Consider the following 47,151-nt stretch of genomic DNA (forward strand, 5'->3'; position numbering starts at 1 on the left):
CGGGCGCGATCTTCGACCTCGTCGGCAGGACCGGCGACGTCGAGCGCCTGGAGCTGGAGAAGACCCTCAACATGGGCGTCGGCATGATCGCCGTCGTCCCGCAGGAGTCGGTGGACGTGGCCCTGACGACGCTGGCCGACCGCGGGGTCGACGCATGGGTCGCGGGCGAGATCACGGACCGCGGTGAGCACACCACCGGTGCCACCATGATCGGTGACTACGCGAACTGAGGCGACCGCCCGGGTCGGGCCGGCTCCGGCCGGCTTCGACCTGCTGGCAGCACAGAACCCGGTCGGTGACCGAAGTCAACCGACCGGGTAGGTGCTCAGTGCGAGGTCAAGCGCCGCGACGGTGTTGTGAGGAGTCCTCGTCCTCGTCGTCCTCGTCGTCGTCCTCATAGAGGTCGGCGTACCGGGAGTAGAGATCGTCGTCGTCGTGCTCATCGTCCTCGAGCGGCTCGCCGTTCGGCGGCTGGCTCGAAGGATTCGATGCGCCCAGTTCACTGGCCAGACGTGACAGGTCAGTCCCACCGCTGTTGTACTTCAGCTGGCGGGCGACCTTTGTCTGCTTGGCCTTGGCCCGGCCGCGCCCCATGGCTCGACCCCCTCGGTGACGGGGCTTGACAACCCCAGAGTCTGACACGCGTTCATGATCCGGAACGGACTCTCCGCGGAGAGGCCCGTCCGTAGGGCTTCCACGGTACCTGAGCTCGCGCCCATACGGTACGTCGCCCGCAGCACGCGCGTGTGCACAGGACCTTCGAGGCGCCCTGTCCTCGCTGGTCAGTGCCGATTTTAACCACTTACTGACGGACGACCCGCCGGTTGAAGTGAGAGTTCTCTCTAACCGACCCCCGGCGGGTACCGCGTGAACCTTTGGCCCACGCTCCGCGGAACGTCAGAATCCGCGGGCGGCGGCCGCTTCGTGCATGCGCTGCTCGGCGATCCGGTCGGCCGCGGCGGCCGGCGGGATCCCATCAGCCTTCGCGCGTGCGAATATGGCCAGCGTGGTGTCGAAGATCTTCGACGCCTTCGCCTTGCACCGGTCGAAGTCGAACCCGTGCAGCTCGTCGGCGACCTGGATGACACCGCCCGCGTTCACCACGTAGTCGGGCGCGTACAGGATCCCGCGGTCGGCGAGGTCCTTCTCCACACCCGGGTGGGCGAGCTGGTTGTTGGCCGCGCCGCAGACCACCTTCGCGGTCAGCACCGGCACCGAGTCGTCGTTCAGGGCGCCGCCCAGCGCGCAGGGGGCGTAGACGTCCAGCCCCTCGATGCGGATCAGCGCCTCGGTGTCGGCGACGGCCGTGACGCCCTCGTGCCGCTCGGTGATCCGGCGCACCGCGTCCTCGCGCACGTCCGTCACGAACACCTCGGCGCCCTCCGCGACCAGGTGCTCGACCAGGTGGTGGCCGACCTTGCCGACGCCGGCGATGCCGATCCGCCTGCCCCGCAGGGACGGGTCGCCCCACAGGTGCTGGGCGGAGGCGCGCATGCCCTGGTAGACGCCGAACGCGGTCAGCACCGAGGAGTCGCCGGCGCCGCCGTTCTCGGGGGAGCGGCCGGTCGTCCAGGCGCACTCGCGGGCCACGACGTCCATGTCCGCGACATAGGTGCCGACGTCGCAGGCGGTGACGTACCGGCCGCCGAGCGAGGCCACGAACCGGCCGTAGGCCAGCAGCAGCTCCTCGGTCTTGATCCGCTCAGGATCGCCGATGATCACGGCCTTGCCGCCGCCGTGGTCCAGCCCGGCCATGGCGTTCTTGTACGACATCCCCCGCGCGAGGTTCAGCGCGTCGGCGACGGCCTCCTCCTCGCTGGCGTAGGGGTAGAAGCGCGTGCCGCCCAGCGCGGGGCCGAGGGCGGTGGAGTGGATGGCGATGACGGCCTTGAGGCCGCTGGCACGGTCCTGGCAGAGCACGACTTGCTCATGACCCCCCTGGTCCGACTGGAACAGGGTGTGCAGGACGCCGTCGGTTACGTCGGTCACTGTGGTGACTCCTGGGTAAGTAGCGGCGGTTGGGAACAGGGTCCCGTGCGGGTGGCGGGGCCCCGTTGGGCTGAAGAGTAGAGCGTGTCCACGCCCCGCACCTCGCCGAGCTCAGGATCACCTACACACGGAGTACGCCCGTGCGACGATTCGGATAGTTTTCCCGTCCCTTTGTCGGCGGGTTCCGCAGTTTTCCCCGGCTGGCGGCGGGGGAGGGAGCAGGCGTGCCCAAGGTGTCCTCGGTGATCGTCCCGTACGCGGCCTACTTGCGTGTGTACGAGCCGCTGGCCGCCTTCCCCGAACCCGAACGCGCCCACTGGACGCGCTACGCCCGTCGCCCCGACCGCCCGACGTACCAGGACGAACTGCGTCGCTCGCTGGCCGACTTGCTGCCCACACCGCCCGTCGCGGTCCCGGTGCACGAGAGCGGCGACGCGTTCGTGCTGGAGGCCGACGGCGTCGTCCACGTCTGCCCGTGGCGCACCCGGCTGCGCGGCTGGCAGGCTCTGGGGGACCTGGGCGAGGAACTGCCGGCCGCGGTCCTGGACGCCGTGCTGCCGCCCCTCGTGCGTGACCAGGCCGCGCAGGACTACGAGCGCTGGCTGGCCCGCAACCCCGACGCCCGCCCCTGGATCCGCACGGCCACCTGGCAGGTGCCGCTGAACTGGTTCGTGCTCGTGGCCGACGAGGAGCGCGAGTACACCAAGGGCTCCGGCGACGAGGTGCCCCTGCTGCGCTACCGCACCCCGATGGTGCAGGCCCGCCGGCGGGTCGCGCGGGGCCTGCGCGCCCTGCGGGAGGCCGTCGACGAGGGCCCGCTGATCGACGGGCTGGTGGACGTCGGCCGCTGGCTGGAGGAGTTCCACCCGCGCTCGCTCGTCGAGCTGGACTACGGCGGGCTGGTGCACGCCCTGCCGGCCGGCGACCTGGAGGGCGACCGTTCGGCGGCGGACGTGGCCGAGGGGATCGACGCGCTGCGCCGGGGCGACGGGGTCGCGGCGGGGGAGGCGTACGGGCGGCTGGTGGAGCGCTGGCGCGCGGTGCGGGACCTGCGGTCCGCGAACTGACGCCGCGACAGAAGCGGGACCCGGGGAGTGACCTGCGTCACGGACTTGAAGGCGGTGGACCGCGTACGGTCTACCGCACTTCCAGAAGTTGACGGGACGTAGGTCCCGATCCGGGCGTTTAGCCCAAGCGTGACAGACAGCACGTACATGACCCTTGCGCCCCTTGCCCTTCCTCGTGCCAAAATAGGACAAGGAGCCCGGGGAGGGCTCTGTCTCAGCATTACACGCTTTGGGGGGTCTGGTGCCTCCTGATCGCCCTGTGACTGATCGTCACAGTGGCGTGACTGTCCGCTATGGCATGGTCCATCGGCTTCCGTCGCTGATGAACACCTGGGAGGGCAATTCCATCGGTTTGGCCGACGCGGCTGGACAGATGGTGTAGTTGTAGTGCCGAGGACAAGCCGTTCGTCCTATAACCGACTCGACCCGCGTCCGCCATTTCGGGCAACGCGGGTCAAGGTGCAGAATTTAGAGGAAAGAACCGAGAAGGTTCGGTTCTCCCGAGGAGGCCGCTCATGACCGCTCGCACCCCTGATGCCGAGCCGCTGCTGACCCCGGCTGAGGTCGCCACGATGTTCCGCGTCGACCCCAAGACGGTCACGCGGTGGGCGAAGGCCGGCAAGCTCACGTCGATCCGCACGCTCGGCGGGCACCGCCGCTATCGCGAGGCTGAGGTCCGCGCTCTGCTTGCGGGTATTCCGCAGCAGCGCAGCGAGGCCTGAACAACTTCATAACCGGGCAAACCGGTCGGACCCCCAATCCGGTCGAGATGCCCGGCACCACTAGCTCCACACGACGCGGGACCTGCCCCAACAGGACCCACGCCCAAGCCACTCAGAGCTTCGCAGGCACGAAACAGGGTGTGTCGTAGATCGCGCTGGACTCCGCCGGGTCCAGCGCGATTTTTTTGTGCCCGGACCCAGGGTCCGGCGGCGGGGCGGGAGGGGGCTGTGAACGGTCTCGGTGCGACCTCTGAACACCGGTGCAATTGCACATATTAAATTGACCACTTGTAGGGGTGGGGTAAGAGCCACTGTTCCGGAAACTCGTCCGGTGACTCCCGTCACATGACAGGGTACTTGTTGCCTCCGGCACATCTGCGCTAGTGGAAGCGCGCGTTCCAGCGGCCCCTCCGGGCAAGGCGGTTGAGGCCGGCGGACGTCACGGGACCGGGGGGTGCGCTTCCCCGCCCTCCCCGCACTCCACGTCCTCCGTCTCCTCCCGCTCCTTCGGAGCGTCCTCGGGTGTCCCGGTACCCCGCGGCGCCCCGTCCATGGCCAGCCGCAGCAGCTGATGGCACACCGGGCAATGACGTGTCAGATGCCGGTACGACGACGCGGCCGCCAGATGCGCCCGCAGCAAAGCCCGCGTCTCGTGCCTGACGGATGCCGCCATACGACCCCTCCAGCGCCCACCGCACCCACGACCCTGCCCTTTCCGGGGTACCGAGCGGATGTGACGCCGTCAAGGCCGCGGAGGAGGCTCTGGAGGGTCGCCGGCGGGGCGAACGGCCCCCCGGGCGGGGTCGGAGCCCCCGGACGGGGTGAGGCGCGTCACGGGCCGCCGAAGACCCCGGGGCCCGCCGGGCCCGCGCACCGGCGACGCACCCGGACACGGAGAAGGCCCGCCCCCTCGCGGGGCGGGCCCTCCCGGACACGACCGAGGCCCCGTGTCCGGGTGACGGATACGGGGCCTCGGCCTTCATGCGGTCCTGACGGGATTTGAACCCGCGGCCTCCACCTTGACAGGGTGGCGAGCACTCCAAACTGCTCCACAGGACCAGGTTTCGCCTCGCTCTGCGTTTCCGCGTTGCGCTGCGAGAAGGACACTACAGGAGGGTGAGCCTCCTGGTCGAACTCACCCTCAGTGCCCGCCCGGCTACGGCGCGGCCGCGTCGATCGCCTTCACGATCCGCTTGTCCGACACCGCGTACGCCGTGCCCAGCGCGTGCGCGAAATAGCTCACCCGGAGCTCCTCGATCATCCAGCGGATCTCCCGCACGGACGCCGGCACCGGACGGCCCTTCGGCAGCTGCTCCAGCAGCCACGCGTACTCGTCCTGCATGTCGTGGACCTTCTCCATGCGGGTCGTGTCCCGCTGGACCCCCGTCGGCATCTGCTGCAACCGCCGGTCCGCCGCCACCAGGTACCGCATCAGATGCGGCAGCCGCGCGATCCCCGCCTCCGTCACGAAGCCCGGCCGCACCAGCTTGTCCAGCTGCGCCCGTACGTCCGCCAGATTCGCCAGCAGCGCGGGACTCCGTACGCCCTTCAGCCGCCGCTCGCACGCCTGCCAGGCCGCCAGCACCTGCTGCACCTGCCCGACCGCGCGCACGGTCGTGTCGACGATCTCCGCCCGCACCTTGTCGAACAGCTTCCGGTACGACTCCTCGTCCCACACCGGCCCGCCGAAGTCGGCGATCAGCTTGTCCGCCGCCGCCATCGCACAGTCGTCGAACAGCGCCTGCACCGAACCGTGCGGATTCGCCGACAGCGCCAGCTTCTGGGCGTTCGACAGACGGTCGCTCGCGAACTTCGCCGGGTTCACCGGGATGTTCCGCAGGATCAGCCGGCGGGTGCCCCGCCACATCGCCTCCGCCTGCTCCGCCTCCGTGTCGAACAACCGCACCGACACCGTGTCCCCGTCGTCCACCAGCGCCGGATACGCCTTCACCGGCTGCCCCGCCCGGCGTGTCTCGAACACCCGCGTCAGCGTGCCGATCGACCAGTCCGTCAGCCCCCGGCGCTCCAGCGACTCCCCGCCCTCGCGCGACGCCGACGCCGCCGCGGCCTGTGACAGCGCCTGGCGTGCCTTCGGCTTCAGCCGCAGCCTCAGGACCTCCAGATCCTTGTCCTCGGCCAGCTTGCGCCGCCGCTCGTCCACGATCCGGAACGTGATCCGCAGATGGTCCGGCAGCTTCGCCCAGTCGAAGTCCTCCGCCTCGAACGGCACCCCGACCATCCGCTTCAGCTCACGCGCCATCGTCACCGTCAGCGGCTCCTGGAGGGGCACCGCCGTGGCGAGGAAGCGCTTGGCGAAGTTCGGCGCGGGCACGTAGTGGCGGCGGATCGGCTTCGGCAGCGAACGGATCAGCTCCGTGACGACCTCCTCCCGCAGACCCGGGATCTGCCAGTCGAAGCCCTCGTCCGTCACCTGGTTCAGCACCTGGAGCGGGATGTGCACGGTCACACCGTCCGCGTCCGCGCCCGGCTCGAACTGGTAGGTCACCCGGAACGTCAGCTGTCCCTGCCGCCACGAGTCCGGATAGTCGGCCTTGGTGACCGCCTCCGCCGACTCACGGATCAGCATCTCCCGCTCGAAGTCCAGGAAGTCCGGCTGCTCGTGCCGCTTCCTCTTCCACCACGAGTCGAAGTGCGCCCCCGACACGACGTGTTCGGGCACCCGCTGCTCGTAGAAGTCGAACAGCGTCTCGTCGTCCACGACGATGTCCCGGCGCCGCGCCCGGTGCTCCAGCTCCGCGACCTCGCTCAGGAGCCGGCGGTTGTCGGCGAAGAACTTGTGGTGCGTGCGCCAGTCGCCCTCGACCAGCGCGTTGCGGATGAACAGCTCCCGCGAGACCTCGGGGTCGATCCGGCCGTAGTTCACCTTGCGCTGCACGACGATCGGGACGCCGTACAGCGTCACCTTCTCGTACGCCATCACCGCCGCCTGGTCCTTCTCCCAGTGCGGCTCGCTGTACGTCCGCTTCAGGAGATGCCCGGCGAGCGGCTCGACCCACTCCGGCTCGATCTTCGCGTTGACCCGCGCCCACAGCCGCGAGGTCTCCACGAGCTCGGCGGACATCACGAAACGCGGCTGCTTCCGGAACAGCGCCGAACCCGGGAAGACCGCGAACTTGGCGTTGCGGGCACCCAGATACTCGTTCTTGTTGCCGTCCTTCACGTCCTTCATCCCGATGTGGGAGAGAAGGCCGGCCAGCAGCGAGACATGGATGCGGTCGGCGGGAGCGTCCTCCTCGGCCAGATGGATCCCCATCTGCTTCGCGACCGTGCGCAGCTGGCTGTAGATGTCCTGCCACTCGCGGATGCGCAGGAAGTTCAGGTACTCCTGCTTGCACATGCGCCGGAACGAACTCGAACCCCGCTCCTTCTGCTGCTCGCGGACGTACCGCCACAGGTTCAGATAGGCGAGGAAGTCGCTCGTCTCGTCCTTGAACCGCGCGTGCTGCTGGTCGGCCTGGGCCTGCTTCTCGGCCGGCCGCTCCCGCGGATCCTGGATCGACAGCGCCGCGGCTATGACCATGACCTCCCGGACGCAGCCGTTGCGGTCGGCCTCCAGCACCATCCGCGCCAGCCGCGGGTCCACCGGCAGCTGCGCCAGCTTGCGGCCCGTCTCCGTCAGCCGCTTGCGCACGTCCTTCTGCGCCGGGTCCAGCGCGCCCAGCTCCTGGAGCAGCTGCACACCGTCACGGATGTTGCGGTGGTCCGGCGGGTCGATGAAGGGGAACTTCTCGATGTCGCCGAGGCCCGCCGCCGTCATCTGCAGGATGACCGACGCCAGGTTCGTCCGGAGGATCTCCGCGTCCGTGAACTCCGGCCGGGCGAGGAAGTCCTCCTCCGAGTACAGCCGGATGCACACACCGTCGCTCGTACGGCCGCAGCGGCCCTTGCGCTGATTGGCGCTGGCCTGCGAGACCGCCTCGATGGGCAGCCGCTGCACCTTGGTGCGATGGCTGTACCGGGAGATCCGCGCGAAGCCGGGGTCGATCACGTACTTGATGCCCGGCACGGTCAGCGACGTCTCCGCCACGTTCGTCGCCAGAACGATCCTGCGGCCCGTGTGCGGCTGGAACACCCGGTGCTGCTCGGCGTGCGACAGCCGGGCGTACAGCGGAAGCACCTCGGTGAACCGGTACTGCTTCCTGTTGAGCGCGTCCGCCGTGTCCCGGATCTCGCGCTCGCCGGAGAGGAAGACCAGGATGTCGCCCCGGCCCTCGCCCATCAGCTCCTCGACCGCGTCCGTGATCGCCGTGATCTGGTCGCGGTCGGCGTCCTCGGAGTCCTCCTCCAGCAACGGCCGGTAGCGCACCTCCACCGGGTACGTACGCCCGCTCACCTCGATGATCGGCGCGTCCCCGAAATGCCGTGAGAACCGCTCGGGGTCGATCGTCGCCGAGGTGATGACGACCTTCAGGTCCGGCCGCCTCGGCAGCAGCTGGGCCAGATAGCCCAGCAGGAAGTCGATGTTGAGGGACCGCTCGTGGGCCTCGTCGATGATGATCGTGTCGTAGGCGCGCAGCTCACGGTCCGTCTGGATCTCCGCGAGCAGGATGCCGTCCGTCATCAGCTTCACGAACGTCGCGTCCGGGTTCACCTGGTCGGTGAACCGCACCTTCCAGCCCACGGCCTCCCCGAGCGGGGTCCGCAGCTCCTCGGCCACCCGCTCGGCGACCGTGCGCGCCGCGATCCGCCGGGGCTGCGTGTGCCCGATCATGCCCCGCACACCACGGCCGAGCTCCATGCAGATCTTCGGGATCTGCGTCGTCTTGCCGGAGCCTGTCTCACCGGCCACGATCACGACCTGGTGGTCCCGGATCGCGGCCGCGATCGCGTCCTTCTTCTGGCTGACGGGAAGCTGCTCGGGATAGGTGACCGCGGGCACCCGAAGGCGCCGCGCACCCATCCGTTCCTCGCCCTTGGAGACCTCCGCCTCGATCTCCTCGAGGACGGCGGCCCGGGCCTCCGGCTTACGGATCTTGCGGGCACCCTCCAGCCGCCGCCCGAGCCGGTGCGCATCACGCAGGGACAGCTCGGTCAGACGGGCGGCGAGGGCGCCGAGGGCGGGGGCAGGCTGCGTAGACATACGCGGTCCAGGATCTCATCCCCGCCAAATCCGTGGCGAACGCTTTTGCCCCCGCCGCGCCCGCCTCAGCCGGCCGGCGTCTCCGGGCCCCGCTGAGCAGGCGGAACGGCCTGTCCGGCGTCGGCCGCGCCCGGCGTGCGGGGCGCCCCGCCGAGGGCGATGTTCTGCGCGGTGTTCGACACGGCCTTGATCCCCAGATAGGCCGTGGTCACTCCGCTGATCGCGGTGAAGGCGGTCGTCAGCACCCCCACGATCACCGCCTTGTCCCCGTCGAGCTGCCACACCCCGACCACGGCGACCACGGCGATGGCGAGATTGCTCCCGAGCACGGCCTGCAACCCGTACCGGGCCCGCTGCCGCTCCACTTCGCCGGCACCACTGCGCCCCATGACGCCCCCGTTCCCCCACACCGGTCCTCGGCTGCCACAACGTAGCGCCCTCGCGCCCGCCGGACACGCAGAAGGCCCCGATCCGGAGATCGGGGCCTTGACTGTGGCTGGGGCCGGGGTCGAACCGGCGACCTATCGCTTTTCAGGCGATCGCTCGTACCAACTGAGCTACCCAGCCACGAGATCTTCGAGAAGATCTCAGCGGTCCTGACGGGATTTGAACCCGCGGCCTCCACCTTGACAGGGTGGCGAGCACTCCAAACTGCTCCACAGGACCTTGCTTTGTGTGCGAGCGACGTGCTCAAGTGTCGCACACGGTACTACGTGCCCCCAACGGGATTCGAACCCGTGCTACCGCCTTGAAAGGGCGGCGTCCTAGGCCGCTAGACGATGAGGGCTATCGGCCCGCCTGGGCGCTTCGCAGCGCCTCGGGGACGTGAGAAGCATATGGGATGGCGGGAGGTATCGCCAAAACGGTTTACGGGGAGGCCGGGGACGGGGGGCCCGAGGACGTTCCGGCGCCCGGGGTGTTCTCCTCCGGGAGGTGGCGGCTGACCTCGGCCGTCGTGAGACCGAGACCGCCCAGCCTGATCTCGTCCCATGCCTGGAGCCGGCGGGTGTCGCGGTCGAGGTAGAGGATCGAGGTCTCGATGGGGTCGGGGTGCTCGCCCTCGATCGCGCGCAGACCGCTGCCGCCGGTGGAGCCCTCGATGCGCAGGCGGGTGCCGTACTTCAGGATCTCCATCTCCTGGTGGTGGAGGTGCCCGGACAGCACGAGGGGGACCTCGCCGTCGGTCTCGCGGGCCGCGGACGGTTCATGGACGACGGCCACGTCGACGGGCGTGCCCGCGGTGCGCTGGTCGCGCAGGGCGGTGGCCAGCCGGGCGCCGGCGAGTTCCTGCGACGCCTCCGCGCCGGGCTTCCCGGAGCGGTCGGGGGTGAACTGGGGGTCGCCGATGCCCGCGAAGCGCAGCCCCGCGATGGTCTCCGCCCGGCCGTCGTCGAGGACGTGCACCTGGCGCAGGCCCTCCAGATGGCGCTGGGTGACTTCGGAGTCGTGGTTGCCGCGGACCCAGACGTAGGGGGCGCCGAGGTCCTCGATCGGGTCGAGGAAGCCGTTCTCGGCGGCGGTGCCGTGGTCCATGGTGTCGCCGGAGTCGACGATGACGTCGACGTCGTACTGGTCCACCAGCGAGGCGATGATCTTCCAGCTCGCGGGGTTGAGATGGATGTCGGAGACGTGCAGGACACGGATGGTCGAGGGGTCCGGGGCGTAGACGGGCAGCGTGGACGTGGCGTCGTAGAGCTTGGTGACGTTGGTGACGAGACGGGCGAGCTCCTTCTGGTAGACGTCGAACTCGGTGACGATGCTGCGGGCGTTGCCGACGAGGGACGGCGCCGAGGTCAGCAGGCCGGAGAAGCGGGGTTCGAGGACGGACTTGGGGTTCCAGGTGGCGTACGCGGTGACCCCGGAGGCCGCGAGCAGGGCGAGCGCGAGGCCGCCGGCGGCGAGGGCGCGGCGGGGGCGGCGGTAGACGGCGAGGCCGAGGGCGGTGGCGCCGGTGACGACGGCGACGCAGGAGCGCACGGCGAGGTCGAGGGTGCCGTGGGTGACGTCGTGCGCCACCTCGTCCTGGAGCCCGGAGAGCCGTTCGGGGTGGTCGACGAGGGCCTGGGCGCGATCGGGGTCGAGCTGGTCGACGTTGACGTCGAGGCGTACGGGGGCGACATGGCTGTCGAGCCGGAGGGCGCCGAGGGGAGAGACGTTGATCTTGGTGCCGCCGGTGAGGGAGGGCCGCAGCGTCATGGTGGTGTCCATGGGGCCCACGGGGATACGGACGTCGCCGACGACGAGCAGGCCCAGCCAGGCGCCGGCGAGGACGACCGTGAGGAGGCCGAGAGCGCGCGTCCAGGGGCCGGGTCGGTCGTGCAGCGGGGGCGGGCCGTCGGTGGGCCGTGGGGTGGTGACGCGGGCCATTGGTGCCGTATGCCCATGTCTGCGGGGCGGTATGCCGTGCGATCGGTGGGCTCGGATGCGTCCCGTACGGGGGTGATGTACCGGACAATGGCGGTGTGCTGGAGATGACGCGCGAGGAGTTCGAGGAACTGGTCGCTCAGGCGCTGGACCGGATCCCGCCGGAGCTGACGCGGTTGATGGACAACGTGGCGGTGTTCGTCGAGGACGAGCCGCCGGCGGACGATCCGGAGCTGCTCGGGCTGTACGAGGGGACTCCGCTGACGGAGCGCGGCGAGTGGTACGCGGGGGTGCTTCCGGACCGGATCACGATCTACCGGGGGCCGACGCTGCGGTTCTGCGAGTCGCGCGAGGACGTGGTGGCGGAGACGGAGATCACGGTGGTGCACGAGATCGCGCACCATTTCGGGATCGACGACGCCCGGCTGCACGCGCTGGGTTACGGCTGAGCCCGGCGTGTCCTCCTGTGGGCGGCGGGAGTTGGGCAGCATGACTTCCCGCCGCGCCTTCGGAGGTGGCCGCCCGTGCGCCCCTTGTCCGTACCTGTACGCCTGGCCGCCACGGCGGTGGCCGTCGCCGCCGCCGCGGGATGCATGAGTGTCGGGGACGACGACGGCAGGCGGGCGCGGCCCGCGCATTCGGCGGGGGAGCGGGGCGCCGGGGCGCCGGAGGGCGCTGCGGCGGTGCCGGGCGCGGGGGCCGGGTACGGCGGTGGCGGTGGCGGCGGCGGCGCGGCCGGCGGTGCGGAGGATCCGCGGCCGAGGGGCACGGACGGGAGACGTCCCGCGGGGGCGTCGGCCTCGCCCTCGGTGTCACCGTCGGGGAGTGCGAGCGCGCCTGCGCCGGCGCCGACCCGGCCGGGGAGGCCGCCGGTGCCGGGGGCGCCGGAGCCGACTGTGGCGGAACCGACACCGACGCGGACGGAGCCGTCGCCGGAGCCGCCGCCGGCGTCGCCCGAACCGCCGCCTTCTCCTGTGCCGACCGAGGCGGAGCCGTCGTCGTCGGCGCATCCGGAGCCCGGCCCGCAGCTGGAGCAGCGGGAGCCGGCGCCCGCTGCGGGGACACCGGCGTAGGGGTGCCGCCGGCGGTGTGGCCACGGGTGCGCCCGTCGGCGTGCGCGGAGGGTGGGGCCGGAGGTGCGGCTGACCTGCGATGTCGTGACGGGTTTGCGTTCAGGGGTGGTGAGTGCGTATGGTGGTAGATCGTTTGATCCCATTTGCCCGGCGCCACAGCAGAGCGCGCCGTGTGGCGCGTACTCTCCCTTGCCGTGGCGGACCGCATTGAGGCGGTCGTATGCGAATCACGGAGTTGACGGGCGCGTGCCGATGAGACTCCGGAAGGTTTCGCATACGCATGTCCATTTTCAGTGCCGACCACTCTGTCCTGCCCGAGGACACCGAGAACGACGTCGAGAACACCGAGAACACCGAGAACGTCGTCGAGAACAGCGAGAACGTCGTCGAGACGGTCGAAGCGGTCGACAACCCCGAGGCCGACGAGGCGGCTCCTGAGCCGACCTTCGCGGACCTCGGTCTGCCCGAGAGCGTCGTGCGCAAGCTCGCGCAGAACGGCGTGACGACCCCGTTCCCGATCCAGGCCGCGACCATCCCGGACGCGCTGGCGGGCAAGGACATCCTCGGCCGTGGCCGCACGGGCTCCGGCAAGACGCTGTCCTTCGGTCTGCCGACCCTGGCCCGGCTGGCGGGCGGCCGCACCGAGCGCAAGCGTCCCCGCGCGGTCATCCTCACCCCGACGCGTGAGCTGGCGATGCAGGTGGCCGACGCCCTGCAGCCGTACGGCGACGTCGTGGGCCTGCGGATGAAGGTCGTCTGCGGCGGTACGTCGATGGGGAACCAGATCTACGCCCTGGAGAAGGGCGTCGACATCCTGGTCGCCACGCCGGGCCGGCTGCGCGACATCATCAACCGCGGCGCCTGCTCCCTGGAGGACGTGCAGATCACCGTTCTCGACGAGGCCGACCAGATGTCCGACCTGGGCTTCCTGCCCGAGGTCACCGAGCTGCTGGACCAGGTCCCGTCGGGCGGTCAGCGGATGCTGTTCTCCGCGACGATGGAGAACGAGATCCAGACCCTCGTCGACCGGTACCTGAACGCGCCCGTCTCGCACGAGGTGGACGCCGCCCAGGGCGCGGTCACGACGATGTCGCACCACATCCTCGTCGTGAAGCCCAAGGACAAGGCGCCGGTCACGGCCGCGATCGCCTCCCGCAAGGGCCGCACGATCATCTTCGTCCGCACCCAGCTGGGCGCGGACCGGGTCGCCGAGCAGCTGCGCGAGGCGGGTGCGAAGGCCGACGCGCTGCACGGCGGCATGACGCAGGGCGCGCGGACCCGCACGCTGGCGGACTTCAAGGACGGTTACGTCAACGTCCTGGTCGCCACGGACGTCGCCGCGCGCGGTATCCACGTCGACGGCATCGACCTGGTGCTGAACGTGGACCCGGCCGGTGACCACAAGGACTACCTGCACCGCGCGGGCCGTACCGCCCGGGCCGGCCGTACCGGCACGGTCGTGTCCCTGGCGCTTCCGCACCAGCGCCGCCAGATCTTCCGTCTGATGGAGGACGCGGGCGTCGACGCCTCGCGCCACATCATCCAGGGCGCCGGCGCCTTCGACCCGGAGGTCGCCGAGATCACCGGTGCGCGGTCGATGACCGAGGTGCAGGCCGAGTCGGCGGGCAACGCCGCCACGCAGGCCGAGCGTGATGTCGCCCACCTCACCAAGCAGCTGGAGCGGGCGCAGCGCCGTGCCACCGAGCTGCGCGAGGAGTCGGACCGGCTGCTGGCGCGGGTCGCCCGTGAGCGCGGCGAGGACCCGGAGGCCGTCGTGGCCGCGGCGGCCGCGGAGGCCGAGGCCGCTGTGGTGGCCGAGGTGTCGGTGCCGGAGCAGCCCGCGGCGCAGGACGTGGACCGGGCCGAGCGCGCGGAGCGGACGGAGCGCGAGGAGCGCCCGTTCGAGCGCCGTGAGCGTCGTGACGACCGCGGTGGCCGTTCCTTCGAGCGTCGTGACGACCGTGGCGGTTTCAACCGTGACCGTGACGACCGTGGGGGCCGTTCCTTCGAGCGTCGTGACGACCGTGGCGGCTTCCGCCGTGACGAGCGCCGGGACGACCGCGGTGGCCGTACCTTCGAGCGCCGTGACGACCGTGGCGGCCGTACCTTCGAGCGCCGTGACGACCGGGGCGGTTTCAACCGTGACCGTGGCGAGCGCGGTTTCGAGCGTCGTGACGACCGCGGTGGCCGTTCCTTCGAGCGTCGTGACGACCGGGGCGGTTTCAACCGTGACCGTGACGACCGCGGTGGCCGTTCCTTCGAGCGTCGTGACGACCGTGGCGGCTTCCGCCGTGACGAGCGCCGGGACGACCGCGGTGGCCGTTCCTTCGAGCGTCGTGACGACCGTGGCGGTCGTACCTTCGAGCGCCGTGAGGAGCGCGGCGGTCACCGTGGCAGCGACCGTCCGTTCAACCGCGACCGTCAGGGCGAGCGTCCGGGCTTCCGCTCCGGCGGCCACGAGCGCCCGCACGGCCGTCGTGACGACCACCGCGGTGGCAGCGCCGGCTCCTTCGGCCGCCGTGACGACAAGCCGCGCTGGAAGCGCAACGGCTGACGTTCCCGAGCCGTACTGAACGCCGTGGCCCCCACCGAACCGGTGGGGGCCACGGCGTTTTCCGCGAGGGGCCTCTTTTGGCCAACCTGTGACGCATGTCACGCGCCCGGCGGGGGAATTGCTGGGGGCATGACAGATGACGCCAGATCGAGCGGTCCGTCGGACGAAGAGCGGCTCGCGCAGCTCGGCTACACACAGGTGCTCGCGCGCCGGATGTCGGCGTTCTCCAACTACGCGGTGTCCTTCACCATCATCTCGGTGCTGTCGGGCTGTCTGACGCTGTATCTGTTCGGCATGAACACCGGCGGCCCGGCCGTGATCACCTGGGGATGGGTCGCGGTCGGCCTGATGACCCTGTTCGTCGGCCTGTCGATGGCCGAGATCTGCTCCGCGTATCCGACGTCGGCGGGCCTGTACTTCTGGGCGCACCGGCTGGCGCCGGCCCGGACGGCGGCGGCCTGGGCCTGGTTCACCGGCTGGTTCAACGTGCTGGGGCAGGTGGCCGTGACCGCGGGCATCGACTTCGGGGCGGCGTCCTTCCTGGGCGCCTACCTCAATCTCCAGTTCGGGTTCGAGGTCACGCCCGGCCGGACGATCCTGCTGTTCGCCGGGATCCTGGTGCTGCACGGCCTGCTGAACACCTTCGGGGTGCGGATCGTCGCGCTGCTGAACAACGTCAGCGTGTGGTGGCACGTCCTCGGGGTCGCGGTCATCGTCGGCGCGCTGACGTTCGTGCCCGACGAGCACCGGTCGGCGTCCTTCGTCTTCGGCGAGTTCGTGAACAACACCGGCTGGGGCAGCGGGGTGTACGTGGTGCTGCTGGGCCTGCTGATGGCGCAGTACACCTTCACCGGCTACGACGCCTCCGCCCATATGACGGAGGAGACGCACGACGCGTCCACGGCCGGGCCGAAGGGCATCGTCCGCTCCATCTGGACGTCGTGGATCGCGGGTTTCGTCCTTCTGCTGGGCTTCACCTTCGCCATCCGGTCGTACGAGGGGGCGCTCACCTCGCCGACCGGCGCGCCGCCCGCGCAGATCCTGCTCGACGCGCTGGGCGCGACCGCCGGCAAGCTGCTGCTGCTCGTGGTGATCGGCGCGCAGCTGTTCTGCGGGATGGCGTCGGTGACGGCCAACAGCCGCATGATCTACGCGTTCTCGCGCGACGGCGCCCTGCCGTTCTCGCACGTCTGGCACACGGTGAGCCCGCGGACGCGGACGCCGGTGGCGGCGGTGTGGCTGGCCGCGCTGGGCGCGCTCGTGCTGGGGCTGCCGTATCTGATCAATGTCACCGCCTACGCGGCCGTCACGTCGATCGCGGTCATCGGCCTCTACATCGCCTACGTCATCCCGACGCTGCTGCGGGTGCGCAAGGGCGACGCGTTCGAGCGGGGGCCGTGGCACCTCGGGCGCTGGTCGGGGCTCGTGGGGGTGGTGGCGGTGGCCTGGGTCGGCGTGATCACCGTGCTGTTCATGCTGCCGCAGGTCTCTCCGGTCACCTGGGAGACCTTCAACTACGCCCCCGTCGCCGTCCTGGTCGTCCTGGGCTTCGCGGCCACCTGGTGGTTCGCGTCGGCCCGGCACTGGTTCCTCAACCCGCGCCACGAACGCACCATCGCCCGCGAGGCGGCCCGCGCGGGCACCCCCGAACCGGTCGATCCCTAGCCAATCACCACCCCGACGCGGCCGGGTCTGCCGATACCCGATCGGAGACACGGCCGCGTCCGGCTATGCTCGGGGAGGCAACATCGCCAGGGCCCTTAGCTCAATTGGCAGAGCAGTGGACTTTTAATCCATTGGTTGTGGGTTCGAGTCCCACAGGGCCTACCGCGCCGCCCCCAGCTCAGAGGTACTTCGGGCTGGGGGCGTGTCCGGTCCGGGCGGGCCTCGACGGAGGGTTTCTGCCCGAGGTCGGGAACGTACTCCCGCCGAGCGAGTGAGGAACGGTCCCGTTCGGCTGCCGAGGTCGCACTCCCGGGCCGTGTCGGGGTGCGCCTCAGGCTCGGGCGCCCACGATGAGCGTGCCGATATGTCCCGCTTCCGGGGCCGCCACCATCCGGGCTTCTGCGCTGGCGAATCCGGCCCGTATCAGGTGCCGCTCCCACACCGCGGGCTTGTAGCTGTAGCGGTAGGTGAACATGGCCTTGCCTGCGAATCCGCCTTTGTACATGCCCTGCGGCCCGTAGGCGCCGGGGATCGCGGGCGGCTGCGAGAACACGAACACCCCGCCCGGGGACAGGTGCTGGCGCACGAGCGGGAAGAGGCGGGACGGGTCGGTGAACCAGGCCGCGCCGAAAATGGAGTACACCGCGTCGTACCGGTCCTGGTCGGCGGCGAGCCAGCCGAGGACTTCCGCCTGCTCGATCCGGACGCCGAGCGGCGCCCACCGCTTGCAGGCCAGCTGCACCATGCGAGGGGACAGGTCGACTCCGGTGGCCTTCACGCCCTGCTGTGCGAGACGGGCGAGGGCACGACCGGTGCCACAGCCGATTTCCAGCACGGACTCAGGTGTGCCCAGGAGTTCCGTCCCCGGTCCGTGGCCGGCGTACTGCGTCCAGCAGAACGAGGGCTCCGCCTCGGCGTCGAACGCGCTTTTCGCGTAGGCGTCCCAGAGTTCGGTCTCGGCGGCGATGTCGTGCGGTACGGGCACAGCGCGTTCCTTCGCTCGTCGGGATGCGGGAGCCCCCGGCCCCCGGGAGCTGCGGGGGCGGGGGGCGAGCGTAGCCGGGGTCAGTGGCTGTCGGGGACCTTGTCGTCGCAGGGCGAGCACTCCCCGCCGTCGATGGCCCAGAGCTCTTCGTCGATCTGCCAGCCCTGGGACCTGAGGAACTCGCCCGTGCGCAGGCACAGGCCGTCGCTGCGGCGTTCGATGAACGGTGCGTGATGCTTGAAGCGACCGCCGTTGTACAGGCGGCAGATGCCCCACCACACGGGCGTGTCGAGGATGAGCTGATGCACGCCCATGTCCACCAGCTTGCCGACACCGAGATGGACGTCGGGGTTCTCGATGGAGCCCATGACGTACATGACGGCGTTGCCGAGGATCCGCTCCGCCATGTCACGGACCATCGTGTGGTCGCGCAGCAGCAGGGTGACCTCGCGGTCCCACAGGCTCATCCCCGAGTCGAAGATGTTGACCGTGAGTTCCGTGATGTGCGGGGCCACCGCGTTGAGCAGCTCCTGCGGGTCCCTGGTGCGGGAGAAGGCGGGTCGTTCTAACGCTACGGTCACATGTTCCTCCTGGTGGTCTCGGCCTCCGGGGGAGGCGCGGGCCCCGTCCGCTCCCGGCTCAGGATCCGGAGCGGGCGGGAGTCTGTGGGGGCGACTCCGGCAGGCAGGCCGTGCAGGCGTACACCTCGACATCGAGGACGTGGGCGCCCATGCGGCCACGCGAGATGCCGGCACTCGCGCCGCCGTTCGTCAGAGGGGCTCGGCAGTAGACGCAGTCCCAGCCCGCGTACTGCCGACCGGTCAGAGTCGTCGCGGGTGGCAGGCGGAGGGCGGTCACCGCTCCACCAGGTGAGCCCAGATCTGCGGGGTGTCCGTACCGTCCGAGCTGCCCCATGCGTCGGCCTGGCCGAGCACCTCGATCACGCAGCCCCACGCCGGATCCGTGGGATCTGGCGCGGGTGCGGACAGGCGTACGCCGGTCGTGGTGGACTGCATGACGACGGGCTCGCCCAGGGCTGTCTCCAGGGCGATGCGCAACGTTGCTCCTCGCAGACTGATAGACATGCCGGGACCCCACTCTCGTGCGAGAGATTAACTCTCGCACGAGAGTAGCCCGCACGGCACTACTCTGTCACGCAAGTCGCATCGAAGGGAGGCGTTGAGTGACCGCCGAGACGCCCCTGTATCTGCGCGTCGCCGACGAGCTGCGCGCCCGTATCGAGTCAGGGGAGATGCAGCCCGGGGCCCGTCTCCCGTCCGTAGCCGAACTCATCCAGCAGTACGGCGGCAGCAACTCCGTGGCGACCAAGGCTTATCGGCTTCTGGCTGACGAGGGCTTGGTCGTCTCCCGGCACGGCGCCGGTCACTACGTCCGCGGGACTGAAACGCCTGAGCTGCTCGTGCGGCGCCATCATGGCCGGTCCGAGGACAGTCCCTTCGCGCAGGGTGCCGCCGAGCAGGGGGCTGTCGGTACTTGGCGGCACGAGTCGACCACGGAGCAGGCGAGCGCCACCGTGGCCGCGCGTCTCGTGATCGACCCGGGCGTGCCGGTCATGCACACCTCGTACACGTACCTTGTCGACGAGGTGCCGGTGCAGCTGGCCGAGTCGTGGGAGCCGCTTGAGCTGACCGGCTCCAGCCTGATCGCCCTTCCCGAAGTCGGCCCTTACGCCGGTGTCGGCGTCGCCGCGCGAATGCGGGTCATCTCGATCGAGGTCGGCCACCCAGTGGAGCGGGTGCGCTCCCGCATGGCCACCCGTGCGGAAGCACAAGCGCTCGGCATGACCCCGGCGGGACCCGTCCTGGCGATCGAGCGGACCTACTACGACCTGGCCACCGGCCGAGCCGTCGAGACCGCAGACATCGTGATGCGCGGAGACCGGTGGATGGCGGTGTACGGGCAGGCCCCGACCGTCTGACCCCTGGCAGGGCGAAAGCGGCCTTCGCTCTCCCGGAGGAGGGAGGGGGCCCTGGCGGGTCCGCTGAGTGACATGCTCGGTCTGCCGATCGCCCTCACGGACGCGCTGCCGGGTCCGGCCTGGGCCGTCGCGGTGCTCGTGCTGCCTGTGGTCGGCCTGGCCGCCGGGACCCTCGTGGGCAGCCGCGAGGCCCTGCGCCGGGACCCCTATCTCACGGCACGGGCCCACAGCTGACGGCCGTACGGCGCAGCAGCAGGTACGTCCGCAGGCTCGGGTGCTCCGTGTCCGGGTCGGGGGTGCGGTCGAGGCGGGCTGCGAGGGTGAGCCCTGCTGCGGTGAGGGCCCGGGTCTCCGCGGACGGGTCGAGGAAGTGGAAGGTCAGGTCCACGGGGTGGTCCCACCAGTCGGTGAGGCGGCGGGAGGAGCCCGGGGCGGTGTCGGCGTCGGAGGTGTGGAAGGCCAGCAGGGCGTGGCCGCCGGGGCGCAGGACGCGGGCGAACTCGGCGTAGGCGGCGCCGCGCTGCGGGGCGTCGAGGTGGATGAGGGCGTACCAGCACAGCAGGGCGGAGAGGGAGCCGGAGCGGACCGGCAGGGCGGTCATGTCGGCGGACGCGAAGGGCAGGCCCGTCGCGCGCCGGGCGACGGCGCACATGGCCGGGGACAGGTCGAGGCCGGCGGCGCGGGCGCCCTTGCGGGCCAGGTGGGCGGTGGCGTGGCCGGGGCCGCAGCCGATGTCCAGGACCGGACCGCCGTCGGCCAGCTCGGTCAGGGTGTCCAGGAGCGCGCGGTCGAGGGGTTTGCCGTCGAGCTCCCCGGCGATCTCGGTGGCGTACCGCTCGGCGACGGTGTCGTAGCTGAGGCTGGTCGGCGAAGGGGACAAGGGGCCTCGCTGTCGGGGAGGGAGTGCCTGTCTCGGACGCGTCCAGTATGGGTGTCAGCCCGCCGTCAGGCCGGTGAGTTCGGCCAGCGGGAGCGTGTGCTGGGTCTGGAGGACCTTCGCGCGCAGGTAGCGGACGTTGTGGGCGGTCGTGAAGACGCCGGTGGGGACGCGGTTGTGCACCTCGACGCCGAGGTCGCGCAACTGGGCCGCCTTGTCGGGGTTGTTGGAGAGCAGGTCCAGCCCGGTGATGCCCAGGGCGCGCAGCATCTGGGCGGCGGCGGTGTAGTCGCGGTCGTCCTCGGGCAGGCCCAGCGCGGCGTTGGCCTCGTAGGTGTCGAGACCCTGGTCCTGGAGGGCGTAGGCGTCGAGCTTGTTGTAGAGACCGATGCCGCGGCCCTCCTGGCGGAGGTAGAGCAGGACGCCTCCGTGCGCGGCGATGCGTTCCACGGCCTCGCGCAGCTGGGGGCCGCAGTCGCAGCGGGCGGAGCCGAAGACGTCGCCGGTCAGGCACTCGGAGTGCAGGCGGACCAGCGGGGCCGTGCCGGGGGAGGGGTCGCCGAGGACCACGGCGAGGTGCTCGGCGCCGTCGGCCAGGCCGTGGAAGGTGACGAGCTCGGCGTCGACCCGGTAGCCGTCGGGGAAGCTCAGCGGGACCCTGACGCGTGCGCGCTGGGTGGCGGCGGGGGTGTCGGACATGCGGGTCTCCGTCCAGTGGCCTCCTGTGTTTCAGATTTGAAGCACAGGGTCTGGAGGGGACCCTACTTCATGCTTGAAAGTTGAAGCAACTGGGCTGTGGTGCGCCTCACATCCGGCGTCCCGCGCCTCTCCGTGCCCGGTGCCCCGCGTCCCTCCGCGCCTGGCGTCCCGCGTCCCTCCGCGCCCGGCGTCCCGCGCCTCTCATGAGCGGCGCAGCCAGGGCACGTCCTCCTCCTCGGTGCCCTTGATGGCCGTGCAGATCTCCTCCAGCCGGGCCACCTGCTCGGTGGTGAGCCGGTCGAACAGGCGTCTGCGTACGGTCTCCACATGACCCGGTGCCGTCCGCTCCAGTACGTCCGTCCCCCGCCCGGTCAGTGCGGCGATGCTGCCGCGCCGGTCCGACGGGCAGCCCTCGCGGCCGACCAGGCCGTCCTTCTCCAGGCGTGTCACGGCGTACGTCAGCCGGCTGCGGGTGATCTTCAGCGCCTCGGCCAGCTCCGTCATGCGCAGCCTGCGCTCCGGCGCCTCGGACAGGGTGGCCAGGATGGAGTAGTAGAGATGAGGCATGCCGGCGTCCTGCTGGAGCTGCCGGTCCAGCGCGTCCTCCAGGAGGTGCGTCGCGGCGACGTAGGCGCGCCAGGCGCGCTGCTCGTCCGGAGTGAGCCAGCGGGTCGTCATGCCGCCAGTGTAGTTTTGCTTCAAACTTGAACCAAGTGTGACGCTCCCGACCCGAGAGAGACTCCGCGCCGATGCCGCACCCTTACGTCCTCCTCTCCGCCGCCGTCTCCCTCGACGGCTACCTCGACGACACCGGCCCGGACCGCCTGCTGCTCTCCTCGCCGGCCGACTTCGACCGGGTCGACGAGGTCCGGGCGGCCTCGGACGCGATCCTCGTCGGCGCGGGCACGCTGCGCGCCGACAACCCGCGGCTGCTGGTCAACTCCGCCGAGCGGCGCGCGGCCCGGGTCGCCGCCGGGAAGCCGGAGTTCCCCCTGAAGGTCTGCGTCAGCGCGACCGGCGACCTCGACCCCGAGGCCCGCTTCTGGCACACCGGCGGCGACAAGGTCCTGTACACCACCGACCGGGGCGCCGAGCGGGCCCGCCGGGCCGGTGTCCGCGCCGATGTCGTCGCCCTCGGCCCCGTCCTCGGCTGGCACGCGGTCCTGGAGCATCTGCACGACGTACGGGGTGTCCGGCGGCTGATGGTCGAGGGCGGCGGGACCGTGCACACCCAGCTGCTCCAGGAGCAGCTCGCCGACGAACTCCAGCTCGTCCTCGCGCCCCTGTTCGTCGGCACCCCCGACGCCCCGCGGCTGTTCGGGCCGGGCGGCTACCAGGGCGGGAGGCTGCGGCTGACGGAGACCCGGCGCGTCGAGGACGTCGTGCTCATGCGCTACGAGCCCACCGCGCCCGGCACGGGAGGCACGGCCACGCCCGCCGACCGGCACTGGCTCGGGCTCGCCTGCGAGCTGGCGGCGCTGTGCCCGCCGTCGGAGAGCGCGTTCAGCGTCGGCGCGGTGGTGGTGGCCGCCGACGGCACCGAGCTGGCCCGCGGTCACTCCCGCGAGGGCGGCGACCCCGTCGTGCACGCCGAGGAGGCCGCGCTCGCCGGGATCGACCCGGCCGACCCGCGGCTGCCCGGTGCCACCGTGTACTCCAGCCTGGAGCCGTGCGCCCGCCGCGCCTCCCGGCCCGCGCCCTGCGCCCGGCTGATCCTCGACGCGGGCGTGCGCCGGGTCGTCACCGCCTGGCGCGAGCCCGACACCTTCGTCGCCGGCGCGGACGGCAGCGGGCTCCTCGCCTCGCACGGCGCCGATGTCGTCGTCCTGCCGGAGTACGAGGAGCGGGCCAAGGCCCCCAACCGGCATCTGCCCGGCTGAGGCGGGGGAAGCGAGGGCGGGGGAGGCGGGGGAAGCGGGGACGGGGGAGGCGGGGACGAACCGTTGTGCATTCACTCCCGCGGATGGCGTACACTGGTTTCACCGACGCGGGGTGGAGCAGCTCGGTAGCTCGCTGGGCTCATAACCCAGAGGTCGCAGGTTCAAATCCTGTCCCCGCTACTGAAGGCTCAGGGCCGGGATCCATGCAGATGGATCCCGGCCCTGAGTGTTTTCCGGGATTCCCCGAGTTTCTTCCCGGAGCCCGCGCGGTTCCCTCGGTCGGACTCCCCCCGCTCGCCCCCCGCCCCCGCCCCGGCAACCCTGGACGGACGGGGCCCGACGCGCGGCCCGCGACGACATGCGCTGCGGGAGTGCGAGTGGTGCGGCCTGGTGAGCCGGGGAGCGGCAAGGCGTACGCCAGGGCCGGCGGAACGGCGTCCGCCGCGGGGCTGCCCCCGGAGCGGCGCCGGATCTCCTGCATCCGTGCGTTCGTCCGCACCCTGCCCGCTTTGCTGATCGCGGCAGGTGCCCTGTACGAGTACCTCACCCCCGCCGAGTACACGGCCGGTCCCTTCTTCACCGCGGCGCCGCTCGTCGCCGCGCCCCTCTGCTCCCGGCGCGGCACCCTGCTCACCGGCGCGGCCGCGGTCGTCGCCGTCCTGGGGGTGCAGCTGCTGCTCGGCGACGCCCTCGGCGTGGAGGCGGTCACCGGGCTGATCACCGTGGTGACGGTGTCCTTCCTGGCCGTCGTCATCAACCTCCTGGTGCGCCGCAGCAACGAGCGGCTCGCCACCGCACACGCCATCGCCGAGGCCGCCCAGCGCGCCGTGCTGCCCGAGCCCGCCGAGCGGATCGGCGGCTTCGAGATCGCCGCCCGCTACGAGGCCGCGCAGGAGGACGCCTACATCGGCGGCGACCTCTACGCGGTGCAGGACAGTCCGTACGGCGTGCGGATCGTCGTCGGGGACGTCCGGGGCAAGGGCATGGGCGCGGTGGCCGCGGTCGCGGTCGTGATCGGGGCGTTCCGGGAGGCGGCCGAGCAGGAGGCCACGCTGGAGGAGGTCGCGCAGCGTCTGGAGCGGGCACTGGACCGCGAGGGACCGCGGCGCGAGGAGCCGGAGGCGCAGGAGGGTTTCACGACCGCCGTGCTCGTCGAACTCCCGCACGGAAAGGGAGTCGTACGCGTCCTCAACCGCGGCCATCCGCCACCGCTCGTGCTGTACACCGACGGCACCCTGCGCGCCCTGTCCGCCCGCCGCACCGCGCTGCCGCTCGGCATGAGCGAGCTGGGCCACTGGCCCGACCGGGCCGAGGAACTGCCCTTCCCTGCCGGGGCCGTGCTGCTGCTGTACACCGACGGCCTGTCCGAGGCGCGGGACGCCCGCGGGGTGTTCTTCGATCCGGAGGCGTGGCTGGCCGGGCGTGTCTTCCGCGGTCCGGGGGACCTGTTACGCACCCTCGCGGAGGAGGCCCGCCGGCACGCCGGGGGCGCCCTGACGGACGACATGGCGCTGCTGGCCGTACGGCGTCCCGCGCCGATGTGACGTGCAGTGACCGGACGAGCGCCCTGCGCATAACATCTGAGTCACCATCAAAAAACCGGACGGTACTGAGTTCTGGTCAACTCGCCCGAATTTCTCCTCCCGTGGGCCGTACGTCCCCGGCGAGCGCGTTAATGATCAAGTCGAACAGCTTGGAATTGGACCCCTGGTTCTATTAACGTCCGATAACGCAGCGCGGTCGTCCCAGCCGTCACAAGAGACGGCTCCGTGCGCACTGCCGAATCCCGCAAGGGAACCGGGGAACCACCAACTTGGGGTGAATCGGGCGTATCCGGTCGTGGAGACACGGCTTGTATACGCGCGTAGGAGACCTTCCTGCTCCGAACCCGTCAGCTAACCCGGTAGGCGAGAAGGAAGGAAAGGAGTACGCCCACGTGGCGTCCAACCGGCCTGCCCCGCACGTCCCGTTCGTCCCGGGCCAGCGCACCTCCGACACCGCCGAAACCTTTGTCTACGGCGGTCGGCCGGGCGACGAGGGACCGTGGGAGGAGTGGAACCCCACCGCGGAGTCCGTTCTTCCCGTACGCGGCAAGCACCGGGTCGCCAAGCAGCGCGGCGGGCTCGCCCGCAGCTCCACCGTCCTCGGCGTCGGTGTCATAGCCGCCGTCGCCGGCGGTGGCATGGCCAGCGCCCAGACCGGCAAGCCGCCGGTCTCCATCTCGCTGCCCGACCTGCCCTCCGTCGGCTCCCTCCTGTCGGACGAGGAGCCCGCCGAGGAGCCCGTCGAGGCCACCGCCCCGCTCAGCTCCCTCGGCTCTCTCGGCACCGCCTCCGCCGACACCGCGCAGAGCACCTCCGACGCCGGCGAGGCCCTGCGCACCCGCATCATGGCCCAGGCCGAGCAGCAGCAGGACCAGGCCGACACCAAGGCCGCCCAGGCCGCGCAGGCCGCCGCCCAGGCAGCCGCCGAGAAGAAGGCCGCCGAGGCCGCCGCCCAGGCCGAGAAGGAGGCGGAGGCCAAGGCCGCCGCCGCGAAGGCCGCCGCGGAGGAGGAGGCCCGCAAGAAGGCCGAGGCCGAGCGCCTCGCCGAGCTGGCCACCCAGTTCACCCTGCCGACGTCCTCGTACACGATCACCTCCACCTACGGCCAGGCCGGCTCCATGTGGTCCTCCGGGTACCACACGGGCCTCGACTTCGCCGCGCCCACCGGTACCCCGATCAAGGCCGTCCACACCGGCACGATCACCGAGGCCGGCTGGAGCGGGTCGTACGGCTACAGCACCGTGCTCACCCTCGACGACGGCACCGAGATCCGCTACGCCCACCAGTCCTCGATCAACGTCAGCGTCGGCCAGAAGGTCAACACCGGCGACGTGATCGGGCGCGTGGGCGCGACGGGCAATGTCACCGGACCGCACCTGCACCTGGAGGTCAAGGTCGGCGGCGGCGACGTGGACCCGATGGCGTGGCTGCGCGACAGGGGACTCAACCCCTGACAGGGGCTTCCTCACAGAGCTCTTCGAGATCACCGGCGGTCCTGACGACAACCCCCCCCGACGTCAGGGCTGCCGGTTTCGCCGTTCCCGGCGCCGTGCCGTCAGGTGCGGTACGGGTTGTACGGCGGGTTCCCGTACAGGGCGTGGTCGTAGCCGTGGTCGTAGCCGTAGCCGTAGCCGTAGCCGTAGCCGTAGCCCTGGTGCATCGGCATCGGTGCCGTCGTCCGTGCCGCGTACTGCAGGGCCGGGCGGGCCACCTCGCGGCGGATCCACAGCTCGTGCAGCAGCTCGCGTTCCCGGACGACGAACCCGCAGTCCGCGCGGCCCCGCCTGCCGCGGTGGCGCAGGAACGCCAGCGACGTCGCGTACGCCTCGTACTGCGCCACCGCGCGCCTCGCCGACCTGCCCAGATGGTGGCCGGCGTACTCGCGGGCCACCCGGCGTGCCCGCATCGAGCCGAGGACGTACGGCTCGGCCGGGGTCAGCCAGCCCGCCGCCACGTAGGGGGGAAGCTCCTCGCGGACCGTGCGCAGCTCGCGCTGGCGGGTCCAGACGACCAGCCAGGTCAGCAGGCCGAAGGCGGGCACCATGAAGGTCCCGTACACCGCGAAGAACCCGAACTCGCCGAACGTCGACGAGCCGTTCCACAGCGCGTGCATGCCCATCGCCAGGAGCAGGCCGGACAGCGGGAGGCCGATACGGCGCAGGGTCTGGCGTTCGCCGGACAGGGCGGCGATGCCGAAGCCGATGCCGGTGAGGACCGTGAACAGCGGATGCGCGAACGGTGACATGATCACCCGCACGAAGAACGTCGCCGCGGTGACCGAGGCGATGCCCGTGTCGCCGGTGAGCTGGTCGGTGCCGAAGGCGTTGCCGAGATAGAGGATGTTCTCGGTGAACGCGAAGCCGGTCGCGGTGACGCCGGCGACGACCACGCCGTCGACGATGCCCGTGAAGTCGCTTCTGCGGAAGAGGAACAGCAGCAGGACCGCGGCCGCCTTCGCGGACTCCTCGACCACGGGCGCTATGACGGTCGCCCCGAGGGTGTCCGCGCCGGACGGGTCCGCCGTCGCCGTCGCTATCCATCTGGTCGCGAAACTGTTGGCCACGATCGCGATCAGGGCCGCCGCGCAGGCGCCCCAGGCGAAGGAGAACACCAGGTTCCGCCAGGGTCCCGGCGCCACCCGGTCCAGCCAGCGGAACGCGGCGACGAGCAGGGGCACGGGCAGCACGGCGAGGCCCAGGCCCACCAGGAAGCCGTCCGTCCCCGTCTGCTCCCGCACCAGCGCGAGGATGACCAGCCCCGACAGCGCGAGCAGGACGATCAGCGCGGCGTAGCGCACCCAGGTGCGCTGCCACCAGTGCGGGTGCCGCGGCGCACCCCCGGCGGGAGCCGGGGGCTGTGCCGGGTACGCCGGGTACGGGGGACAGGTGGCCACGGCATCGACCCTAACGAGGGAGGGGCGCCGACCGCAGGGGGAGCAGAGGGCTCAGGCGCCGGTGGAGGGTTCGGCTGTGTGCTGTACGCGACGGAAGAGCAGGTCGTTCACCACGTGTCCCTTGTCCAGTCCCTGGCCCTCGAAACGGGTCAGGGGGCGGAAGGCGGGCCGCGGGGCGAAGCCGCCGTCGGGCTGGGTGTTCCGGAAGCCGGGGTGCGCGGTGAGCACCTCCAGCATCTGCTCGGCGTACGGCTCCCAGTCCGTGGCGCAGTGCACGAGCGCGTCCGGTGCGAGCCTGGCCGCCGCCAGGGTGAGGAACTCCGGCTGGATCAGCCGGCGCTTGTGGTGGCGCTTCTTGGGCCAGGGGTCGGGGAAGTAGACGCGCAGGCCGTCGAGGGAGTCCGGGGAGAGCATCTCGCGCAGCAGGATGATGGCGTCGCCGTTGCCGACCCGGATGTTGGGCAGGCTGTTGCGGTCGGCGAGGCTCAGCAGATTGCCCTGGCCGGGGGTGTGGACGTCCACGGCGAGGATGTTGGTGCCGGGGTCGGCGGCCGCCATCTGGGCCGTGGCCTCGCCCATGCCGAAGCCGATCTCCAGCACGACGGGGTTGTCGTTGCCGAACAGCTCCGCGAGGTCGGGGATCTTGTGTCCGTCGATGTCCAGTCCCCACTTGGGCCACAGGCGTTGCAGTGCGTCCGCCTGGCCTGTGGTGACGCGGCTGCGGCGGGGCTGGAAGCTGCGGATCCGCCGCTCGAAGTGGGAGCCGGCGGGGTCGGGCTGCGGGCCGTCGGGGAAGCGGGGGGCTCCCTTGGGGCGGACGGGGCCGGGGGCCGGGGGCTGGGGGGTGATCGGGGCTTCAGACACAGTGGGGCCGATTTTACGCGGGACCGCGTCGGGCTGTGTCGGGCCCGGGCGCCGTTCGCGGCCGTGGGCCGTGGGGGGTGCTCGCGCAGTTCCCCGCGCCCCTGGAGCGTTCGGCGGGGCCCGTCGTGCGGCTGTCGGTCGTGGCGGGCGGGTCGCGCAGTTCCCCGCGCCCCTGAGGACGTCGATGCTCGGCCGTGACGGGTTCTTCCTGCCGCTGGATCGGCGCATCGCCGCCTGGCGCCTCGTCCGGCGTCCGCGGCTGCCGGCCGTGGTGGGCCGGGCGCGCAGTTCCCCGCGCCCCCGGGGTGTCGGGGGCCGGGCGGGAGGGGGTCAGCGGCGCTCCGTTTCGCCCAGGGAGGTCAGGGCGCGGTGGGCTATCTCGCGGCCGATCGGGAGGGACGCCGTGGCGGCGGGGGAGGGAGCGTTGAGGACGTGGACGGCTCGGGGGCCTTCCTTGACGAGGAAGTCGTCGACGAGGGTGCCGTCGCGCAGGACGGCCTGGGCGCGTACCCCGGCGGGTGCCGGGACGAGGTCGTGGTCGGTCACGGCCGGCAGCAGCCGGCGCACCGCCTCGGTGAAGGCGGCCTTGGACACCGAGCGGTGCAGCTCACCCGCGCCGTAGCGCCAGTGGCGCCGGGCGATGTGCCAGGAGCCGGGCCAGGCCAGGGTCGTGCCCAGCTCGCGCGGCCGGACCGTCGACCAGTCGTACCCCTCGCGGGCGAGGGCCGGTACCGCGTTGGGGCCGATGTGCACCCCTCCGTCGATGCCGCGGGTGAGGTGCACGCCGAGGAAGGGGAAGGCCGGGTCGGGCACGGGGTAGACGAGGCCGTTCACCAGATCGGGCCGCGCCAGCTCGTAGTACTCGCCGCGGAAGGGCACGATCCGCATGTCCGGGTCGTCGCCGGTCATCCGGGCGATCCGGTCGCAGTGGAGCCCCGCGCAGTTGACCAGCACACGCCCGCGGACGATGTCCCCGTGAGCGGTGCGCACGGCCACGCCGAGCGAGGGCCTGCGGTCCACCTGGACGACCTGCGCGCCGTAGCGGATGTCGGTGCCGGAGGAATCGGCCAGCCGGCGGGCGACCCCGACGAAGTCGCACACGCCCGTGGTGCCGACGTGTATCGCCGCGAGGCCGCGCACCTCGGGTTCGTACTCCGCGATCTGGGCGGCTCCCAGCTCCCGCACCGGGATGCCGTTCTCCCGGCCGCGCTGCACCAGTGCGTGCAGCCGGGGCAGCTCCGCGCGTTCGGTGGCGACGATCAGCTTGCCGGTGACGGCGTGCTCGATGCCGTACTCGGCGCAGAACTTCACCATCTCGGTGGCGCCGCGCACCGCGTACCGCGCCTTGAGCGAGTCCGGGCGGTAGTAGATCCCGCTGTGGATCACGCCGCTGTTGCGCCCCGTCTGGTGCCGGGCCGGTCCCGGTTCCTTCTCCAGCACCGTCACCCGTGTGCCGGGCGCGGCCCGCGTGATCGCGTACGCCGTCGACAGCCCGACGATCCCCCCGCCGATCACCAGCACGTCGCAGTCGTACGCGAACCCTGGTCGCACCTGCACCACCTCCCGCTCCCGATAGTGCACTGCGCCACTGACAACGCCTTCAAACGCGGACCGCGGAAGCACCCTGCCGAGGCGCGGGAGACCGCGCGAGGAGCGGCACCGGCCCGCGGCCCCTAGGCGGGGGCCATCAGCAGCGGCCGGGCCCGCTCGCGCAGCTCCACCACCCGCGGTTCGTCCCCGTACGGCTCCAGCCGGTGCAGGAGATCCTTGACGTACTCCGTCGTGCGGGCCGACGAGATGCGGCCGGCGACCTCCACGGCGCGCACCCCCTGCTCGCACGCCGCGTCGAGGTTGCCCGACTCCAGTTCGGCGACCGCGGACACGACGAGCCGCAGTCCGTGGGAGCGCACGAACTCCTCGGTCGGCTTCGACAGGGCGTACTCGGTGAAGCGGCGCACCTGGCGGGGGGCCTTGAGGTCGCGGTAGCACTCCGCGGCGTCCGCGGCGAAGCGGTCGTAGGAGTAGAAGCCGAGCCAGCTCGGGTCGTTGTCGCCCGGGCGGGCCCGCTCCAGCCAGCTCTCGGCGGCCTTCAGGGCGGCACCGGCCGCCTGGGCGTCCCCGGCGCGTGCGTGCGCGCGTGCCTCGACGAGCCGGAAGAAGCTCATCGTGCGGGCGGTGGCCAGACCCCGGTTGCGTTCCAGGGCGGCCTGCGCGAGGTCGACGCCCTCGTCGCCGAAGCCGCGGTAGGTGGCCTGGAGGGACATGGAGGCGAGGACGTAGCCCCCGAGGGGGACGTCCGCGGCGGCCCGGGCCAGGCGCAGGGCCTGGATGTAGTAGCGCTGGGCGGCCTCCTGCTGGCCCGTGTCGAAGGCCATCCAGCCCGCGAGCCGGGTCAGTTCGGCGCTGGCGCCGAACAGGGCGCGGCCCACGTCGTCGGAGTAGGACCCCAGGAGCAGGGGGGCCGCTTCCACTCGTAAACACTCGGGGACCATCGAGGAGCGCCAGTCGCCGCCGCCGTACTTGGAGTCCCAGCGCCGGGCGTCCTCGGCCGCCTCCCGCAGCTTCTGCACATCGCTGTGGCCGACTTTGAGCGGTGAGCCGGAGCCCTCCGCGGGGCTCGCCTCGCGCGCGACCGAGCTGTCGGCCGGGGTTATCAGCCATCGTGACGCGGGAGTCGCGTACGCGGTCACGGCGAAGGACCCGGCGAGCGACTGCCAGATGCCGCCGGAGCCGGCGCGGCGGCCGGCGAGGTCGAGGCGGTACAGCTCGGTGGCCGATTTCACCGCCTGGCCGACGTCCCTGGGGAAGGCGAGGCCCACCTCGGGCGCGGGGTCGGCGTCCGCCAGGCCGATCTCGTGGAGCGGCACCGGACGGCCGAGCTTCTGGGCGATCGCGGCCGCGATCAGATGCGGCGCGGCGCCCTGCGGCACCATGCCCTTCGACACCCAGCGCGCCACGGACGTCTTGTCGTAGCGAAGTGTCAACCCGCGTTGTGCGCCGAGGTCGTTGACGCGCCGCGCGAGTCCTGCGTTGCTGATTCCCGCGAGGGCGAGAACGGCGCCGAGTTTTTCGTTCGGCCCGCGTTGCTCCCTGGACATGCGCCACCCCTCGACACAGACGGCTGCCGCGCTGGCATAACCACGCGGCATTCGTAAACCCAGCGTAGTTCGCCGCATCCCAAGCGTTAAGGGGCATTGTTCCGGTTGGCGGGATTGTGGTCCGTACGGAAGTACGGGCCGGGCACGGTGCGTTGCGGCGTGCCCCCGTTGTGTGGCCGTGCGCCTGTGCGTGCGCTCTGGTCCAGCCATTCCGGGAGCGGTTCCATGGCTTCCGCGTGGGTCGGCCCGCTGTACTGGATCCAGTGGGCTGGGGGACACCGCCGCCTTCATCCCCGCGGGCGGCGGACCGGTCCGGGGGGCGAACTCCGCCTCCCGGGCTGCGCGCACCCGGCAGTGCGCAGAGCCTGTACGGAGAGTGCGCGCGGGAAGCCCGAGGCGCGGTACCGCGCCGGTAATTGGCCGAAAATCGACCCCTTCCGGGGTGGCGGTCAGCCCTCCCACCACGGGAGTTGAGGGCGCGAAGGGCGTTCCGGAGGAGCATTCGGGGGGCGCATTCGCGTCGCACGCGCCCCACCCCGTCCGGCGGCCGGACTCCGGGGAATCCCGGACACGCGGGCGCATCCGGTGTGCCGTAAGCGGCTCCGCCGACCCTCTGTGACGCGTTCTTCGTGGCAGCATGGTGAACCGGTTCGTACGGGTCACTGGTTGTCCACAGCTCGTGGAGGCGTCCATGCGGTGGTTGGTGGGATGGAGCAGCGCCGCCGCGGGAGCCGTCGGGCCCGGGTCCGCGGGGGCCACCGGATACGACGGCGAGACCCTGCACCCGGTCGGCTCCCAGCTGCTGTGGGGCGACCCCGACCCGCTGTGGGCCGTCGGCGACTGGCGGCCCGACGAGGTCCGCGTCGTCAGAGCCGACGAACAGAGCCGCATCGCCGTCCTCGGCACCTGCGGCGCCGGCGACGAGGAACTGCGTCTCGGGCTGATCACCGCGCGCGGCGGCGCCCTGCGCCACCTGACGGCCTGGCCCGGCAGCTACACGGCCGTGGTCCAGGTCGGCCGCCGCATCACCGTCTGCGGCGATCTGGCGGGCGCCCGCCCCGTGTTCCACGCCCCCTGGGCCGGCGGCACCGCCTACGCGACCGCCGCGCTGCCCCTCGCCGACCTCGTCGAGGCCAACCTCGACTTCGGCCACCTCGCCGCCCTGCTGGCCGCCCCCGACGTCCCCGCCGCCCTCTACGACTCCACGCCCTACGACGGCGTACGGCGCATTCCGCCGGGGCATGCGCTGATCCTGCGCGCCGGGGCGCGCGAGGTCGCCGGGTACGAGCAGGTCGCCTCCCTCGCCGTCGCCGCGCCCCCCGCCGACCCCGACAGCGCGGTCGGCGCCGTCCGGGACGCGCTCGTCGACGCCGTACGCGCCCGTCTCGCCGCGCCCCGCCATGTCCCCGGTGCCGACATCGACCCCGGCCCCGTCCCCGGCATGGGCCCCGCCGAACGCCGCGCCGCGCGCGGGATGCCGGTCCCCGGGATCGGCGCCGACCTCTCCGGCGGCCCCGCCTCCAGCACCCTCGCCCTCCTCGCGGCCGGACTGCCCGGCATGCCCGGCACCGTCCTCGGCCACGGCACGGGTGCGGGCGAGCGGCTGCTCGCCGTCACCTTCAACGACCTCGCCGTCGGCGGCCGCGAGGCCGAACTGGAGCGGGCCGGTGCCCTCGCCGCCAACCCCCGCCTGCACCACGTCGTGGTGACCGGCGGGGAGGACACCCTGCCCTACGCCGACCTGGACGGCCCCCTCACGGACGAGCCCGGCCCCAGCCTGGTCACGGCCGCCCGCCACCGCGCCCGGCTCGCCGCCGGCAGCGCCGACCACTTCACCGGACAGGGCGCCCGCCAGGTCCTGGACGCCCATCCGGCCCGGCTGGCCGACCTCCTGATGGACCGCAAACGCCGCCACCTGGTCCGCCCCGTCGCGGCCCTCGCCAAGGCCGACGGCTCCGTGATGGTCTCCGCGCGCGTGTACGGCGCCGCACGCCGGCTGGCCCGCACCTCCTACCGCAGCGGAGTGGAGAGTCTGGCCGCGCGGCTGATCGACCGGCGCTTCGAGGATCCCGGCAGTGCGGCCGGCGCCTCTCTGGCCGCGCTCGCCTGGGGCTGCCCCGGACCGGCCGCGCGCTGGCTCACCGGGGAGGCACTCGCGGAAGTATCGATTCGCTTGCAGGGCGCGGCCGGCCGCTCCGGCGTCGGCCCCGGACAGCGCCCCGGCGACCACCGCGCGCGTGCCGCCCTCGCCCGCGCCGCCGCCGACGCCCGCGTCCTGGAACAGGCCGCCGAGATCCGCTTCCAGCGTCTCCACGCGCCCTTCCTCGACAACCAGGTCGTCCGCGCGTGCCGTGAACTCCCCGAGGCGCTGAGGGTCCAGCCGGGTGCCCGCGCCTCGATCCTGAGCACCGTCCTCAAGGGCGCCGGGGTCCCCGACCTGCCCCCCGGCTGGGGCGCCCCCTCCCACGCGCCGGCCGCCGCGGCCACCCGCACCGGCCTGCGCGTCGCCGCCGACTCCCTGATCGCCCTCTTCGACACCCCGCTGCTCGCGCAGGCCGGCCTCGTGGAGGCCCGTGTCGTCCGCAAGGCCCTGCGCGCCGCCGCGGCCGGCGAACCCCTGCCCTTCGACGGGCTCGCCGACCTCGTCTCCCTCGAACTCTGGCTCCGGCGCCTGCTGGCCCGCCGGGGCACCTGCTGGACGGGCACACCGGCACGCGCCCGTGCCGTGCCGGCGGGCATCAGACCCCAGAGAGGAGCCCTGGGAGCAGGAGCCGGAGCCCACCACGCCTGAGGGGCGCGGGGAACTGCGCGCCCGGCCCGCCACGGCCGGCAGCCGCGGACGCCGGGTGAGTTGCCGGGCGGCGGGAGTCAGTCACGGCCGAGCGCCGATGTCCTGAGGGAGCGCGGGGAACCGCGCGCCCGGCCCGCCACGGCCGGCAGCCGCGGACGACGGGCGAGTTGCCGGGCGGCGGGGCGCCGTTGCGGCGGCGGGAGTCAGTCACGGCCGAGCGCTGATGTCCTGAGGGAGCGCGGGGAACCGCGCGCCCGGCCCGCCACGGCCGGCAGCCGCGGACGACGGGCGAGCCCCCACCCCGTGGGCGTCGGGCGGGGGCCGGGACGAGAAGGGGCACGGCCCGCGGACCCGGCGTCCGCCCGCGCCGCCGGTGACCGCCGTGCTCTCCGCCGCCGCCCCCGCCACAATGACCCGATGCGGTACAGGATCCTCGGCGTCACCGAGGCGGAAGACGACAACGGCAGCCCCCTGCCCGTCGGCGGCCCCAGAGTGCGGGCGCTGCTCACCGCCCTGGCCCTGCGCCCGGGCCGCGCCACACCGCCCGGGATCCTCATCGGCGAGGTGTGGGCGGACGACCCGCCCCAGGACGCCCCCGCCGCCCTGCAGGCCCTGGTCGGCCGGCTCCGCCGCACGCTCGGCCGGGACACGATCGCCTCCGCCGCGGGCGGCTACCTCCTGGCGGCGTCCGAGGACGACGTGGACCTGTGCCGCTTCGAGCGGCTCGTACGCAGCGGCACGACGGCCCTGGACCGCGGCGAGCCCCGCACCGCCGCACGCGACCTGGCGGACGCCCTCGCCCTGTGGCGCGGCCCCGCCCTCGCCGACCTCCCGGACCGTACCGCCGCGACCCGCCCGGAAGCCCTGCGCCTGGAGGCGACCCGCGCCCGTGTCGAGGCGGACCTCGGACTCGGCCGTGCCCAGGACGTCGTACCGGAACTGCGGGAGCTGATCACGGCACGCCCGTACGACGAACCCCTGCATCTCCTCCTGATCCGGGCCCTGCGCGACTCGGGGCGCGGGGCGGACGCCCTGGCCGCCTACGAGACCCTGCGCACGGCCCTCGCGGACACCCTCGGCGCGGACCCCGGACCGCAGCTGCGCGCCCTGTACAGGGAACTGCTGGACCCGGACCCCGCCCGGACCGCCCCGAGCCCCCTGCCGGCCACCCCCGACCCCTTCGTCCCCCCGCCCTCCGGGCAGTCCGGCGGCGGCAACCTCCGTCCCCGGCTGACCTCCTTCGTGGGGCGGGAACACGAACTGGGCGCGGTCCGTTCCGCGTTGCACAGGGCCAGACTGGTCACGCTGACCGGACCGGGAGGCTCGGGGAAGACCCGCCTCGCCGAGGAGGCCGCCGCCGGGCTCCCCGACGCGTGGCTGGTCGAACTGGCCCCGCTCGACCGGCCGGAGGCGGTACCGGACGCGGTGGTCAGCGCGCTCGGCCTGCGCGAGACCGTGCTGCGGACCAACGAGATGAGCACCCCGCAGGAGGATCCGACGGCCCTCCTCGTGGAGCACTGCGCCACCCGCAGCCGGCTCCTGATCCTCGACAACTGCGAACATGTCATCGGCGCGGCGGCCGGCCTCGCCGAGACCCTCCTCACCCACTGCCCGGGGCTCACGGTCCTCGCCACCAGCAGGGAACCCCTGGGCGTGCCCGGTGAGACGGTGCGCCCGGTCGAACCGCTGCCGCCCGACCAGGCCCACCGGCTCTTCACGGAGCGCGCCGCCGCCGTCCGCCCCGACGCCGCCGCCGTGCTGCGCGACACCGAGGCCGTCGAGGAGATCTGCCGCCGCCTGGACGGGCTGCCGCTGGCCATCGAGCTGGCCGCGGCCCGGCTGCGGCTGCTCACGCCCCGCCAGATCGCCGACCGTCTCGACGACCGCTTCCGGCTGCTCACCTCAGGAAGTCGCACGGTCCTGCCCCGTCAGCAGACCCTGCGCGCGGTCGTCGACTGGTCGTGGGACCTGCTGGAGGAACCGGAGCGGACGATGCTGCGCGAGGCGTCCGTCTTCGCCGGCGGCTGGGACCTCGCGGCGGCGGAGGCGGTGTGCGGCGGGCCCGCCGCGGACCTGCTCGGGGCACTCGTCGACAAGTCCCTGGTGGTGGCCGCCCCCTCACCCGCCGGGGAGATGCGCTACCGCATGCTGGAGACGATCCACGAGTACGCCGTCGAGCGCGCGGCCGAGGCCCCCGGGCAGCGCGCCGAGGCGGAGCGACGGCACCGCGCGTGGGTGCGTTCGCTCGTCGAGGAGGCCGAGCCGGAGCTGCGTTCGGCGGGCCAGCTGCCCTGGATCGCCCGCCTGGAGAGGGAGCTGGACAACATCCGGGCGGCGCTGGCCGGTGCCGCCGAGGCCGGCGAGGAGGCGGACGCCGGGGCCGTCGCGCTGGCCATGGGCTGGTTCTGGTGGCTGCGCAACTACCGCTTCGAGGGCGCCGAATGGATCCTGCGCGTCCTGCGCGCGGGCGCGGCGGCACCCTCCCCGGGCGGCGAGTCGCCGTCGGGGACCGAGCCGCCCTCGGGGGCCGGGCCCCGCGAGGAAGCCGTGCCCGCGCGGGGCACGGCGTCCGCCCCGGTCCCGGGCCTCGCCACCGTCTTCGCCAGCGCGGGCCCCGGCCTCGCCGTTCCGGACGACGAGGCCGGGCATCCGCTGCACGAGATGCGGATGGACCTGCGGATGCTGCATCTGTTCCTGATGTCGGACGCCGAGCCGATGGACCCGCAGGACCCGCGGCAGCGCGCGTACCTCGCCCGGCTGCGCGAACGCTACGAACCCGGCGGGCCGGACGCCGCACGGATGCCGGGCATCGTGTGGCCGCTGACCGTGTTCCACGCGCGCGGCCCGCTGGACCCCATGCCCTCCCTGGACGCGCTGGTGGCCAACTGCCGTGCCTACGGCGGCGACTGGGAGCTGGGCGTGGCCCTCATGTTCCGCGTGCATCTGGCGGTCGACCTGCCCGGCGGCATGCCCGGTGTGGACGACGACCTGAGGGAGCTGCGCGAGCTGAACCGGCGGGTCGGCGACCGGTGGATGGGCGCGCAGGTGTGCAGCGCGGCCGGTGAGGCGGCGATGGCCCGCGGCCGCCTCGACGAGGCCGGGAGCGAGTACCGGGAGGCGCTGCGGCTCGCCCATGAGGTCGGCGCCCACGCCGAAGCGCCGTTCCTCGTCGCCCGGCTCGCCGAGATCGCCCACCGCGCGGGCGACCGGCCCGCCGCCCTGGCCGCGCTGGACGAGGCGAGCGACGCGGCGGACCGCTACGGGGTGCCGGACTCCCTCGCGTTCGTGAGCCTGCTGCGCGGCCACATGGCACTGGAGGACCACGACGTCGCCCGCGCGCGCGAGTGGTGCGAGGCGGCGCGTGGGCATGCCCGGTACGGCACACCGCCGCCCCAGTTCACGGCCGCCCTCGACGCGCTCGACGCGCTCGTCACGGCGGCCGTGCGGGGGCCGGAGCACGGCCTGCCGATGCTCGTGGACGCGCTGCGCCGGGCGGTCGAGCGGCACTGCGCGGAGTCCGTCACGGCGGGGCTGCTGGACCGGCTGGCGGATCTGCTGGGGCAGACGGGCGACCACGTGCGCGCGGCGCGGTTCCTCGCGGCGGCGGACCGGCTGCGCGGCGCGTATCCGCGCCCCATGCCGGAGCACGCCCACGCCGAGCGTGCCCGGGAGGCGGCCCGCGAAGCCCTCGGCCCGGAGCGGTTCGAGGAGGAGACCGGCGGCGGGGGGACCCTCACCGTCGAGGACGTCCTGGCCGAACTCGCCGCCGCTACGAGCAGGTGAACCGCGACTGCGCCCAGTCGGCCGGTGCCAGGCTGTCGAAGGGACTGTGCGGCTCCACCACCAGCCGGACGGTCCTGCGGCCGGTCAGGTCGACATGGACGGGAACCGCCGGGTCCCCGCCCCCGACCACGGCGGAGTTCCACAGCCGGACACCGTCGGCGTGGACGGAGAAGAGGACCTTGCCGAGCTTCGACGCCATGTCGTCGACGCCGGCCATGGCGTCGTAGGCGGTGCACGCGCGGTTGAGGTCGACGGTGACGGAGGACTCGCCGTGGACCGTCACACCGTGGGCGTAGGACTGCTCGCCGATCGACAGGCCCTGACGCTGCCACACCCAGCTGCTCTCGCCGAGCCGCATCTCCGGTCCGGTGCCGTTGCCGACGAGGTCGTAGGCCAGCTCGCTCCACCGGTAGACGGCCGGAGGCGGCGGAGGGGCGGGCGCCGGAGACGGAGGCGGTGCCGGTGCCGGTGCGGACGACGGCGCCGGGGCCGGTGCGGGGGGCGGCGTCGGGGTCCGTGTGGGGGTGGGCGTGGGCGTGGGCGCGGGGGTGGGTGTCGGGGCCGGCGTCGGTGGGGGCGTGGGCGTCGGTGCGGGCGCCGAGGACGCCGGGGCGGCGGCCACGGGCTGCGGCACGGGCCGGGGAGGAGGCGTGGGCGTGGGAGCGGGCGCGGGGGCGGCCGGCTCCGGCCCGGTCACCGGCGCGGAGGCGGGCGGCCCGGCCACCGGTTCCTCGGGGCTGCTGTCGCCGACCAGGGCGAGCGCGACCGCCGCTGCCGCCACGGCCGCCACCCCGGCCGCGACACCGGCCTTCACCGGCGCGCCCAGTCCTTCCGAGACGGCCGCGCCGGCGCCCGCGGAGGAGCCCGACGAGCCGCTCGCCGCGGCTGCGCCGGCGGCACCCGCCGCGCCCGCCCCGGTGCCGCCGGCGATGAGCGCGGCGGCCTTGGCGTACCCGGCGGCGCCGAACCAGCCGACGACCGCCACCGGCACGACGGCGGGGATGCCGCTCGCGACCTCCTCGATCTGGCCGGCCGCGAGCCGGCACCTGGCGCACTCCTCCAGATGCCTGCGCAGTCCCCGCTCGGCGCGGGTGCGCAGCTTGCGGCGGGCGTAGGTGCCGAGCTGGTCGGCGTAGCGGGCGCACTCCCCGTCGCCGGTGAGGGAGGCGCTCACATGTGCCTGGAGATAAGCCTGCTTCAAGCCCTCGCGCGCCCGGCTGGCGAGCACGCGCGTGCCGTTGGCGTCGAGTCCGAAGAGCGTGGCGACATCGCTCGGCGACTCGTCCTCGACCTCGGTGTGCCACAGCACGGCCTGCCAGCGCTCGGGCAGCGACCGGAAGGCCCGCATCGCCATGGACTGTTCGGCCTCGTGCATCGCGAGCACGTCGGCGCCCAGGTCGAGCCCCGCCCCGAAGGAGCCGGCGGACGCCGTGGTGCCGGAGACCTCCGAAGCCCGCGCGGACTGCGTGGCGAACACCGCGAAGTCGTCGACGAGTTGCTCCCGCTTCGCGGAACTCGTCCAGCTCGCGGCGACGCGCCGGACGCTGGTGAGCAGGTAGGCGCGCACCGCGTGCTCCGGTCCGTGGCCGCCGCGCACCGCCTGGAGCACACGGGCGAAGACCTCCGCGGTGAGGTCGTCGGCGGTGTGGGCGTCGCGGCAGCAGCCGCGGGCGTACCGGCGTACGGCGTCGGCGTGGCGGCGGTACAGCTCCTCGTAGGCCGTGTCGTCGCCCGAGCGCAGCCGCTCGATCAGCGCGGCGTCGGACGGCGGAAGCACGACGGGCGGCGGCAGGACGCTGTCCTCCCGCCATCCGTCCTCCCGCCAGGGCTCCTCCCGCCAGGGCTCCTCGCGCCGGTCACGCTGTGCAGGAACGCTTCCCCCGGCGCGAACGGGGCTGTCCCCGGGGGCGCCGCGCCCGTCCGGAACACCTGCTCCGGCTGAGAAGCCCGCCCCGGCTGAGAAGCCCGCCCCGGCGGGGAGGCCCGTGCCGGCGGGGAGGCCCGTGCCGGCGGGGAGGCCCGTGCCGGCGGGGAGGCCCGTGCCGGCGGGGAGGCCCGTGCCGGCCGGAGGGTCCGTCCCTGCGGGCCCGGAACCCGGCGGGACATCGGCGCGGCCGCCCTGGCTCGGCACCTGCGGCGAGGTGGGGCCACCGGTCCCGGCGTCGCTTCCGCCGGGAGACTCGTCCCGCCCGTCAACGCTCATCGCGGAAAGCCTCCGCCGCCGCCCCACCCGGTCCCGACCATCCGGCCAGACTGCCACAGGGCGTTTCGGCCGCGGGCCCGCACGCGGGGACCGGCCACCCGTCCGAGGGGATCGCGCGGCGGCGAGTACAGGACGTCACCCCTTCGGGGAGGACGCGGCAGACCGCCGGGGCCGTCGGCGGGAAAAGACCCGGGGCCGTACCGGAGATCTCCGGTACGGCCCCGGGAGCGACAGCGGGGCACGAGCGCACCGCCCCGCGGCGCCGCCGTCAGCCGTCACTTCTCCCTGCAGGTGTCACTCCCTCACGCCGGGCGCGAGCGCAGACCCTCCAGCAGGATGTCCAGCAGCCGGGCCGAGGCCGCCGCCTGCTGGGCGGCGTCCGGCAGCGACGGCGCGGCCGTGGCGATCACCAGCAGCACGTCCGACACCGACACGTCCGGCCGCAGCTCACCCGCCGCACGCGCCCGCTCCACGAGCTGGCCCACGACCTCCAGCAGTGCCGCCGCCCCGGCGTCGTCCGCCGTGTCGTCCGGCACCAGCCGCAGCTCGCCCGAACCTGGCTGGCTGCGCTGCTGCGGCACCCGCGCCGCATCGTGCCCGCCCGGCTCCGCCTCGTCGGCCACACCGACCCGCAGCACCTGCGGCGGCAGCAGCCGCCCGGCGCCCGAGGCCACCGACGTGCGCAGGAAGCGCGACAGCGCCGACCACGGCTCGTCCTCCTGGCCCAGCGCCGCGCGCGCCTGGTCCGTCAGCCGGGAGGTCTCCTCCTCGGCTATACGGCGGACCAGCACGTCCTTGCTGGGGAAGCGCCGGTACACCGTGCCGACGCCGACCCGGGCCCGCCGGGCCACGTCCTCCATCGGCGCCCCGTACCCGAGCTCGCCGAAGACCTCGCGCGCAGCCCGCAGCACGTGCTCGAGGTTGCGCTGCGCGTCCACGCGCAGCGGCGTCGAGCGCGCACTGTCGCCTCGTCCGTGGGTCACCGCCGCGCCAGGGGCGATGGCCGGCGCGGAAGCCCAATGAGAATCCTGAATGTGCATGCAAATTCCCCCGGTAATGACGTCTCCCCCCGGAGACTCTCCCCGTCATCGGATGTTCCGGGGCGCGCGGAAGAGAGCCTGGACCCGGGACCGCCTGCGCGGACCCGAAGAGCGCATCCCCCTACACCCCGTCGGCATACGAACATAGTTGAGAGGCAGTCAATTCAGAAGGGGCAGGTTCCGCACAGAGCGCCCCCCGATCGGAGTACGAGCCGCATACGCCCGGTTTGCGCCCCCTTGCGACCCCTGGTAAAAGCTCGCTGACCTGCACGGCTTCCCCCGACTCCGGCATTTCGCCCGGGCGGCGCACCGACGGCTTCCGGTCACACAATGCGCCGAGGCTGTGGACAAACGCAGGCGCTGGGTGCGTCATGGGACGGTGAAGGAACGTGCGCGCATTCTCGTTGTCGGCGGCGGCTACGTCGGGATGTACACGGCCCTGCGTCTCCAGCGGAAGCTCAAAGCGGAACTCAGGCGCGGTGAGGCAGAGATCACGGTCGTCACGCCCGACCCGTACATGACCTACCAGCCGTTCCTCCCCGAGGCGGCCGCCGGATCCATCTCCCCACGGCATGTCGTCGTGCCCCTGCGCCGTGTGCTGCCGCTCTGCCGGGTGATCGTCGGCGAGGTCACGGCCGTCGACCACCCCCACCGCACCGCCACCCTCACCACGCTCGCCGGCCGGGAGGGCGCGGGCTCCGAGCACCTCTCCTACGACGAGATCGTCCTCGCGCCCGGCTCCGTCGCGCGCACCCTCCCCGTACCCGGGCTCGCGGAGCACGGCATCGGCTTCAAGACCGTCGAGGAAGCCATCGGCCTGCGCAACCACGTCATCGAGCAGATGGACATCGCCTCCTCCACCCGCGACCCCGCGATCCGCGACGCCGCCCTCACCTTCGTCTTCGTGGGCGGCGGCTACGCCGGGGTCGAGGCCCTCGGCGAACTGGAGGACATGGCCCGCTACACCGCGCGCCATTACCACAACGTCCGGCCCGAGGACATGAAGTGGATCCTCGTGGAGGCGTCCGACCGCATCCTGCCCGAGGTCGGCCCCGACCTCGGCCGCTACACCGTCGCCGAACTGCGCCGCCGCAACGTCCAGGTCCTCCTCGGCACCCGCCTGGACTCCTGCGCCGACCGCGTCGCCGTCCTCAGCGACGGACAACGTTTCCCGACGCGCACGGTCGTATGGACGGCGGGCGTCAGACCGCACCCCCTGCTCGCCGCCACCGGCCTGCCCCTCACCGACCGCGGACGGCTGCGCTGCACCGCGCAGCTCGCCGTCGAGGGCGCCGCGCACGCGTGGGCCGCGGGCGACGCGGCGGCCGTCCCCGACGTCACCGCCGACGACGGACGGGACTGCGCTCCCAACGCCCAGCACGCCCTGCGCCAGGCCAGGACCCTCGGCGACAACATCACCCGCACCCTGCGCGGCGAACCTCTGGATGTCTACGCCCACCGGTACGCCGGTTCCGTCGCCTCGCTCGGCCTCCACAAGGGCGTCGCCCACGTCTACGGACGCAAGCTCAAGGGCTACCCCGCCTGGCTCATGCACCGCGCCTACCACCTCAGCCGCGTGCCGACCTTCAACCGGAAGGCACGCGTCCTGGCCGAGTGGACGCTCGCCGGACTGTTCAAACGGGAGATCGTCTCCCTCGGCTCACTCGAACACCCTCGTGCGGAGTTCGAACTCGCGGCCGGTGGAAAACCTCCCGGCGACCCGAAGGGGTCGTCCTGACCCGAGCGAGGAACTGGACGGACCGGCCCGGCGTCTGACGGATGTCAGCCCGGTCCGCCACACTGCCAGACTGGTCCACGCGGCAGGACGGGCCACCGCCCGCCCTGCCACCCCACGAGGCTTTCCCCAAGTGCTGCATTTCCCGGTGCCGGTACCCACCGTCCGCGCCCCGGGGGCCCCGGCCGGGACCGGAGCCGGCCGACGACGACTACACGAGGCAAGGATTCGTGAACTTCACGCGCTGGAGCGCCCGGCTCCCCGGAACGCAGCGCCGCGCCGCAGCGCGGACGGAACCGACGCCCGTCCCCGAGCGCCGGGGGGAGGCCCGGGGCGAAGGTTCCGTGCCCGCCGCCCGGGCCGGACGACCGGCCGACGACCCGTCCCCCGTGCCGGCCGTCGAGGACCTCCCGGTCCGCGAGGTCCTCGACCGCGCGCCCGCCCTCGTCGCGCTCGTCCACGGCCCCGACCACCGCCTCGCCTACGTCAACGACGCCTACACCGCCGCCTTCGGCCCGCGTCCGCCCGGCGTCCCCGCGGGCGAGGCCCTCCCCGAACTCGTCGAACTCGGCCTCATGCCGCTGCTCGACCAGGTCCTGCGCAGCGGCAAGCCCCGCACGGTCAAGTCCCGCAAGGCGTGCGACGGCCGCTCCTACACCTTCACCTGCACCCCCGTCACCGAGAACGGCCCCGGCGGCCCCGGCGTCCTGGTCTTCGCCACCGACGTCACCGACCACGCCGAAGCCGCCGAACGCCTGCGCGCCAGCGAGCGCCGCCAGCGCGAGACCGCCGTGACCCTCCAGCGCTCCCTGCTCCCGCAGGAACTGGAGCAGCCCGACGACCTGCGCATCGCCGCCACCTACCAGCCCGGCGGCACCGAGGCGGCCGTCGGCGGCGACTGGTACGACGTCATCACCCTCGGCGGCGGCCGCACCGCCCTCGTCATCGGCGATGTCATGGGCCGCGGCGTCCGCGCCGCCGCCGTCATGGGCCAGCTGCGCACCGCCGTCCGCGCCTACGCCCGCCTCGACCTGCCCCCGCACGAGGTGCTCCAGCTGCTCGACGGCCTCGCCACCGAGATCGACGCCAACCAGATCGCCACCTGCGTCTACGCCATCCACGACCCGAACGAGGGGCGGCTGGTGTACGCCTCCGCGGGACACCTGCCCATCCTCGTCCGCGACGAGAGCGGCACCGTCCAGCGCGCCGACGAACCCACCGGCCCCCCGCTCGGCACCGGCGGCTGGATGCACGCCTCCGGCTCCGTCCCGCTCGGTCCGGGCGCCACCGCCGTCCTCTACACCGACGGCCTCGTCGAACGCCGCGACGAGGACCTGGACGAGGGCATCGCCGCCCTCGAACACGCCCTCGCCGGTGCCACCGGCAGCCCTCAGGTCATCTGCGACCGCCTGCTGCGCTCCGCCGGCGTGGCCGCCGACCACGACGACGACGTCGCCGTCCTCGTCCTCCAGCAGCCCGCCCGCACCGGTGCCGACGGCGAGCTGTTCCGCAACGCCGCCCTCGAACTCCTCGGCGGCGTCGAGGCCGCCCCGCGCGCCCGCGCCTTCGCCTCCGGCGTCCTCACCAGCTGGCGCTTCCCCACCGAACTGCACGACCTCGGCGTCCTGGCCGCGAGCGAACTCGTCGCCAACAGCCTCCAGCACGGCACGCCGCCCATGCGGCTGCGGCTCCGCCGCACCGACCGCCGGCTGATCATCGAGGTCACCGACGGGGACGACCATCTCCCCCGGCGGCGGCGGGCCGAGCCCGGGGACGAATCCGGCCGCGGCATCGCGATCGTCGCCACCATCGCGTCCAACTGGGGCTGCCGCCGTACCCCGGGCGGCGGCAAGGCGGTGTGGTGCGAGTTCGCGCTGCCCAGGACATGACGGAGCGGCCGGCTGGGGACAGTCGTCGCTGTCCCCGGCCGGCCGCCGGTCCGTGATGCGCCGCGCGCTTCCCCGCGCCCCGCCGCCTCCGCCGCTCAGACCTCCGCCGGTACCGGCTCCGCCGCCCCGCCGCGCGCCACGACACGGTTGCGCGACCGCCACGGGTGGTCCTGGGACTCGGTCAGACGGCGGCCCAGCCGCAGCGCCAGAACGCTGATGCCCAGCGAGAACAGCAGGAAGGTCACGATGTACGGCGCGTGCAGCGAGGCGCCCATCGGGCCGCCCACCGCCGGGCCGACCGCCAGCGCCAGCTGCTTCACCAGGGCGAAGGCCGAGTTGTACTGACCGGCCATGCCCGTCGGAGCCAGATCGGCCACCAGCGGTGCCACGGTCGGCGAGAGCATCGCCTCCCCCAGACCGAACAGGGCGTACGTCGAGACGAACGCGGCCGTGGCCATCGTCTGGCCGGCGTGGCCGAGCCCCGCGTAACCCGCCGCGATCCAGGCCACCGCCCAGATCAGGCCCACGGCCGCGATCACCTGGGAGCGCCGGCGCCGCTCGACGAACCTCAGCACGGCGAACTGCGCCACGACGATCACCGCGGTGTTGGCGGCCAGCGCCGTGCCCAGCGCGGACGTCGATATACCGGCGGCCTCGACACCGTAGGCGCTCAGACCCGCCTCGAACTGTCCGTAGCAGGCGAAGAACAGCACGAAGCCGAGGACCATCAGCTGGACCATGGCCCGGTTGCCGAGCAGCTGCTTCCATCCGCCCTTGGCGGGCTGCGCGGGGCTGTCGCCGATGCGCGGCGCGTGCGGCATCCGCACGGTCGTCATCACGACGGCCAGCAGCAGGAACATCGCCGCCTCGATCGCGAACAGCAGGGTGAACGACGACACGCGTGTGGTGTCGACCAGGTGGCCGCCTATCAGGCCGCCGACGCCCAGCCCCAGGTTCTGCAGGAAGAACTGCATCGCGAACGCCCGCGACCGGGTCTCCGCGGTCGAGCAGTCCACGATCATCGTGGCCAGCGCCGGCTGCATCACGGCCTGACCCGCGCCCAGCGCCGCCGCCGACAGCAGCACGGTCGCCGCGCTGCTCGCGAGCCCGAGGCTCAGCGCCCCCAGCGCGGCCGTGACCAGGGCGACGAGCAGCACCGGAAGCGGGCCGCGCCGCACGATCGCCCGGCCGGCGAACGGCAGCACGATCAGCGCGGCCACGGCGAAGACGGCGAGGACCATGCCCGCCGTCGTGGCTCCCAGTCCCCGCACCTGCGCCACATAGACGTACAGGTAGGGGACGGTGAAGCCGAGCCCGAACGCGCTGAGTGCGTTGCCCACGTGGATCCGGCGCATCGCCGCGCCCATTGCCCTGGTCACGTTCACCTCTCTCGTCACTGACGGTCCGGCAGCCTTAGATCTGAAGACTTCGAACCTAAACTTCGAAGCTAAACAGTACATGTCGAAGGACTTCGATGCCAAGCCGCCCCGTGCGATACTTCGGCCATGGGCGACAACCCCGGCATCGGTGAGCCGACACTCGAAGAACAGATCGCCGCCTACCAGCGCGAGTTCCAGGACCTCGATCCGCAGGTGGAGAAGATCGTCTCGGCGCTGTCCCGCCTGAACCGGCGGATGAACGTCGCCTACGGCCGTCAGACCTCCGCCCTCGGCATCAGCAACGCCGAGTGGGAGGTCCTCAAGGCCCTCGTCCTGTCCGGCGCTCCTTATCGCATGGGCCCCAGCGAACTCGCCAAGCGACTCGGTCTCACACCGGCCGCGATGACCCACCGGATCGACCGCATGGTCACGGAGGGGCTGGTCACCCGGGAGCGGGACGAGTCCAACCGGGTCCGCGTGATCGTGGAGCTGACTCCCGGGGGCCGCGAGAAGTGGCTGGAGGCCATGCGCCTGGCGTCGGTCTTCGAGGAGGGGCTCCTCCAGGACCTGACCCCGGCCGAGCGCGCGCTCCTCGGAGAGGTCCTGGCCCGGCTGCTGCGCCGGGTGGAGGACGCCCAGCCGGACGCCGGCGGGCGCCTCACCGACCTCGACTGAGCGGGTCGGGCCCACCCCGGGAGGACACTTGACATCACCCTCCCGGATCCGTAAAGTTCTTCGGGTTGCCGCGGAGCCGTAACGGTTCTTCGACAGCACCTCCCGCCGCATCAGCGGCAAACAAACCACTCAGCAAGATCTCCCGACGGGGTTGATTTCGGCTTGCCCGAATTCAATTCGAATAGGGACTCCGTGACCCCGGTCCACTCGATTGGGAATCGCAGAGGAGATCCGCTAAGGTTTGAGACGTCGGAACGGCCCAGCGGCCGGGAAGACAAACCCCCCTGACTGGGAGTCAGACGCCGAAAGGATCTGATAGAGTCGGAAGCGCCGGAAAGGGAA

General features: G+C 72.6%; 35 protein-coding genes, 6 tRNA genes and 1 riboswitch (1 of these 42 cut by a window edge). Of the genes, 18 read left to right on the forward strand and 23 right to left on the reverse strand.

What is annotated here, in order from left to right; translation table 11 throughout:
• Positions 1 to 230: the 3' portion of a phosphoribosylformylglycinamidine cyclo-ligase gene (gene purM, locus ACIQGV_RS31380; protein ID WP_402500431.1), read on the forward strand. It extends 841 nt beyond the left edge of the window; only the last 230 of its 1,071 coding nucleotides appear in the window; the start codon falls outside the window, past its left edge; it ends in the stop codon at positions 228 to 230.
• Positions 231 to 336: 106 nt separating this feature from the next.
• Here purM and ACIQGV_RS31385 read toward each other — a convergent pair whose 3' ends face one another.
• Both ACIQGV_RS31385 and ACIQGV_RS31390 read right to left on the reverse strand, forming a co-directional pair.
• Positions 337 to 594, reverse strand: coding sequence for a DUF3073 domain-containing protein (locus tag ACIQGV_RS31385; RefSeq protein WP_402500433.1), 258 nt, complete (start codon positions 592 to 594; stop codon positions 337 to 339).
• 303 nt (positions 595 to 897) lie between these two features.
• The gene (locus tag ACIQGV_RS31390; protein WP_402500434.1) at positions 898 to 1,989 is read right to left on the reverse strand and encodes a Leu/Phe/Val dehydrogenase; all 1,092 of its coding nucleotides are present in this window, start codon (positions 1,987 to 1,989) and stop codon (positions 898 to 900) included.
• A 224-nt stretch (positions 1,990 to 2,213) separates the two neighbouring features.
• Here ACIQGV_RS31390 and ACIQGV_RS31395 point away from each other — a divergent pair, with 224 nt between their 5' ends.
• Together ACIQGV_RS31395 and bldC are read left to right on the forward strand one after the other, a co-directional pair.
• On the forward strand, positions 2,214 to 3,056 hold the full coding sequence (locus ACIQGV_RS31395; RefSeq protein ID WP_402500436.1) for a hypothetical protein: 843 nt from the start codon (positions 2,214 to 2,216) through the stop codon (positions 3,054 to 3,056).
• Positions 3,057 to 3,571: 515 nt separating this feature from the next.
• The gene (gene bldC, locus ACIQGV_RS31400) at positions 3,572 to 3,778 is read left to right on the forward strand and encodes a developmental transcriptional regulator BldC (protein WP_003949541.1); all 207 of its coding nucleotides are present in this window, start codon (positions 3,572 to 3,574) and stop codon (positions 3,776 to 3,778) included.
• Positions 3,779 to 4,217: 439 nt separating this feature from the next.
• Here the strand turns inward: bldC and ACIQGV_RS31405 are convergent, their stop codons facing one another.
• The 8 genes from ACIQGV_RS31405 to ACIQGV_RS31440 form a co-directional block, all read right to left on the reverse strand.
• Positions 4,218 to 4,451, reverse strand: coding sequence for a DUF6274 family protein (locus tag ACIQGV_RS31405; protein WP_402500438.1), 234 nt, complete (start codon positions 4,449 to 4,451; stop codon positions 4,218 to 4,220).
• Positions 4,452 to 4,762: 311 nt separating this feature from the next.
• Positions 4,763 to 4,837, reverse strand: a tRNA-Asp gene (locus tag ACIQGV_RS31410).
• A gap of 97 nt (positions 4,838 to 4,934) precedes the next feature.
• Positions 4,935 to 8,879 carry an ATP-dependent RNA helicase HrpA gene (gene hrpA / locus ACIQGV_RS31415; protein ID WP_402500440.1) on the reverse strand — a complete coding sequence of 1,315 codons (3,945 nt, stop codon included), beginning with the start codon at positions 8,877 to 8,879 and terminating at the stop codon, positions 4,935 to 4,937.
• Between the two features lie 65 nt (positions 8,880 to 8,944).
• The gene (locus ACIQGV_RS31420; protein WP_402500442.1) at positions 8,945 to 9,268 is read right to left on the reverse strand and encodes a hypothetical protein; all 324 of its coding nucleotides are present in this window, start codon (positions 9,266 to 9,268) and stop codon (positions 8,945 to 8,947) included.
• Positions 9,269 to 9,372: 104 nt separating this feature from the next.
• Positions 9,373 to 9,446 (reverse strand) — tRNA-Phe (locus tag ACIQGV_RS31425).
• A gap of 24 nt (positions 9,447 to 9,470) precedes the next feature.
• Positions 9,471 to 9,545 (reverse strand) — tRNA-Asp (locus tag ACIQGV_RS31430).
• Between the two features lie 48 nt (positions 9,546 to 9,593).
• Positions 9,594 to 9,666, reverse strand: a tRNA-Glu gene (locus ACIQGV_RS31435).
• An 80-nt stretch (positions 9,667 to 9,746) separates the two neighbouring features.
• Positions 9,747 to 11,246, reverse strand: coding sequence for a metallophosphoesterase (locus ACIQGV_RS31440; protein ID WP_402500444.1), 1,500 nt, complete (start codon positions 11,244 to 11,246; stop codon positions 9,747 to 9,749).
• A gap of 95 nt (positions 11,247 to 11,341) precedes the next feature.
• Between ACIQGV_RS31440 and ACIQGV_RS31445 the strand changes: the two genes are divergently transcribed.
• The 4 genes from ACIQGV_RS31445 to ACIQGV_RS31460 all read left to right on the forward strand — a co-directional run bounded on the left by ACIQGV_RS31445 (position 11,342) and on the right by ACIQGV_RS31460 (position 16,697).
• Entirely contained in the window at positions 11,342 to 11,692 is a 351-nt protein-coding gene (locus ACIQGV_RS31445) for a metallopeptidase family protein (RefSeq protein WP_402500446.1), read from the forward strand.
• A 904-nt stretch (positions 11,693 to 12,596) separates the two neighbouring features.
• The gene (locus ACIQGV_RS31450) at positions 12,597 to 14,870 is read left to right on the forward strand and encodes a DEAD/DEAH box helicase (RefSeq protein WP_402500448.1); all 2,274 of its coding nucleotides are present in this window, start codon (positions 12,597 to 12,599) and stop codon (positions 14,868 to 14,870) included.
• 129 nt (positions 14,871 to 14,999) lie between these two features.
• The gene (locus ACIQGV_RS31455; RefSeq protein WP_402500450.1) at positions 15,000 to 16,535 is read left to right on the forward strand and encodes an amino acid permease; all 1,536 of its coding nucleotides are present in this window, start codon (positions 15,000 to 15,002) and stop codon (positions 16,533 to 16,535) included.
• 89 nt (positions 16,536 to 16,624) lie between these two features.
• Positions 16,625 to 16,697: transfer RNA gene (locus ACIQGV_RS31460), tRNA-Lys, on the forward strand.
• A gap of 169 nt (positions 16,698 to 16,866) precedes the next feature.
• Here ACIQGV_RS31460 and ACIQGV_RS31465 read toward each other — a convergent pair.
• From ACIQGV_RS31465 to ACIQGV_RS31475, 3 genes are all read right to left on the reverse strand, one after another.
• Positions 16,867 to 17,520, reverse strand: a complete 654-nt coding sequence (locus ACIQGV_RS31465) for a class I SAM-dependent methyltransferase (RefSeq protein ID WP_402500452.1) — start codon at positions 17,518 to 17,520, stop codon at positions 16,867 to 16,869.
• 80 nt (positions 17,521 to 17,600) lie between these two features.
• A complete protein-coding gene (locus ACIQGV_RS31470; RefSeq protein WP_402500455.1) occupies positions 17,601 to 18,101 on the reverse strand; it encodes a hypothetical protein in 501 nt (166 codons plus the stop codon).
• Positions 18,102 to 18,374: 273 nt separating this feature from the next.
• A complete protein-coding gene (locus tag ACIQGV_RS31475; protein ID WP_402500457.1) occupies positions 18,375 to 18,605 on the reverse strand; it encodes a hypothetical protein in 231 nt (76 codons plus the stop codon).
• A gap of 98 nt (positions 18,606 to 18,703) precedes the next feature.
• On the opposite strand from ACIQGV_RS31475, the gene ACIQGV_RS31480 reads away from it, so the two are divergent.
• Together ACIQGV_RS31480 and ACIQGV_RS31485 are read left to right on the forward strand one after the other, a co-directional pair.
• Positions 18,704 to 19,459 (forward strand): GntR family transcriptional regulator, encoded by a 756-nt coding sequence (locus ACIQGV_RS31480; protein WP_402500459.1) that lies wholly within the window; start codon positions 18,704 to 18,706, stop codon positions 19,457 to 19,459.
• A gap of 72 nt (positions 19,460 to 19,531) precedes the next feature.
• The gene (locus tag ACIQGV_RS31485) at positions 19,532 to 19,693 is read left to right on the forward strand and encodes a hypothetical protein (RefSeq protein WP_402500462.1); all 162 of its coding nucleotides are present in this window, start codon (positions 19,532 to 19,534) and stop codon (positions 19,691 to 19,693) included.
• Here ACIQGV_RS31485 and ACIQGV_RS31490 read toward each other — a convergent pair.
• The 3 genes from ACIQGV_RS31490 to ACIQGV_RS31500 form a co-directional block, all read right to left on the reverse strand.
• A complete protein-coding gene (locus ACIQGV_RS31490) occupies positions 19,671 to 20,339 on the reverse strand; it encodes a class I SAM-dependent methyltransferase (protein WP_402500465.1) in 669 nt (222 codons plus the stop codon). The two genes, ACIQGV_RS31485 and ACIQGV_RS31490, sit on opposite strands and share 23 nt — an antisense overlap.
• A gap of 54 nt (positions 20,340 to 20,393) precedes the next feature.
• Positions 20,394 to 21,035, reverse strand: coding sequence for a GTP cyclohydrolase II (gene ribA, locus ACIQGV_RS31495; RefSeq protein WP_402500467.1), 642 nt, complete (start codon positions 21,033 to 21,035; stop codon positions 20,394 to 20,396).
• A 201-nt stretch (positions 21,036 to 21,236) separates the two neighbouring features.
• Positions 21,237 to 21,713, reverse strand: a complete 477-nt coding sequence (locus ACIQGV_RS31500; RefSeq protein WP_402500470.1) for a MarR family winged helix-turn-helix transcriptional regulator — start codon at positions 21,711 to 21,713, stop codon at positions 21,237 to 21,239.
• Between the two features lie 71 nt (positions 21,714 to 21,784).
• On the opposite strand from ACIQGV_RS31500, the gene ACIQGV_RS31505 reads away from it, so the two are divergent.
• The 4 genes from ACIQGV_RS31505 (at position 21,785) to ACIQGV_RS31520 (ending at position 25,913) form a co-directional block, all read left to right on the forward strand.
• Positions 21,785 to 22,915, forward strand: coding sequence for a dihydrofolate reductase family protein (locus tag ACIQGV_RS31505; protein WP_402500473.1), 1,131 nt, complete (start codon positions 21,785 to 21,787; stop codon positions 22,913 to 22,915).
• Positions 22,916 to 23,021: 106 nt separating this feature from the next.
• A tRNA-Met gene (locus tag ACIQGV_RS31510) sits at positions 23,022 to 23,095 on the forward strand.
• 197 nt (positions 23,096 to 23,292) lie between these two features.
• The gene (locus ACIQGV_RS31515; protein ID WP_402500477.1) at positions 23,293 to 24,459 is read left to right on the forward strand and encodes a PP2C family protein-serine/threonine phosphatase; all 1,167 of its coding nucleotides are present in this window, start codon (positions 23,293 to 23,295) and stop codon (positions 24,457 to 24,459) included.
• A gap of 223 nt (positions 24,460 to 24,682) precedes the next feature.
• Positions 24,683 to 24,840, forward strand: a riboswitch (cyclic di-AMP (ydaO/yuaA leader).
• Positions 24,841 to 24,851: 11 nt separating this feature from the next.
• A complete protein-coding gene (locus ACIQGV_RS31520) occupies positions 24,852 to 25,913 on the forward strand; it encodes a M23 family metallopeptidase (RefSeq protein WP_402500479.1) in 1,062 nt (353 codons plus the stop codon).
• A 101-nt stretch (positions 25,914 to 26,014) separates the two neighbouring features.
• On the opposite strand, the gene ACIQGV_RS31525 is transcribed toward ACIQGV_RS31520, so the two are convergent.
• The 4 genes from ACIQGV_RS31525 to ACIQGV_RS31540 all read right to left on the reverse strand — a co-directional run bounded on the left by ACIQGV_RS31525 (position 26,015) and on the right by ACIQGV_RS31540 (position 31,314).
• Positions 26,015 to 27,352, reverse strand: a complete 1,338-nt coding sequence (locus ACIQGV_RS31525; protein WP_402500481.1) for a PrsW family intramembrane metalloprotease — start codon at positions 27,350 to 27,352, stop codon at positions 26,015 to 26,017.
• A gap of 51 nt (positions 27,353 to 27,403) precedes the next feature.
• Positions 27,404 to 28,216 carry a tRNA (guanosine(46)-N7)-methyltransferase TrmB gene (gene trmB / locus ACIQGV_RS31530; RefSeq protein ID WP_402500483.1) on the reverse strand — a complete coding sequence of 271 codons (813 nt, stop codon included), beginning with the start codon at positions 28,214 to 28,216 and terminating at the stop codon, positions 27,404 to 27,406.
• A gap of 330 nt (positions 28,217 to 28,546) precedes the next feature.
• Positions 28,547 to 29,776 carry an L-2-hydroxyglutarate oxidase gene (gene lhgO, locus ACIQGV_RS31535; protein WP_402500485.1) on the reverse strand — a complete coding sequence of 410 codons (1,230 nt, stop codon included), beginning with the start codon at positions 29,774 to 29,776 and terminating at the stop codon, positions 28,547 to 28,549.
• Positions 29,777 to 29,889: 113 nt separating this feature from the next.
• Positions 29,890 to 31,314 (reverse strand): MFS transporter, encoded by a 1,425-nt coding sequence (locus ACIQGV_RS31540; RefSeq protein WP_402500487.1) that lies wholly within the window; start codon positions 31,312 to 31,314, stop codon positions 29,890 to 29,892.
• 691 nt (positions 31,315 to 32,005) lie between these two features.
• Between ACIQGV_RS31540 and ACIQGV_RS31545 the strand changes: the two genes are divergently transcribed.
• Positions 32,006 to 34,105, forward strand: a complete 2,100-nt coding sequence (locus ACIQGV_RS31545) for an asparagine synthase-related protein (protein ID WP_402500489.1) — start codon at positions 32,006 to 32,008, stop codon at positions 34,103 to 34,105.
• A gap of 417 nt (positions 34,106 to 34,522) precedes the next feature.
• A complete protein-coding gene (locus tag ACIQGV_RS31550; RefSeq protein ID WP_402500491.1) occupies positions 34,523 to 37,888 on the forward strand; it encodes a BTAD domain-containing putative transcriptional regulator in 3,366 nt (1,121 codons plus the stop codon).
• On the opposite strand, the gene ACIQGV_RS31555 is transcribed toward ACIQGV_RS31550, so the two are convergent.
• Positions 37,875 to 40,091, reverse strand: a complete 2,217-nt coding sequence (locus ACIQGV_RS31555) for a sigma-70 family RNA polymerase sigma factor (RefSeq protein WP_402500494.1) — start codon at positions 40,089 to 40,091, stop codon at positions 37,875 to 37,877. The genes ACIQGV_RS31550 and ACIQGV_RS31555 overlap by 14 nt on opposite strands.
• Positions 40,092 to 40,393: 302 nt before the next feature.
• Positions 40,394 to 41,131, reverse strand: coding sequence for a TetR/AcrR family transcriptional regulator (locus ACIQGV_RS31560; protein WP_402500496.1), 738 nt, complete (start codon positions 41,129 to 41,131; stop codon positions 40,394 to 40,396).
• A gap of 379 nt (positions 41,132 to 41,510) precedes the next feature.
• Here ACIQGV_RS31560 and ACIQGV_RS31565 point away from each other — a divergent pair, with 379 nt between their 5' ends.
• On the forward strand, positions 41,511 to 42,869 hold the full coding sequence (locus ACIQGV_RS31565) for an NAD(P)/FAD-dependent oxidoreductase (protein WP_402500498.1): 1,359 nt from the start codon (positions 41,511 to 41,513) through the stop codon (positions 42,867 to 42,869).
• A gap of 227 nt (positions 42,870 to 43,096) precedes the next feature.
• Positions 43,097 to 44,755, forward strand: a complete 1,659-nt coding sequence (locus ACIQGV_RS31570; protein WP_402500500.1) for a SpoIIE family protein phosphatase — start codon at positions 43,097 to 43,099, stop codon at positions 44,753 to 44,755.
• Positions 44,756 to 44,850: 95 nt separating this feature from the next.
• Here the strand turns inward: ACIQGV_RS31570 and ACIQGV_RS31575 are convergent, their stop codons facing one another.
• Positions 44,851 to 46,122 carry an MDR family MFS transporter gene (locus ACIQGV_RS31575; RefSeq protein ID WP_402500522.1) on the reverse strand — a complete coding sequence of 424 codons (1,272 nt, stop codon included), beginning with the start codon at positions 46,120 to 46,122 and terminating at the stop codon, positions 44,851 to 44,853.
• A 138-nt stretch (positions 46,123 to 46,260) separates the two neighbouring features.
• Between ACIQGV_RS31575 and ACIQGV_RS31580 the strand changes: the two genes are divergently transcribed.
• Positions 46,261 to 46,809 carry a MarR family winged helix-turn-helix transcriptional regulator gene (locus tag ACIQGV_RS31580; protein ID WP_402500502.1) on the forward strand — a complete coding sequence of 183 codons (549 nt, stop codon included), beginning with the start codon at positions 46,261 to 46,263 and terminating at the stop codon, positions 46,807 to 46,809.
• Positions 46,810 to 47,151 lie beyond the last annotated feature (342 nt).

Origin of the sequence: Streptomyces sp. NPDC093094 (assembly GCF_044754345.1) — a bacterium.
Lineage (GTDB): Bacteria > Actinomycetota > Actinomycetes > Streptomycetales > Streptomycetaceae > Streptomyces.

Coding starts and splice junctions, on each gene's coding strand:
- ACIQGV_RS31385 (WP_402500433.1), bottom strand. CDS start 594: ATGGGGCGCGGCCGGGCCAAGGCCAAGCAGACAAAGGTCGCCCGCCAG.
- bldC (WP_003949541.1), top strand. CDS start 3,572: ATGACCGCTCGCACCCCTGATGCCGAGCCGCTGCTGACCCCGGCTGAG.
- ACIQGV_RS31405 (WP_402500438.1), bottom strand. CDS start 4,451: ATGGCGGCATCCGTCAGGCACGAGACGCGGGCTTTGCTGCGGGCGCAT.
- hrpA (WP_402500440.1), bottom strand. CDS start 8,879: ATGTCTACGCAGCCTGCCCCCGCCCTCGGCGCCCTCGCCGCCCGTCTG.
- ACIQGV_RS31420 (WP_402500442.1), bottom strand. CDS start 9,268: ATGGGGCGCAGTGGTGCCGGCGAAGTGGAGCGGCAGCGGGCCCGGTAC.
- ACIQGV_RS31440 (WP_402500444.1), bottom strand. CDS start 11,246: ATGGCCCGCGTCACCACCCCACGGCCCACCGACGGCCCGCCCCCGCTG.
- ACIQGV_RS31450 (WP_402500448.1), top strand. CDS start 12,597: ATGTCCATTTTCAGTGCCGACCACTCTGTCCTGCCCGAGGACACCGAG.
- ACIQGV_RS31455 (WP_402500450.1), top strand. CDS start 15,000: ATGACAGATGACGCCAGATCGAGCGGTCCGTCGGACGAAGAGCGGCTC.
- ACIQGV_RS31475 (WP_402500457.1), bottom strand. CDS start 18,605: ATGTCTATCAGTCTGCGAGGAGCAACGTTGCGCATCGCCCTGGAGACA.
- ACIQGV_RS31485 (WP_402500462.1), top strand. CDS start 19,532: ATGCTCGGTCTGCCGATCGCCCTCACGGACGCGCTGCCGGGTCCGGCC.
- ribA (WP_402500467.1), bottom strand. CDS start 21,035: ATGTCCGACACCCCCGCCGCCACCCAGCGCGCACGCGTCAGGGTCCCG.
- ACIQGV_RS31500 (WP_402500470.1), bottom strand. CDS start 21,713: ATGACGACCCGCTGGCTCACTCCGGACGAGCAGCGCGCCTGGCGCGCC.
- ACIQGV_RS31505 (WP_402500473.1), top strand. CDS start 21,785: ATGCCGCACCCTTACGTCCTCCTCTCCGCCGCCGTCTCCCTCGACGGC.
- ACIQGV_RS31540 (WP_402500487.1), bottom strand. CDS start 31,314: ATGTCCAGGGAGCAACGCGGGCCGAACGAAAAACTCGGCGCCGTTCTC.
- ACIQGV_RS31545 (WP_402500489.1), top strand. CDS start 32,006: ATGCGGTGGTTGGTGGGATGGAGCAGCGCCGCCGCGGGAGCCGTCGGG.
- ACIQGV_RS31550 (WP_402500491.1), top strand. CDS start 34,523: ATGCGGTACAGGATCCTCGGCGTCACCGAGGCGGAAGACGACAACGGC.
- ACIQGV_RS31555 (WP_402500494.1), bottom strand. CDS start 40,091: ATGAGCGTTGACGGGCGGGACGAGTCTCCCGGCGGAAGCGACGCCGGG.
- ACIQGV_RS31560 (WP_402500496.1), bottom strand. CDS start 41,131: ATGCACATTCAGGATTCTCATTGGGCTTCCGCGCCGGCCATCGCCCCT.
- ACIQGV_RS31575 (WP_402500522.1), bottom strand. CDS start 46,122: ATGGGCGCGGCGATGCGCCGGATCCACGTGGGCAACGCACTCAGCGCG.
- ACIQGV_RS31580 (WP_402500502.1), top strand. CDS start 46,261: ATGGGCGACAACCCCGGCATCGGTGAGCCGACACTCGAAGAACAGATC.